This window comes from Achromobacter sp. UMC46 (assembly GCF_014170335.1).
In the GTDB taxonomy this organism is placed as follows: Bacteria; Pseudomonadota; Gammaproteobacteria; order Burkholderiales; family Burkholderiaceae_B; genus Achromobacter.
In genome coordinates this window covers 1-57289 of the sequence record NZ_LZZS01000024.1, presented here as the reverse complement: position 1 = coordinate 57289, position 57289 = coordinate 1, and the positions used below count along the sequence as shown (strand labels likewise).

The 57289-nt window shown below is 67.3% G+C and carries 49 protein-coding genes (1 of these 49 cut by a window edge); 22 read left to right on the top strand and 27 right to left on the bottom strand.

What is annotated here, in order from left to right:
• The 4 genes from A9973_RS17645 to A9973_RS17630 form a co-directional block, all read right to left on the bottom strand.
• Positions 1-398, bottom strand: the 5' end (the start) of a protein-coding gene (locus A9973_RS17645; RefSeq protein ID WP_183015019.1) for a tripartite tricarboxylate transporter substrate binding protein. 568 nt of this gene lie to the left of the window's left edge; only the first 398 of its 966 coding nucleotides appear in the window; its start codon is at positions 396-398; the stop codon falls past the left edge of the window.
• Positions 399-481: 83 nt separating this feature from the next.
• A complete protein-coding gene (locus A9973_RS17640; protein ID WP_183015018.1) occupies positions 482-1669 on the bottom strand; it encodes a CaiB/BaiF CoA-transferase family protein in 1188 nt (395 codons plus the stop codon).
• Entirely contained in the window at positions 1666-2769 is a 1104-nt protein-coding gene (locus A9973_RS17635) for a hypothetical protein (protein ID WP_370539502.1), read from the bottom strand. Before A9973_RS17635 ends, A9973_RS17640 begins: the two co-directional genes overlap by 4 nt.
• A 2-nt stretch (positions 2770-2771) precedes the next feature.
• Positions 2772-4580 carry a TetR family transcriptional regulator gene (locus A9973_RS17630; RefSeq protein ID WP_183015016.1) on the bottom strand — a complete coding sequence of 603 codons (1809 nt, stop codon included), beginning with the start codon at positions 4578-4580 and terminating at the stop codon, positions 2772-2774.
• Between the two features lie 181 nt (positions 4581-4761).
• On the opposite strand from A9973_RS17630, the gene A9973_RS17625 reads away from it, so the two are divergent.
• From A9973_RS17625 to lpdA, 5 genes are all read left to right on the top strand, one after another.
• Positions 4762-5949 (top strand): acyl-CoA dehydrogenase family protein, encoded by a 1188-nt coding sequence (locus A9973_RS17625; protein WP_183015015.1) that lies wholly within the window; start codon positions 4762-4764, stop codon positions 5947-5949.
• A 270-nt stretch (positions 5950-6219) separates the two neighbouring features.
• Positions 6220-7452, top strand: coding sequence for a 3-methyl-2-oxobutanoate dehydrogenase (2-methylpropanoyl-transferring) subunit alpha (locus A9973_RS17620; protein WP_183015014.1), 1233 nt, complete (start codon positions 6220-6222; stop codon positions 7450-7452).
• 2 nt (positions 7453-7454) lie between these two features.
• Positions 7455-8498: an alpha-ketoacid dehydrogenase subunit beta gene (locus tag A9973_RS17615; protein WP_183015013.1), complete on the top strand. Its 1044-nt coding sequence runs from the start codon at positions 7455-7457 to the stop codon at positions 8496-8498.
• A 1-nt stretch (position 8499) separates the two neighbouring features.
• On the top strand, positions 8500-9846 hold the full coding sequence (locus A9973_RS17610) for a dihydrolipoamide acetyltransferase family protein (RefSeq protein WP_183015012.1): 1347 nt from the start codon (positions 8500-8502) through the stop codon (positions 9844-9846).
• A 2-nt stretch (positions 9847-9848) separates the two neighbouring features.
• On the top strand, positions 9849-11252 hold the full coding sequence (gene lpdA / locus A9973_RS17605) for a dihydrolipoyl dehydrogenase (protein WP_183015011.1): 1404 nt from the start codon (positions 9849-9851) through the stop codon (positions 11250-11252).
• A 193-nt stretch (positions 11253-11445) separates the two neighbouring features.
• On the opposite strand, the gene A9973_RS17600 is transcribed toward lpdA, so the two are convergent.
• Positions 11446-11907, bottom strand: a complete 462-nt coding sequence (locus A9973_RS17600) for a MaoC family dehydratase (protein ID WP_183015010.1) — start codon at positions 11905-11907, stop codon at positions 11446-11448.
• Between the two features lie 50 nt (positions 11908-11957).
• A complete protein-coding gene (locus A9973_RS17595; protein ID WP_183015009.1) occupies positions 11958-12947 on the bottom strand; it encodes a tripartite tricarboxylate transporter substrate binding protein in 990 nt (329 codons plus the stop codon).
• Between the two features lie 204 nt (positions 12948-13151).
• On the opposite strand from A9973_RS17595, the gene A9973_RS17590 reads away from it, so the two are divergent.
• Positions 13152-14054: a LysR family transcriptional regulator gene (locus A9973_RS17590; RefSeq protein WP_183015103.1), complete on the top strand. Its 903-nt coding sequence runs from the start codon at positions 13152-13154 to the stop codon at positions 14052-14054.
• Between the two features lie 118 nt (positions 14055-14172).
• Positions 14173-15333: a CaiB/BaiF CoA-transferase family protein gene (locus A9973_RS17585; RefSeq protein WP_183015008.1), complete on the top strand. Its 1161-nt coding sequence runs from the start codon at positions 14173-14175 to the stop codon at positions 15331-15333.
• A 56-nt stretch (positions 15334-15389) separates the two neighbouring features.
• On the opposite strand, the gene A9973_RS17580 is transcribed toward A9973_RS17585, so the two are convergent.
• Positions 15390-17357, bottom strand: coding sequence for a PEP/pyruvate-binding domain-containing protein (locus A9973_RS17580; protein WP_183015007.1), 1968 nt, complete (start codon positions 17355-17357; stop codon positions 15390-15392).
• Positions 17358-17784: 427 nt separating this feature from the next.
• Complete coding sequence (argH, locus tag A9973_RS17575; RefSeq protein WP_169272684.1) at positions 17785-19206, bottom strand: argininosuccinate lyase; 1422 nt, start codon at positions 19204-19206, stop codon at positions 17785-17787.
• Positions 19207-19354: 148 nt separating this feature from the next.
• Here argH and A9973_RS17570 point away from each other — a divergent pair, with 148 nt between their 5' ends.
• From A9973_RS17570 to A9973_RS17560, 3 genes are all read left to right on the top strand, one after another.
• Complete coding sequence (locus A9973_RS17570) at positions 19355-20719, top strand: mechanosensitive ion channel family protein (RefSeq protein WP_183015006.1); 1365 nt, start codon at positions 19355-19357, stop codon at positions 20717-20719.
• 75 nt (positions 20720-20794) lie between these two features.
• Positions 20795-22861: an NAD(+) synthase gene (locus tag A9973_RS17565; RefSeq protein ID WP_183015005.1), complete on the top strand. Its 2067-nt coding sequence runs from the start codon at positions 20795-20797 to the stop codon at positions 22859-22861.
• Between the two features lie 118 nt (positions 22862-22979).
• Positions 22980-23318 carry a P-II family nitrogen regulator gene (locus tag A9973_RS17560; RefSeq protein ID WP_006218942.1) on the top strand — a complete coding sequence of 113 codons (339 nt, stop codon included), beginning with the start codon at positions 22980-22982 and terminating at the stop codon, positions 23316-23318.
• A 51-nt stretch (positions 23319-23369) separates the two neighbouring features.
• Here the strand turns inward: A9973_RS17560 and A9973_RS17555 are convergent, their stop codons facing one another.
• The 9 genes from A9973_RS17555 to gspF form a co-directional block, all read right to left on the bottom strand.
• Positions 23370-23897, bottom strand: a complete 528-nt coding sequence (locus A9973_RS17555) for a lipocalin family protein (RefSeq protein ID WP_183015004.1) — start codon at positions 23895-23897, stop codon at positions 23370-23372.
• A complete protein-coding gene (locus A9973_RS17550; protein ID WP_183015003.1) occupies positions 23894-24976 on the bottom strand; it encodes a cyclopropane-fatty-acyl-phospholipid synthase family protein in 1083 nt (360 codons plus the stop codon). The genes A9973_RS17555 and A9973_RS17550 overlap by 4 nt, the downstream gene beginning before the upstream one ends.
• Before the next feature lie 11 nt (positions 24977-24987).
• Entirely contained in the window at positions 24988-25755 is a 768-nt protein-coding gene (locus tag A9973_RS17545; protein ID WP_183015002.1) for a DUF1295 domain-containing protein, read from the bottom strand.
• Positions 25752-27026: a cyclopropane-fatty-acyl-phospholipid synthase family protein gene (locus A9973_RS17540; protein ID WP_183015001.1), complete on the bottom strand. Its 1275-nt coding sequence runs from the start codon at positions 27024-27026 to the stop codon at positions 25752-25754. Before A9973_RS17540 ends, A9973_RS17545 begins: the two co-directional genes overlap by 4 nt.
• Entirely contained in the window at positions 27023-27799 is a 777-nt protein-coding gene (locus A9973_RS17535) for a DUF1365 domain-containing protein (RefSeq protein WP_183015000.1), read from the bottom strand. Before A9973_RS17535 ends, A9973_RS17540 begins: the two co-directional genes overlap by 4 nt.
• Positions 27796-29061: an NAD(P)/FAD-dependent oxidoreductase gene (locus A9973_RS17530; RefSeq protein ID WP_220805552.1), complete on the bottom strand. Its 1266-nt coding sequence runs from the start codon at positions 29059-29061 to the stop codon at positions 27796-27798. Before A9973_RS17530 ends, A9973_RS17535 begins: the two co-directional genes overlap by 4 nt.
• A gap of 2 nt (positions 29062-29063) precedes the next feature.
• Positions 29064-29993, bottom strand: coding sequence for an acyl-CoA desaturase (locus A9973_RS17525; RefSeq protein ID WP_220805551.1), 930 nt, complete (start codon positions 29991-29993; stop codon positions 29064-29066).
• A gap of 71 nt (positions 29994-30064) precedes the next feature.
• On the bottom strand, positions 30065-30997 hold the full coding sequence (locus tag A9973_RS17520; RefSeq protein WP_183014998.1) for an alpha/beta hydrolase: 933 nt from the start codon (positions 30995-30997) through the stop codon (positions 30065-30067).
• 96 nt (positions 30998-31093) lie between these two features.
• Positions 31094-32299 carry a type II secretion system inner membrane protein GspF gene (gene gspF / locus A9973_RS17515; RefSeq protein WP_183014997.1) on the bottom strand — a complete coding sequence of 402 codons (1206 nt, stop codon included), beginning with the start codon at positions 32297-32299 and terminating at the stop codon, positions 31094-31096.
• 177 nt (positions 32300-32476) lie between these two features.
• Here gspF and gspD point away from each other — a divergent pair, with 177 nt between their 5' ends.
• Together gspD and gspE are read left to right on the top strand one after the other, a co-directional pair.
• A complete protein-coding gene (gene gspD / locus A9973_RS17510; RefSeq protein ID WP_183014996.1) occupies positions 32477-34855 on the top strand; it encodes a type II secretion system secretin GspD in 2379 nt (792 codons plus the stop codon).
• Positions 34852-36279, top strand: coding sequence for a type II secretion system ATPase GspE (gspE, locus tag A9973_RS17505; RefSeq protein WP_183014995.1), 1428 nt, complete (start codon positions 34852-34854; stop codon positions 36277-36279). The genes gspD and gspE overlap by 4 nt, the downstream gene beginning before the upstream one ends.
• 14 nt (positions 36280-36293) lie before the next feature.
• Here the strand turns inward: gspE and A9973_RS17500 are convergent, their stop codons facing one another.
• The 8 genes from A9973_RS17500 to gspG are packed head-to-tail and all read right to left on the bottom strand — an operon-like array spanning position 36294 to position 41480.
• Positions 36294-37052, bottom strand: coding sequence for a type II secretion system protein N (locus A9973_RS17500; protein ID WP_183014994.1), 759 nt, complete (start codon positions 37050-37052; stop codon positions 36294-36296).
• Positions 37052-37639 carry a type II secretion system protein GspM gene (gene gspM / locus A9973_RS17495; RefSeq protein ID WP_183014993.1) on the bottom strand — a complete coding sequence of 196 codons (588 nt, stop codon included), beginning with the start codon at positions 37637-37639 and terminating at the stop codon, positions 37052-37054. Before gspM ends, A9973_RS17500 begins: the two co-directional genes overlap by 1 nt.
• Entirely contained in the window at positions 37636-38628 is a 993-nt protein-coding gene (gene gspL, locus A9973_RS17490) for a type II secretion system protein GspL (protein ID WP_183014992.1), read from the bottom strand. The genes gspM and gspL overlap by 4 nt, the downstream gene beginning before the upstream one ends.
• Positions 38625-39578, bottom strand: a complete 954-nt coding sequence (gspK, locus tag A9973_RS17485) for a type II secretion system minor pseudopilin GspK (protein WP_183014991.1) — start codon at positions 39576-39578, stop codon at positions 38625-38627. The genes gspL and gspK overlap by 4 nt, the downstream gene beginning before the upstream one ends.
• The gene (locus tag A9973_RS17480) at positions 39575-40207 is read right to left on the bottom strand and encodes a type II secretion system protein J (RefSeq protein ID WP_183014990.1); all 633 of its coding nucleotides are present in this window, start codon (positions 40205-40207) and stop codon (positions 39575-39577) included. The genes gspK and A9973_RS17480 overlap by 4 nt, the downstream gene beginning before the upstream one ends.
• Positions 40204-40605, bottom strand: a complete 402-nt coding sequence (gspI, locus tag A9973_RS17475; protein WP_183014989.1) for a type II secretion system minor pseudopilin GspI — start codon at positions 40603-40605, stop codon at positions 40204-40206. Before gspI ends, A9973_RS17480 begins: the two co-directional genes overlap by 4 nt.
• Positions 40592-41080 carry a type II secretion system minor pseudopilin GspH gene (gspH, locus tag A9973_RS17470; RefSeq protein ID WP_183014988.1) on the bottom strand — a complete coding sequence of 163 codons (489 nt, stop codon included), beginning with the start codon at positions 41078-41080 and terminating at the stop codon, positions 40592-40594. Before gspH ends, gspI begins: the two co-directional genes overlap by 14 nt.
• Positions 41052-41480, bottom strand: a complete 429-nt coding sequence (gene gspG, locus A9973_RS17465; RefSeq protein ID WP_035214085.1) for a type II secretion system major pseudopilin GspG — start codon at positions 41478-41480, stop codon at positions 41052-41054. The genes gspH and gspG overlap by 29 nt, the downstream gene beginning before the upstream one ends.
• Before the next feature lie 42 nt (positions 41481-41522).
• Here gspG and A9973_RS17460 point away from each other — a divergent pair, with 42 nt between their 5' ends.
• On the top strand, positions 41523-41753 hold the full coding sequence (locus A9973_RS17460; protein ID WP_183014987.1) for a hypothetical protein: 231 nt from the start codon (positions 41523-41525) through the stop codon (positions 41751-41753).
• Between the two features lie 94 nt (positions 41754-41847).
• On the opposite strand, the gene A9973_RS17455 is transcribed toward A9973_RS17460, so the two are convergent.
• Positions 41848-42291 (bottom strand): general secretion pathway protein GspC, encoded by a 444-nt coding sequence (locus A9973_RS17455; RefSeq protein ID WP_183014986.1) that lies wholly within the window; start codon positions 42289-42291, stop codon positions 41848-41850.
• 197 nt (positions 42292-42488) lie between these two features.
• Here A9973_RS17455 and A9973_RS17450 point away from each other — a divergent pair, with 197 nt between their 5' ends.
• The 4 genes from A9973_RS17450 (at position 42489) to A9973_RS17435 (ending at position 49102) form a co-directional block, all read left to right on the top strand.
• Positions 42489-44456 (top strand): PhoX family phosphatase, encoded by a 1968-nt coding sequence (locus tag A9973_RS17450; RefSeq protein WP_183014985.1) that lies wholly within the window; start codon positions 42489-42491, stop codon positions 44454-44456.
• 228 nt (positions 44457-44684) lie between these two features.
• A complete protein-coding gene (locus tag A9973_RS17445) occupies positions 44685-46688 on the top strand; it encodes a LamG-like jellyroll fold domain-containing protein (RefSeq protein ID WP_183014984.1) in 2004 nt (667 codons plus the stop codon).
• A 21-nt stretch (positions 46689-46709) separates the two neighbouring features.
• Complete coding sequence (locus A9973_RS17440; RefSeq protein ID WP_183014983.1) at positions 46710-46895, top strand: hypothetical protein; 186 nt, start codon at positions 46710-46712, stop codon at positions 46893-46895.
• Between the two features lie 35 nt (positions 46896-46930).
• Positions 46931-49102 carry a phosphocholine-specific phospholipase C gene (locus A9973_RS17435; RefSeq protein ID WP_183014982.1) on the top strand — a complete coding sequence of 724 codons (2172 nt, stop codon included), beginning with the start codon at positions 46931-46933 and terminating at the stop codon, positions 49100-49102.
• 3 nt (positions 49103-49105) lie between these two features.
• Here A9973_RS17435 and A9973_RS17430 read toward each other — a convergent pair whose 3' ends face one another.
• Positions 49106-50008: a LysR family transcriptional regulator gene (locus A9973_RS17430; protein ID WP_183014981.1), complete on the bottom strand. Its 903-nt coding sequence runs from the start codon at positions 50006-50008 to the stop codon at positions 49106-49108.
• Between the two features lie 93 nt (positions 50009-50101).
• Between A9973_RS17430 and ggt the strand changes: the two genes are divergently transcribed.
• The 5 genes from ggt to A9973_RS17405 all read left to right on the top strand — a co-directional run bounded on the left by ggt (position 50102) and on the right by A9973_RS17405 (position 57144).
• Positions 50102-51730 carry a gamma-glutamyltransferase gene (gene ggt, locus A9973_RS17425; protein ID WP_183014980.1) on the top strand — a complete coding sequence of 543 codons (1629 nt, stop codon included), beginning with the start codon at positions 50102-50104 and terminating at the stop codon, positions 51728-51730.
• A gap of 46 nt (positions 51731-51776) precedes the next feature.
• Positions 51777-53291 carry an ABC transporter substrate-binding protein gene (locus A9973_RS17420; RefSeq protein ID WP_183014979.1) on the top strand — a complete coding sequence of 505 codons (1515 nt, stop codon included), beginning with the start codon at positions 51777-51779 and terminating at the stop codon, positions 53289-53291.
• 150 nt (positions 53292-53441) lie between these two features.
• Positions 53442-54386: an ABC transporter permease gene (locus tag A9973_RS17415; protein WP_183014978.1), complete on the top strand. Its 945-nt coding sequence runs from the start codon at positions 53442-53444 to the stop codon at positions 54384-54386.
• Entirely contained in the window at positions 54383-55261 is an 879-nt protein-coding gene (gene nikC, locus A9973_RS17410; RefSeq protein WP_054426077.1) for a nickel transporter permease, read from the top strand. Before A9973_RS17415 ends, nikC begins: the two co-directional genes overlap by 4 nt.
• A 14-nt stretch (positions 55262-55275) precedes the next feature.
• A complete protein-coding gene (locus A9973_RS17405; RefSeq protein ID WP_183015101.1) occupies positions 55276-57144 on the top strand; it encodes a dipeptide ABC transporter ATP-binding protein in 1869 nt (622 codons plus the stop codon).
• The last annotated feature ends 145 nt before the right edge of the window (positions 57145-57289 follow it).

The following is a 57289-nucleotide window of genomic DNA, read 5'->3' as shown; positions in this document are numbered from 1 at the left end:
GGCGACTGGGTGCGCACGACGGCCACCATGGGGGCGAAGCCGAACACGCCGACCGGCGTGAAATCCTTCATGGGATCGAAGTGCAGCGTCTTGAATATGCCCGCGTACATGACCTGGATCGAGGCGTTCATCAGGCCGGTGTAGCCGTCGGGCTTGCTTAGCGCGACGTCGCGCGCACCGATGGTGCCGGCGGCGCCCGCCCGCGATTCGATCACCAGGGGCTGGCCCAGCAGCGCGCTCATCTCGGGGGTCAGCATCCGGCCGAACGTTTCCGTGGTGGACCCCGGCTGGTGCGGAACGACGATGCGGACGGCCTGGGTAGGGAAGTCGCCCGCAGCCATGGCGGCTGGACTGCAAACCAGCATTGCCGCTAGCAAAGGCAAGTGATGCAATTTCATGGTTGTCTCCTGTTGTCGTAGTGCCGGATGCCGCTGTGCCGCGGTTTTTCACGGATGCAGCGGATTCGTCCGCTGCCGGAAATTCAGGTGGGCGGCCCCAGTGCGCCAGCGGCGCGCAGCCGCTCGATGTCGGCGCTGCCGTAGCCGGCTTCCCGCAACACGTCTTCGCTGTGTTCGCCGGGCATCGGCGGCAACGTCCGCAACGCGGCCGGCGTCCGGCTCAACTTCACGGGGAAGCCGGGGCCGCGGTAGTCGCCGCGGGTCAACGCCATTTGCCGGTGTGCCGCATGCGGCGTCGCAATCGCCTGGGCCACGTCCAGGATCGGCGCGACCGGCACGCCGGCGGCCATCAACGTTTCGGACACTTCCCGGCCGTCGCGGTCGGCCAGCAACTGTTCCAGCGCCTTGCGCAGTTCGGCGCGGTGTGCGATGCGGTCCACGTTGCGCAGGAACTTCGGGTCTTGCGCCAGGGCCGGAGCCCCCAGCTTGGCGCACAGCGTGGCGAACTGGCGTTCGTTGCCCACGGCCACATAGACGGGAACCGTGGCGGTTTCGAAGGCGTCGTAGGGGGCGATGTTGGGGTGGCCGTTGCCGGACCGCCCAGGCGTCTTGCCGGTCCACAGGTAGTTCGCCAGATGCGGATGGGCGATGCTGAGCGCGCAGTCGTGCAGCGCGACATCGCAAAGCTGGCCACGGCCGGAGCGGGCGCGTTCGGCCAGCGCCGCCAGGACCGCGATGGCCGCTTGCATGCCGGTGGTGAGGTCGACCATGGGAACGCCCAGCCGCAACGGCGGCCCGTCCGCCGTGCCGTTGACGCTCATCAGTCCGCAGGCCGCTTGCACCGCGGCGTCGTAGCCCGGCTGGCCGCCCAGCGGACCGTCGTCGCCAAAGCCCGTGATGCGGCAGTGGATCAGGCGCGGAAAACGCTCGCACAGCATGGCCGGATCGGCGATGCCCCAGGACGCCAGCGTGCTGGCCTTGAAGTTCTCGATCAGCACGTCGGCGGTTTCCAGCATGCGCCAGAAGACCTCGCGTGCGTCTTCGCGGTTCAGGTCCAGCACCACGCCGCGCTTGTTGCGGTTCAGCGCCTGGAAGTAGGCCGCGCCGCCTGCGTTCACCGGCGGGCCGAACGTGCGCGTCTCGTCTCCGCTGGGCGGCTCGATCTTGACGACATCCGCGCCGTGGTCGCCCAGCATCTGGCCGCAATAAGGGCCCGCCAGCACGCGCGAGGCGTCGATCACGCGCAATCCATCGAGGCTGGATCCGTTCATGAGCGGCCTCCCGGGATCGGGCCGACGAGGACGCCGCGAGGTGCGATGCGCCACTCGAACGCGCCGTCGCCCTGGTCCAGGCGGCGCGTCACTTTCAGGTCCAGCCGGCGGTCGTGCGCCGATAGCGCGCCTTCCAGCAGGCAGTTCCAGGCGTCGAAGGCGGCGCCGTGCAGTTGCGTCATACCGGCCATCAGCTTCCAGGTGGTCTGGCGCACGCCAGGCGCGCCGCCGTCATCGATCAGCTCGGCCTGATCGCCCTGCGCCTGGGCAAGCGCGACCATGAAGCGCGCGAAATCCGCGGCGCTGCCCTGGTCGGGAAGGCCGAAGGCGGCTGCGGTGCTGCTATAGAACTGCATGCCGATCAGCCGGGCCGTGATGCCGCCCAGCCACGCGGCTTCGTGCGGGCCGTGCAGCGCGATCAGCTCGGGCAGCGCGGTACGCACGTATTCCATGGCGTAGTTGCGGCGGGCTTTCTGCAGGCGGTCCCGCGGCCACGTCTCTGTCGGCAAGGTGGGCGCGCTGGCCGCGTCGAATGTCGGGGCTTCTTCGCCCCGGGCGAAACGCAGGCGCTCGTCTTCCGGGATGTCGTGCTCGTATTCGCAGTAATAGCCTTCCAGTCCGGGCTGCCCGTCCATGGCCTGCTTGGTGCAGACGAAGCCCAACCGGCGCGTGCCGAGCGAGACCCCGTTGTGGGCGTGCCAGCCGCGCAGCACGGCATGCGAGACCTCGCCGGGAATCGCGCAGAGCGCGGTGCCTTGCCAGGCCCAGCGCGGCGTGGGGTAGCGCACCCAGACCTTGCGCGGCGATTCTTCCATGTATTCCACCCGCACGCCGCCGATGGCGTTGGACAGATAGTGGTAGCGCGCGGCAGCCACGGCGGGCGGCAAGCCGGCGATCCCCAGCTTTTCCAGCCCGGGCAGGAAACGCTCCAGGTGCTGGCGGCGGAAAATATGGAAGACCAGGTCGGCCGCTTCGCGGCTGCCGCGGCGGGTCACCATCGTCATCACCAGGCCGGTGAAGTAGGCGTGGTACCACTCGGCGACGGCCGACCAGCGGGCCGCGTCATCGGCCACGGCGGCGGGGGCGGGGGAGGCGTGCATGGTCATTCTCCGTGAGCGGCGGCGGCCGGGGAACCGGCTTGTTCGGCGGCGGGTTCACCGGCCGGCGGCTGGTAGGCCAACGTCAGGCCGGACAGCACGAAGGTGGCCAGGTGCGCGGCCAGGCGCTCCCGGTCCGCCGCGGTTTCGCCGGGGCGGGGCTGATACCACATCGTGGTCCAGTTGATGGCCCCGAACAGCGGTTTGGCGGCCAGGCGCGCGTTCTGGCGCGGCAGCTCGCCGGCCTCGACGGCTTGCGCCAGCACGTTCACGAAGAGTTCCTCGTAGTGGTCGCGCAGGCTGATGACTTCGTCCAGGCGGGCGCGCTGCTCTTCGTTGATGCGGCCCATCAGGTGGGATTCCAGCCCCTGCACCGCCACGCGCTGATAGGAAAGGTGCTTCATGACCTGCATGGCGTGCGCATAGGCCATGCGGTAGAGCCGGTCGATGGCGCGCACGCCGGGCTGGATCGCAATCGGCTCGACCGTGGCGATGTTCATCTCCAGCGCGCGCTGGTAGACCGCGGTGAACAGATGCGCCTTGCTGCGGTAGTGGTGGTAGATGCTGCCCTTGGTCACGCCCAGCGCTTCGCCGATCTGGTCCAGCGTCGTGGTGTCGTAGGTCTGCTGCGTGAAGGCGTCGGCGGCGGCGTCCAGGATTTCGGCGACGCGGTCCGGTGGGTCGCCGGCACGGGTGAGGGGGGCGGAAGACATGGCGCGGGCGGCTCCGGAAGCGGACGGGAGGGAAGACGGGGGGAAGGGGGACGGCTGCGGGGACGATGGCTGTAACGAGGACGGCTGGATGGCGCCGGCCAGCAGGACGGCCTGGGCTTCTTGTGGCCCCGCGGTGGCCTGATGGAGGTAGCGCACCCGCAGCAGGGCCTGCAGCGCGGGCGTTTCCGCGCAGGGCGAGGCTGCGGCCATCTTCAGGCCGGCGGCCAGCATCCGCTCGGCGGCTTCCGAGGCCGACAGCAGCGTCATGGCGCTCAACAGCCGGATGTCCTGCCGTGCGTCGGCGGTGCGGCCGGCCTCTTGCAGCATGGCTCGCACGGCGGCCAGCGCGCTGACGCAAGCGGCCAGCTCCAACGCGGCGCGTGGCGGTGCCGACCGGGCCGAGGCCACGGGCAACGAGCGCGCGGCCAACTCGTATGCGGCGAGTGCGACGCCGGTGGCCTGGGCGCTGGCCGCAAGACGGCGCAGCGCGTCCGCGCGCACCATGGCGTCGCGCGCCTGTCCGGCGGGCCCCAGCAGGCGTTCGGGGCCGACGGCAAGATCAAGGTCGGCCTGGCCGCTGGCTTCATTCGGCAAGGCGGGACGGATGCCGGGGGCGTCCGCAGGCAGCAGGAATGCGGATACCGCGTGCGTGTCGGCATGGTGCGCAAACACCAGAAGGGGAGATCCCGAGACGGCGCCGATCCAGGCGGCCGCGCCCTGGAGGCGCCAGGCTGGTCCGTCCGCATGGGCGATGAATGCCGGCTGGCCGCTGGCGGGATCCAAGGCGCCGGCCAGGCCGGCGCAAGCGCCCGCCACGGCGGACCTGCCGCGTTTGACGGGGGTAAGGCCCGCACTGGCGGCCGTAGCGCACCAGGCGGCTGCCAGTGTCAACGACAGGGCCGGCTGGCGGGCGGCCAGGGTTTCGATCACGGCCAACAGGGTAGAGGCCGGCGCAAGCTGCGACGGGTCGCACAGCGCCGCCAGGCCGCCATGCATCGGCGGGGCGTCCGCGTGGGCGGTTCCAGAGAGCGCCGCGACGCGCCGCGCCCGTGTCAACCAGCGGGCCGCATCGGCGGGAGGAGAGGGCCAAGCAAGTGCCATCGGTTTCCATCCTTATGCGTATAGATCGGCATACTGATTGGGATGGTATTGGGCCGAAGACGGAATATCAATCGAAAAATAACCTTGATATCTATAGGAAAACCCTTGGGTATGAAATTGACCATACTTGTTCGTATGTGATTAGACTGCTGGCTCCACGACCACCAATCCGAGGGCGCTCATGAGCACTGATTTCGTTCCGCTGCATCAACGCGAATCGATGGACCTTCCCTTTTTCGAGCCGGTCCACCGGGACTATCTGAAACGGGTTGAGGCTTTTGCCGACGGGCGCAGCGATCCGCCTGCGACACCGGCCAACGTGGATGCGTGCTGCCGGGACCTGGTGCAGGCGATGGGGCGCGCGGGCCTGTTGCGGGCCAGCGTGCCGCAGGCTTACGGCGGCGACGCGCCGACGGTCGAGTCGCGCCGGCTGGTGCTGGCGCGCGAAGCGCTGGCCTATCGCCACGGCTTGGCGGATTTCGCGTTCGCGATGCAAGGGCTGGGCAGCGGGGCGATCAGCCTGGCCGGATCCGAAACGCTGAAGGCCAGGATCCTGCCCAGCGTCGCCGCCGGCGAATGCATCCCGGCGTTCGCCCTGTCCGAGAAGGCGGCGGGTTCGGATGCGGCGGGCATGCAGTGCCGCGCCCGGCTGGAAGACGGTCATTACGTCATCAACGGGGAAAAGACCTGGATCTCGAACGGCGGCATCGCCGATGTCTACACGCTGTTCGCGCGCACGGAAGAGGCGGCGGGCACGCGCGGAATCTCGGCCTTCGTGGTGTATCCCGACGACCCGGGTTTTTCCGTCAGCGAACGCATCGATGTCATGGCGCCGCATCCGCTGGCGACGCTGCGCTTGGACAACCTGCGCATTCCCGCCGACCGCCTGCTGGGCGTGCCGGGGGAAGGGTTCAAGCTGGCCATGCGCACGCTGGACATCTTCCGCGTATCGGTGGCGGGCGCGGCGCTGGGATTCGCGCGTCGCGCTTTCGACGAGGCCGTGGCGCATGCCCGCAGCCGCCAGTTGTTCGGCGGCGCGTTGGGCGACCTGCAATTGACGCAATCCAAACTGGGCGACATGGCCGTGGCCATCGACGGGGCGGCGTTGCTGACGTACCGCGCCGCCTGGCGCCGCGACGTGCAGGGCCTGCCCACGACGCGCGAAGCCGCGATGGCCAAGCTTGCCGCCACCGAAAACGCGCAGGCCGTGGTCGACATGGCCCTGCAGCTGTTCGGCGCGCGCGGGGTGCGGGTGGGCGAAACACTGGAAAGCCTGTATCGCGAAATCCGGGCGCTGCGCATCTACGAGGGCGCCAGCGAAGTGCAGAAGATCATCATCGCGCGCGACGTGCTGCGGGCCACCGCATGAACGCATTCTGACCGCTTGCGGGCGCAGGATCGGCGCGGCTGGCGGCGTCCAGACCCGCGCCGCCATTGGCGCTGCGGAGCGTATCCGCCTGCGGAAGCCTGCCGCCATTCAGGCCGCCCAACGGCGCGGGCGGCTGTGCTATTGTCATTAACCGGCCGCCTGCGATCATCCTGCAAGCGGGCCGGCGATGGTGCGGTTCGAGGCTACCCCCTTGAGCCGTCTCCTTGGTAGGAAGAAAACGCATGACACGATCAAGCGTGGAGACAATATATGAGCCAATATGGGCCGCTGAAGTTGCACGTCCCCGAGCCCACAGGGCGTCCGGGTTGCAAGACCGACTTTTCCTATCTGCATCTGTCGCCGCCTGGCGAGGTGCCCAAACCCCCCATTGATGTTGCCGCGGTCGATACCGGCGGACTGGCGTACAGCCTGGTCCGGGTGATCGACGACGACGGCCGCGCGGTCGGGCCATGGGCGCCCGAGATCAGCGATGATCAAATGCGCGCCGGCATGCGGGCCATGCTGAAGACGCGGATTTTCGACGGCCGCATGCTGACTGCGCAGCGCAAGAAGAAGATCTCGTTCTACATGCAGAGTCTGGGCGAAGAAGCCATCGGCACGGCGCATGCGCTGGCGCTGGAACAGGGCGACATGTGTTTCCCGACCTACCGCCAGCAAAGCCTCCTGCTGTCGCGCGACGTGTCGCTGGTCACCATGATGTGCCAGCTGATGTCGAACGAACGCGACCCGCTCAAGGGCCGCCAGCTGCCGGTCATGTATTCCGACCGCGAAAACGGCTTCTTCACCATATCCGGCAACCTCGCCACGCAGTTCATCCAGGCGGTGGGCTGGGCGATGGCCTCCGCCATCAAGGGCGACACCCGCATCGCGTCGGCCTGGATCGGCGACGGTGCCACGGCCGAAGCCGACTTCCATACCGCGTTGACCTTCGCGCACGTGTACCGCGCGCCGGTCATCCTGAACGTGGTCAACAACCAATGGGCTATTTCCACCTTCCAGGCGATCGCCGGCGGCGAAGGCGCGACCTTCGCGGGCCGCGGCGTGGGCTGCGGCATCGCGTCGCTGCGGGTGGACGGCAATGATTTCCTGGCGGTGTACTCCGCCTCGCGCTGGGCCGCCGAACGCGCCCGCCGCAATCTGGGCCCGACCCTGATCGAATGGGTGACGTACCGCGCCGGTCCGCACTCGACCTCCGACGACCCGTCCAAGTACCGCCCCGGCGACGACTGGGCGCACTTCCCGCTGGGCGACCCGATCGAGCGTTTCAAGAAGCACCTGATCGGCTTAGGGCTCTGGTCCGACGCCGAACACGATGCCGTCCGCGCCGAACTGGACGCCGAGATCGTCGCGGCCCAGAAGGAAGCGGAAAGCTACGGCACGCTGGTGGACGGCCACGTCCCCAGCGCGGCCAGCATCTTTGAAGACGTCTACAAAGACATGCCGGAGCATCTGCGCCGGCAGCGCCAGCAGCTCGGAGTCTGATCATGGCAATTGACAACAACGCTGGTCCGGCCTCTGCGCCGATGACCATGATCCAGGCATTGCGCTCGGCCATGGATGTGATGCTGGAGCGGGACAATAACGTGGTGGTGTTCGGCCAGGACGTCGGATATTTCGGCGGCGTGTTCCGGTGCACCGAGGGCTTGCAGACCAAGTACGGCAGCTCGCGCGTGTTTGACACGCCGATCTCCGAAGGCGGCATCGTGGGCGTGGCGGTGGGCATGGGTGCCTACGGCCTGCGCCCCGTCTGCGAGATCCAGTTCGCCGACTATTTCTACCCCGCCTCCGACCAGATCGTGTCGGAAGCGGCGCGCCTGCGCTACCGCTCGGTCGGCGAGTTCATCGCCCCGATGACCATTCGCATGCCTTGCGGCGGCGGCATCTACGGCGGGCAGACGCACAGCCAGAGCCCCGAAGCCATGTTCACGCAAGTCTGCGGGTTGCGCACGGTGATGCCGTCCAACCCCTATGACGCCAAGGGCTTGCTGATCGCCTCGATCGAAAACGACGACCCGGTGATTTTCCTGGAGCCCAAGCGGCTCTATAACGGCCCGTTCGACGGCCACCACGACCGCCCGGTGACGCCGTGGACCGGCCGGCCGGGCAGCGTGGTGCCGACGGGTTACTACACCGTGCCGCTGGACTCTGCCGCCATCGTGCGGCCAGGCAACGCGCTGACGGTGTTGACCTACGGCACCACGGTGTATGTGTCGTTGACCGCCGCGGAAGAGACCGGCATCGACGCCGAAGTGATCGACCTGCGCAGCCTCTGGCCGCTGGACCTGGAAACCATCGTGAACTCGGTGAAGAAGACCGGCCGGTGCGTGGTGGTGCACGAGGCCACGCGCACCTGCGGGTATGGCGCGGAACTGATTTCGCTGGTGCAAGAGCACTGCTTCCATCACCTGGAGGCGCCCGTCGAGCGCGTGACCGGTTGGGACACCCCCTATCCGCATGCGCAGGAATGGGCGTACTTCCCCGGCCCGCGCCGGGTCGGCGAAGCGTTCAAACGCGCGATGGAGGTTTGAGATGGGGATCCATATCATCAAGATGCCTGACATCGGCGAAGGCATTGCCGAAGTCGAACTGGTGGGCTGGCACGTCAAGGTGGGCGACACCGTCGCCGAGGACCAGCCGCTGGCCGATGTGATGACCGACAAGGCCACGGTAGAAATCCCGTCGCCCGTGGTCGGCAAGGTGGTCGCGCTGGGCGGCGACGTGGGACAGGTCATGGCCGTGGGCGGAGAACTGATCCGCCTGGAAGTGGAGGGCGAGGGCAACGTCCGCGCCGGATCGGCCGCGCCGCAGAAGGCGGCGCCTGCCGCTTCCGAGCCGCCCGCACCTGCCAAGGCGGACGGCGCCGCGAAGGCGGCAGCCGGCGGCGTCGCCGGCCAGATCGCCGCGTCCGTGTCGCAGCCGGCAAGCCCGGCGTCGGCCAAGCCGCAAGCGGCCTCGCGCCCGGCCCTGGCCGCCGCGCCCGTCGTGGCGCGCCAGCCGGGCGACAAGCCATTGGCCTCGCCCGCCGTGCGCAAGCGCGCATGGGACCTGGGGGTCGAACTGCGCTATGTGCAAGGCAGCGGCCCGGCCGGCCGGGTCATGCACGAAGACCTGGAAGCCTATCTGCAATCGCAAGGGACGGGCGGCGCTGCGCGCGGCGGCTCGGCCTATGTGCAGCGCCATGACGAAGAAGCGGTGCCCGTCATCGGCCTGCGCCGGAAGATCGCGCAGAAAATGGCGGAGTCCAAGCGCCGCATCCCGCACTTCAGCTACGTCGAGGAAATCGACGTGACGGAACTGGAGGACTTGCGCGTCCAGCTCAACCAGAAGTGGGGCGAGTCGCGCGGCAAACTGACGCTGCTGCCGCTGCTGGCGCGGGCCATGGTCGTGGCGCTGCGGGACTTCCCGCAGATCAATGCGCGCTATGACGACGAAGGCGGCGTGGTGACGCGCTACGGCGCCGTGCACATCGGCATCGCCACGCAAAGCGACGGCGGGCTGATGGTGCCGGTGATGCGCCACGCCGAGGCGCGCGACCTTTGGGCCATGGCGGCCGAGATCGGGCGGCTGGCGCAGGCGGTGCGCAACGGCACCGCGGGGCGCGACGAACTCTCCGGCTCGACCATCACGATCACCAGCCTGGGGCCCCTGGGCGGCATCGTCACGACGCCGGTGATCAACCATCCCGAGGTCGGCATCGTGGGCGTGAACCGCATCGTCGAGCGGCCCGCATTCCGCAACGGCGCCGTGGTGGCGCGCAAGCTGATGAACCTGTCGTCGTCCTTCGACCACCGCGTGGTGGACGGCATGGACGCGGCGCGGTTCATCCAGGCGGTGCGCGCCCTGCTGGAACAACCCGCGCTGCTTTTCGTGGAGTAAGTATGAGCCAGATCACAAAGACAACGACCTTGCTGGTGATCGGTGGCGGCCCCGGCGGCTATGTGGCCGCCATCCGCGCCGGCCAATTGGGCGTGCCGACCATCCTGGTCGAAGGCGGCCAATTGGGCGGCACGTGCCTGAACATCGGCTGCATCCCGTCCAAGGCGCTGATCCACGCGGCCGAGGAATTCGACAAGGCGCGCCATTACGCCGGCAAGTCGCCGCTGGGCATCTCGGTGTCGGCGCCGGCGATCGACATCGCGCAGACGGTGGCGTGGAAAGACGGCATCGTCGGCAAGCTGACGGGCGGCGTGGCGGCGCTGTTGAAGAAGAACGGCGTGGAAGTGGTGCAGGGCTGGGCCAGCTTGCTGGACGGCAAGACCGCGGAAGTGACGGCCGCCGATGGCGCCATCGTGCGCATCCAGTGCGAGCATTTGCTGCTGGCGGCCGGCTCCGAGCCCACGCCGCTTGTGTCCATGCCATTCGGCGGCATCGTGGTGTCGTCCACCGAAGCGCTGTCGCCCGACAACATCCCCAAGCAACTGGTGGTGGTCGGCGGGGGCTACATCGGCCTGGAACTGGGCACCGTGTACCGCAAGCTGGGCGCGGAAGTGGCCGTCGTGGAAGCGCAGGACCGCATCCTGCCGACCTATGACGCGGAACTGACCAAGCCCGTAGCCACCGCGCTGGCGAAGATGGGCGTGGCGCTGCACCTGAACCGCAAGGTGCTGGGCCTGAACGCCGCGGGCGACGCGGTACGGGTGCAGGATGCCGCCGGCGCCGAAACCCAACTGCCCGCCGACCGGGTGCTGATCGCGGTGGGGCGCCGTCCGCGCACGCAAGGCTGGGGGCTGGAGAGCCTGCAGCTGGACCGCAAGGGCAACGCGCTGCGCGTCGACGACCAATGCCGCACCTCCATGCGAGACGTCTGGGCCATCGGCGATATCGCCGGGGAACCGATGCTGGCGCACCGCGCCATGGCGCAGGGCGAAATGGTCGCCGAATTGGTGTCGGGCAAGCGCCGGCATTTCCAGCCGGCGTCGATCCCGGCCGTGTGCTTCACGGATCCCGAGGTCGTGGTGGCCGGGCTGTCGCCTGCCGAGGCGGAAGGCGCGGGGCTGGATTGCCTGACCGCATCCTTCCCGTTCGCCGCCAACGGACGCGCCATGACGCTGGAGTCCACCGACGGCTTCGTCCGTGTGGTGGCCCGGCGCGACAACCACTTGATCGTGGGCTGGCAGGCGGTGGGGCGCGGGGTGTCGGAACTGTCCGCCGCGTTCGGCCAATCGCTGGAAATGGGCGCCACGCTTGAAGACGTGGCCGGCACCATCCACGCGCATCCGACCCTGGGCGAAGCCGTGCAGGAAGCGGCGCTGAAGGCGCTGGGCCACGCGCTGCATATCTGACGCGCCAAGCCCGGGCTGAACCGCCGCGCTCCCGGTCCGCCGGGGCGCGGCGTTTTTTCTTATCGCCGGGGCAGGAAACACGCAACGCGTGTGCGGCGTGGGGGCATTTCTTATCGCCGGGCCGTCCCAAGATAAGAAAGCCCCCTTGGGGGGCAGCAAACACGCAACGCGTGTGCGGCGTGGGGGCCTCTCTTCAGATTGGGCGTTTGCGCAGCAGGTATTTCTGCTGGCCGTCCATCACCAGCACGCCGTGCTGGTTGCGCACTTCGCTGCGCATGGCCAGTACGCCGGTGCTGCGGCCGGGCGCAAGCTCGGTCACGCACAGGGACGCGTACAAAGTGTCGCCCGAGAACACCGGCTTCAGGAAGCGGCTGCTTTGTTCCAGGAACGCCTTCAGCGAATCCTCCACCATGTGCGGGAACAGGCCGGCGCCCGCCGCCGTCTGGATGGCCACCTGGAAGCCGTGCGCCAGCATGTGCGGCATGCCATGGGCGCGGCAGTACTCCACGTCGTAATGCACCGGGTGGTTGTCGCCGCTGGCCAATTGGAAAGCAGCGAACAGCGCGTCGGTCATGGTGCGGGAAGGCAGGTTGAAGACCTCGCCGATCTCGAAGTCTTCGAAGTAGCGCTGGGCGCACAGTTGATGCTTGATCATGCCGGGGTCCTGTTCGGAAGAGGTTGCATGGGAATTTGATCGGAGGGTCATCAGTTCGCGGTCATGTTGGCCGCGCGGGCGACCTGGCTCCATTTCTTCAATTCGCTGTCCAGGAAGCTGGCCAGCGCGGCGGGCGACGGTTCGGTTTCCAGCACCAGGCCCATGTCGTAGGCACGGCGCTTCAAGGCCTCGTCTTGCAGCGCGGCCTGCAGGGTCGACGTCAGCGTCTTGATCACCGGGGCGGGCGTGCCGGCAGGCGCGAACACGGCGTTCCAGGTATAGGCTTCGTAGCCCGGGATGGCCTCGGCGATGGCCGGCGTATCGGGCGTCTGCGGCAAGCGCTGGCGCATCGACGTCGCCAGCAGGCGCACCGTTCCGGCATGCACCTGCGCCAGGCCGGTGGGGGCGCTGTCGATCATGAATTCCAGGTGTCCGCCGATGACGTCGGCCATGGCGGGGGCGCTGCCCCGGTAGGGCACATGCATGGCGCGGGTGCCGGCCAGGTAGTTGACCAGTTCGGCGCCCAGGTGCGGCGCGCTGCCGATGCCCGCAGAACCGTAGTTGACCTTACCCGGACGGGATTTCAGATAGGCCAGGAATTCCGGCAGCGTCTGCACCGGCAGGGCTTTGTTGACGACCAGCACCAGCGGCGCCTTGGCGGCCAGGCCCACCGGGGCGAAGTCTTCGACGGTGCGGTAGGGCAGCGTCGCGTGGATGCTCGGGTTGACGGCATGCGCCACCGTGGTCAACAGCAAGGTGTAGCCGTCGGGCGTTGCTCTGGCGACCGCTTCCGTGCCTACCAGCGTGCCGGCGCCGGTGCGGTTTTCAACGATGATCGTGGTGCCCGCCTGGCGACCCCAGCTTTCAGCCAGGGCGCGGGCGAAAGTGTCCGTCGGGCCGCCGGCGGCGTACGGCACCACCAGCTTCACCGGTCTTGCGGGAAAGCCAGACTGCGCCCAGGCCATGGGGGCGGCCGCCAGCAGGCCGATGGCCGCAGCCAGTTTCCGGGCCGGCGCAGCCCAGCGGGATAGGGGGTTCATGGTTTGTCTCCGTTCGTTGTTCTGCCTGCCGGATCGCGCCGGGTTCTCCCGGCGAATGGCGGCGGCTTCGGGTTTGTTCCCTGGTTTCGGCAAAATATAAAGACGATGATCCCGGGCGAACAGTCGAATGTTTTTTGCTCGGCTTAGAACCTTTCTAACAGTGGCTTTCCCTGCCGGCATGGCGGGGGTTGCGGGGTGACGGCATTGCGTTACGAACTGACCGACTTGCGTGTTTTCATGGCCATCGCCGAGGCCAAGAGCCTGACGGGTGGCGCGTCCGACCTGCATCTGACGGCGCCATCGGCCAGTTACCGGCTGAAGAACCTGGAGCAGGCGATGGGGGTGCCGCTGTTCGTGCGCACGCAAAAAGGCATGACGCTGACGCCGGCCGGCATGACCGTGCTGCGCTACGCGCAGACCATCTTCGCCAACGTCGAACGCCTGCAGGGCGAAATGCGACGGCACACGGATGGCGTGGAAGGGCACATCCGGGTGTTCGCCAACAGCAGCACGATGAGCAGCCTGCCCGCGGCGCTAAGCCGGTTCCTGGCGGCCTATCCCAACGTCAATATCGACCTGGAGGAACGCCTTAGCGCCGATACGGTCAAGGCGGTGCTGGACGGGCATGCGGACGTGGGGCTGGTGGCCGGCGCCATCGAGATGCGGGGCCTGGAGTTCATTACTTACGGCAAGGACGAACTGCTGTTCATCATTCCGCCGCGGCATCCGCTGGGCCTGCACCGGCGCGTGTCGCTGGAGGCCGCGCTGGCGCACGATATCGTGGCGATCGGCCGAAAAAGCAGCAACTTCCTGTACCTGCAGCAGATGGCCGAGCAACTGGGCATCAAGCCGCGGGTCCGCGTGCACGCGCCGAACTTCGATGCGGTCTTGCGGTGCGTGCAGGAGGGCGCGGGCATTTCGCTGGTGCCGCGCTCGGTCGCCGCCGCCGCGCTTTTGCAGGGCAAGGTCGAAGGCGTGGAGATCGAAGAGGCCTGGGCGGTGCGCGAACAGCGCGTGGTGATGCGCAGCATGGAGTCGTTGCCGGTCTTCGCGCGCGATTTCGTCGGCTATGTCACCGAGCTCACCCCCGTCGACGCTGGCGATTAGAGAATCTTGAAGCGCGGTTAAAAATTATCGACTGGCCGCGGTGCGCAAGGCGTTCCTATAATTTTTTCGATGGCCGGCCCGCTTGACAGGCCGGCGCCCCTTCGACGCGCAGGAACCCATGACCGCAGAATTGAAACCCTTGGACGGCATCACTGTCGTCGCGCTTGAGCATGCCGTGGCGGCCCCGTTCGCCAGCCGCCAATTGGCGGACCTGGGCGCCCGCGTGATCAAGATCGAACGCCCGGGCACGGGTGATTTCGCCCGTGGCTACGATGCCGCGGTGCATGGCCAATCGTCATTCTTCGTGTGGGCCAACCGGGGCAAGGAAAGCCTGTGTCTGGACCTGGAGCACCCCGCCCAGCGCGGGGTACTGCAGCGGCTGCTGGGCGGGGCCGACGTCTTCATCCAGAACCTGGCGCCCGGGGCGGCGCAGCGCAAGGGCCTGGACTTCGCCGCCTTGCATGCCGAGTTCCCGAGGTTGATCGTGTGCGATGTCTCGGGGTATGGCGACAGCGGCCCGTTTCGCGAGAAGAAGGCCTACGACCTGCTGATCCAGGCCGCGGCTGGATTGATTTCCGTCACGGGCACCCCTGATGCGCCGGCGCGCACGGGCATATCGATCGCCGATATCTCGGCGGGCATGTACGCGTATTCCGGAATCCTGACGGCCTTGCTGCAGCGGGGCCGCACGGGCGAGGGGCTGCGGGTGGAGGTCACCATGCTGGAGGCGCTGGCCGAGTGGATGTCGTATCCCTTGAACGCCGCCCGCTATGGCGGGTCGCCGCCGGCGCGCAACGGCGTGGCGCATCCGGCCATCGCCCCGTACGGCCAGTATCAGGCGGGCGACGGCAAGGACATCATTTTCGGCCTGCAGAACGAGCGCGAATGGGGGCAGTTCTGCGCGGGCGTGCTGCAAGACCCTGCCATTGCGCAAGACGAGCGGTTTTCGTCCAACGTGCTGCGCGTCGCCAACCGGCAGGCGCTGGATGCCCGTATCGCGGAATGTTTTGCGCCGCTCTCGCGCGAGGACGTGCTGCGCCGGCTGGATGAGGCCGGCATCGCCAATTCCGCGTTGAACTCCATGCATGACGTCTGGGACCATCCGCAGTTCGCCGCGCGCGGCCGGTGGCGCGACGTCGCCACGCCGGCGGGGCCGATCCGCGCGCTGCTGCCGCCCGCCACGCTGTCGGGCATGGAAGCGGCGATGGGCGACGTGCCGGCGCTGGGCCAGCACACGGAGGCGATCCTGGCCGAGCTGGGGGTCACGTTGCCCGCATGACGTTGCCGGTATGACGCTGGCCGTGCGCTGCCGCCCGGGTGCGCCGTGGCGCAATGCTACTGACTGCCGTCGACGTAGGGCCGGGACTGCAGAATCAGGATCTTGTCGCCCTGCACGGCCCATTCGATGTCCTGGTCGACGTTGCCCAGGCGCAGCTTGATCTGGCTGCCTACGGCGGCCAGCCGGGCGACGAGCGCGTCGTTCAGCACCTGGCGGGACCCTTCGATCGGCACTTCGCGCACGCCACCCGCCTTGTCCGCCACCAGTTGCGTGTCTTCGGCCGACCGGCTCAGCACCTGCACGGCCTTGGACCAGCTGGAATACATCAACTGTTCCGCCTGGCGCTTGCCTTCCACCACTTTGATACCCAGGCCGCGCTTGGCCGAGATGTACGTCACGTAGCGGCGCGAGGCGTCGAAAGGGTCGCGCGTGATCATCACGCCCGAACTGTCCGAGGCCGCCGCCTGCTGCACCAGCACGGCCATCACGACGCCGTCCTGGCCGATGCCGGCCGCGCGCCGCGCCTCGTAGGCTTCGAAGTTGTAGACGGATGCCCACACCGTCTGTATCGCCCGGGGCAGCGCGTCGGCTTGCGTCACGTTGGGCACCGTGGTGTAGAGCCCCGCGCCGCTGAACCCGGGCAGGTCTTCGGAATTCGACGAGCTGCGCACGAACACGCCGCGGCCCTGCAATTGCTGTTGCCAGCGATCGCGCCACGCGGCGGCAAGCGCCGGGTCGGGCGGGGCATTGACGATGTCCTGGCGCAGGGCGGCGAGCTCGGCGCGGCGGACATTGGCGTCGCTGGCGAAATCCGGCCGCCGCTCGAGGGCGGCGATGCGTTCCGGCACGTGCAGCTGCTGCATGAACGCGGCGTACTGCGCGAAGGGGATGCAGAAGCCGTCGGGCACGCTGGCCAGCGGCGCCAACGCGGATTTCAGCGCGCCCAGGTTGGCCGCCTTGACGCCGCAATGGCGGCTGTCGCGGGTCGCCATGCCGGTCAGCGGCTTGATGGACTTGACGGTCAGGTCGGGCTTGGGCAGCGGCAGGCCGGCCGCCTTGGGGGCAGGCGTCGCGGGCGTGTCGGGCTTGGCGATGGGCCGCACCTGGTAGCCGTTGCTCGATACATTCAGCTCCACCCATTGGCCGTCGTAGTCGCGCAACGCGGCGACGCCGTCGCGCACATAGGCGTTGGGGATGCGCCAGCCTTTCGCCAGCAGGTTCACGTGCGACAGCAGGGTGGAGGGCCGTTGCGTGATCAGGCCCGCCACGGGCGGCAGCGCTACCGGCACTTCGTCCAGCACCAGGATGTCGGTCGGGGCCAGGTCGGGCGTGTCTTCGACCGAGGCCACGATGCGCAGGCGGCCTTGGGCGTGCCCGGTATTCAGCGGCAGGAAGGTCTGTTCGCGCAGCAAGGCTTCCTGGGTCACGAAGTCCAGGCCGGCGCGTTGCGCCGTCTGCTCGTGCATCGTGGAGTTGGCCTTGAAGCGAAGCGGCGCGTAGAAGGTGGCGCGCAGCCGTTCCCCGGTCAGGGCCAGCAGTTCCGGCGTCAACCGGTCGCCCTCCCAGAACTCATAGGTGTAGCCGGGCAGGTCGCGCTGCCAGCTCAGGGTGCCGAACAGCAGGCGGCGCTGCGGGTCCTTGTACTGGGCGATCAGCGTGGCCTTGTCCGCGCCGGGCAGCAGGCGGCGTTCGCGGGCGAAGTTCTCGTGCAGCGAATAGCGCGGCGTATCGATGTAATACATGCGGTCGGCGTGCTTGCGGTCGATCACGAACAGCACATGCGGGATTTCAAGCGGCGTGCCCGGGTTGTAGACGCGGGCCAGTTGCTGGAATTCCGCCTGGGTGCGGATCTGGCCAAGAAACGCGGGGCCGGCGCGCTTGGCGTCCGCTTGCGTGCGCGCGTCGACTTCGTCGGCGCGCAAGGGCCGGGCGTTTTCGTAGGGGGAGGGCTTGCGGGCGGTCTGCGCCTGGGGGGCGGCGCCGATGCCGGCGGCCAGGAGGCCGAACGCGGTCAGGACAAGCATTCGGCACGGCCGGCGGGGCAGGCCAAGACGACGTGATGCAGGCGATGGGCGCATGAAAAGGCGGGCGAGTCGCAGGGAGTTGCGATGATATCGGAGCGCCTGCGCGCCGCCGTGGACGGATGTGTCCAGATGTACCCAGTCATTTTCCTAAAGGCCGTCGGACTTACAAATACCCAATTTCAGGGATACGCGGCCAGCCGCGGATCCCGTGTAATTCCAGTTCGGCTGTATGTCGCGCCGGCGACGCGGGAGCCCGACCGTTTTTGCACGCGCTGACGGTAAGGGTTTCCCGTAGGGCCTTTGCGCAGGGGCAGCAGCATCTGCTGCCCCTGTTTTTTTCCTGGAGGCCGCTTCCGCCGAGGACATCGCCCAAAATGCAACAAGGCCCCCACTGGGGCCTTGTTTTTCTTGCCAGCCTGAACCGGAATCAGCCTTCGGCCGTTTCCGCCAGGACGCGCTTGGCCTCTTCGGCCACGCGCTCGGGGGCGGTGCCGCCGATGTGCTTGCGTGCGGCAACCGAGCCTTCCAGGGTCAGCACCTGATGGACGTCGTCGCCGATCTGGGCGTGGTAGGCCTTGAGTTCGTCGGTGGACAGGTCGGCCAGGTCGCAGCCGCGCTGTTCGCAGTCGCGCACGGCGTGGGCCACCACTTCGTGGGCGTCGCGGAAGGGCACGCCGCGCTTGACCAGGTAGTCGGCCAGGTCGGTGGCGGTGGCGAAGCCTTGCAGGGCAGCGGCGCGCATGTTGTCGGCCTTCACCTTGATGCCGGCCGCCATGTCCGCGAAGATGGTCAGCGTGTCGCGCACGGTGTCGACGGTGTCGAACAGGCCTTCCTTGTCTTCCTGGTTGTCCTTGTTGTAGGCCAGGGGCTGGCCTTTCATCAGGGTCAGCAGGGCGACCAGGTTGCCGTTCACGCGGCCGGTCTTGCCACGGGCCAGTTCAGGCACGTCGGGGTTCTTCTTTTGCGGCATGATCGAGCTGCCGGTGCAGAAGCGGTCGGCCAGGTCGATGAAGCCCACGCGCGGGCTCATCCAGAGCACAAGCTCTTCGGACAGGCGCGACACGTGCGTCATGATCAGGGCGCCGGCGGCGCAGAATTCGATGGCGAAGTCGCGGTCGGACACGGCGTCCAGCGAGTTGCGGCACACGCCGTCGAAGCCCAGCGTCTTGGCGACGCGTTCGCGGTCGATCGGGAACGAGGTGCCGGCCAGCGCGGCCGCGCCCAGGGGCAGGCGGTTCACGCGGCGGCGGCAGTCGGCCAGGCGCTCGGCGTCGCGGCCGAACATTTCGGCATAGGCCAGCAGGTGGTGGCCGAACGTGACGGGCTGGGCGACTTGCAGGTGGGTGAAGCCCGGCATGATGGTGCCGGCGTTGTCCAGCGCGACCGCGGCCAGCGCGTGGCGCAGTTGGCGCAGCAGGTCTTGCAGGTTGTCGATTTCGTCGCGCAGCCACAGGCGGATGTCGGTCGCCACCTGGTCATTGCGGGAACGGCCGGTGTGCAGGCGCTTGCCGGCATCGCCCACCAGTTCCACGAGGCGCTTCTCGATGTTCAGGTGCACGTCTTCCAGGTCCAGCAGCCATTGGAAGCTGCCGGCGTCGATTTCGGACAGGATCTGGGTCATGCCGCGCTGGATGTCGGCCAGGTCCTGGGCGCCGATGATGCCCTGGGCGGCCAGCATGTCCGCATGCGCGAGCGAGCCCTGGATGTCGTGGCGCGCCAGGCGCTTGTCGAAATCCACGGAAGCCGTGTAGCGTTTTACGAGTTCGGAGACCGGTTCCGAGAACCGGGCGGACCAGGCCTGCGCCTTATTGGCGAACTGGTTTTGATCGGAGGAGGGAGTGTTTGCCATGATGGGCGGAATTATAGGGCCTGCCGCCGATGCGGCGCACGCGGCGGGGTAGCATGGCCCCGATATCGCCGTGCCGGAACCTTGGCCCGGCGCGACTTGTCGGATAATCCACGGTCAGTTTCAAGAACTTAGAGCGAGAACACGACATATGCCCCTGGAATGGGAAGAACTGGTTACCCAACTTGATACCCACATGCCGCGCGAGGCCTGGGCGCAGACGCTGGTCGGGATCGGCGTGCTGATCCTGACGGCGCTGTTCGTCCAATGGGTCGTCGCCCGGGTGGTGCTGATGCTGGCGCATCGGGTGCTGGTGCTGAGCGGCCGGGGGGACTGGGATAAAGCCTTGCAGCACCGCCGCGCGTATCACAATTTTTGGTACGCGGTGCCGTTCATGGTGGTGTCGATGGGCATCGACCTGGTGCCGCACGTCGAAAGAGCGGTGACCATCGTGGGCAGGCTGGCGCATGCGGGCGCCTGGATCTGCGTGTTCATCGCGTTCTCGGGGGTTCTGAGCGCCTGGCAGGACACGTATTCGGCCACGACGCGGGCGCAGACCCGGTCGATCAAGGGCTATATCCAGATCGGCAAGCTGATCCTGATGGCGGTATGCACCGTTTTGGTGCTTTCCATCCTGATCGACCGGTCGCCGCTGTGGATGATCTCGGGCCTGGGCGCGTTGTCGGCGGTGCTGCTGCTGGTGTTCAAGGACACGCTGCTGTCGCTGGTGGCCAGCACCCAGCTGACCAGCAACGACATGCTGCGCATCGGCGACTGGATCGAAATGCCGCAGTCCAACGCGGACGGTTTCGTCAAGGACATCGCGCTGCATACCGTCAAGGTGCAGAACTGGGACAACACCGTCACCACGGTGCCGACCTACAAGCTGTTTTCGGAAAGCTACCGCAACTACCGCCACATGTTCGAATCCGGCGGCCGGCGCATCAAGCGCACCCTGCGGATCGACGCGTCCAGCGTGCGTTTTCTGACCGACGACGAGGCGCAGCGCCTGATGCGTTTCCGCCTGCTGCACGACTATTTGCAAGCCAAGACCCAGGACATCGCCCAGGAGAACCAGACGATGGGCGAACTGGCCAGCGTGCCGACCAACCGGCGCCGCCTGACCAATATCGGCACGTTCCGGGCCTATGGCCTGGCGTTCCTGAAGCAGAACAAAGAGGTCCGTCAGGACATGGCGATGATGGTCCGCATGATGGAGCCCACCGCGGACGGCATTCCGGTCGAGGTCTATTGCTTTACGGCGGTGACGGCCTGGGTGGAGTACGAGCGGATCCAGGGCGACATCTTCGACCATCTGCTGGCCGTTCTGCCGGAACTGGGCCTGCGCCTGTACCAGCAGCCGTCCGGCGCCGATATCGGCGCGATGGGCAGCTATCTGCGCGACGGCGCTGTTCAGGCAGCCTTGGCGGGCGAGCGCGACCGCCAGGCCCTGGCCCCGCCGATGGAGGGCATCCCGCCCGAGCGCGGGCTGACCGACGACAAGATGCCCCGATAGGCGGGGCGCCCCGGGGCGCCGTGAGATAATCCGGGGGTTGGAACTTAGTCTTCATTGACCCAGGCGATCACCCCGATGTCGAACCCGTTCTTCAACCTGTATTCCCACGGCTTCGCCCGGGTAGCGGTCGGCGTGCCCGAATGCCGGGTCGCCGACCCCGCATTCAATGCCGCGCAGACCATCGAGCTGGCGCAGCAGGCCGCCCAGGGCGGCGCCGTGCTGGTGGCGTTTCCCGAACTCGGCCTGTCGGCCTATACCTGCGACGACCTGTTCCACCAGAAGGCCTTGCTGGACGAATGCGAGGCGGCGCTTGCCCTGGTGGTGCAGGCCACGGCCGAACTGGATATTGCCGTCATCGTCGGCGCGCCGCTGCGCGTGTCGCACCAGCTGTTCAATTGTGCCGTCGTGGCCGCAGGCGGACGCGTACTGGGCGTGGTGCCCAAGAGCTACCTGCCCAACTACGGCGAATTCTACGAAGCCCGTCAGTTCAGCGCCGCCGATTGCGCCGCCGCGACCGAGATCCGGCTGCTGGGCGAAACGGTGCCTTTCGGGCCCGAGCTGCTGTTCCAGATGGAAAAGCTGCCGCTGTTCCAGTTCCACGTTGAAATCTGCGAAGACGTCTGGGTGCCCATCCCGCCGTCCTCGTTCGCCGCGCTGGCCGGGGCGACCGTGCTGGTGAACCTGTCGGCCTCGAACATCGTCGTGGGCAAGTCGGAATACCGCCATCAGCTGGTGGGGCAGCAGTCGGCCCGCTGCCTGTCGGCCTATATGTACACCTCGGCGGGGCGCGGGGAATCTTCCACCGACCTGGCCTGGGACGGCCAGGCGCTGATCTACGAAAACGGCGAACTGCTGGGCGAATCCGAGCGCTTCCTGAACCATTCCCATCTGCTTTTCTCGGACGTCGACCTGGACCGCCTGTCGCGCGAGCGCATGCGCCAGACCACGTTCGGCCAGTCGGTGCGCCGCCACCAGGACGAGGTCCGCAAGTTCCGCGCCGTGCCGGTGCCGGTGAACCCGCCGCTGGACGACGCCGAGCTGCCCCTTGAACGGCGCGTGGCGCGCTTTCCCTATGTGCCGGCCGACCCCCAGCGACGCGACGCGCGCTGCAAGGAGGTCTACAGCATCCAGGTGCAGGCGCTGGTGCAGCGCTTATCGGCCAGCAAGATGTCGAAGGTCGTCATCGGCATTTCCGGCGGGCTGGACTCCACCCACGCGCTGCTGGTCTGCGCTCAGGCCATGGATACGCTGGGTCTGCCGCGCGCCAACATCCTGGCCGTGACCATGCCGGGTTTTGCCACCAGCACCCGCACGCTGCAGCAGGCGCGCCGGCTGATGGCGGTGGTGGGCTGCACGGCGTCCGAAATCGACATCCGCCCCAGCTGCCTGCAGATGTTGAAAGACCTGGGCCACCCCTATGCGGACGGCAAGCCGGTCTACGACATCACGTTCGAAAACGTGCAGGCGGGCGAACGCACCAACCACCTGTTCCGCCTGGCCAATTTCAGCAACGGCATCGTCATCGGCACGGGCGACCTGAGCGAGCTTGCACTAGGCTGGTGCACGTACGGGGTGGGCGACCACATGTCGCATTACAGCGTCAACGCCAGCGTGCCGAAGACGCTGATCACGCATCTGGTGCGCTGGGTGGCCGAGTCCGGCCGCCTGGGCGGCGAGGGCGCCGAGGTGCTGCTGGACGTGCTGGGCACGGACGTCAGCCCCGAATTGGTGCCGGGCGGCGCCGACGACAAGCCGGTGCAGAAAAGCGAAGACGCCATCGGCCCGTACGAGCTGCAGGATTTCAACCTGTACTACACGCTGCGCTACGGTTTCGCGCCGACCAAGGTCGCCTTCCTGGCGCTGGCGGCCTGGCGGGACCGCGATGCCGGCGCCTGGCCCGACGCCGGCCATGTGGTCCGCAACCAGTACGATCTGGCCGCCATCAAGCGCAACCTGAAGATCTTCCTGGACCGGTTCTTCCGCACAAGCCAGTTCAAGCGCACCTGCGTGCCGAACGCGCCCAAGGTCGGGTCGGGCGGTTCGCTGTCGCCGCGCGGCGACTGGCGCGCGCCCAGCGATTCGGAATCGGTGGTGTGGATGCGCGACGCCGAGCGCATACCGGACGCGGCCCCGGACGCCTGATACGGGTTCTCCCGCTACTGCGCCGCGATGCCGGTGGTATTCTCTTAGTCATTGCGCCTTGCCTGCCGCGACGGCAGGGCAAGGCGCCGCAACAGATCAAAAACCCAGGACGACCAACGTGAAACAAGTCACCGCCATCATCAAACCCTTCAAGCTCGACGAAGTCCGCGAGGCGCTGGCCGAAGTCGGCGTCAGCGGCTTGACCGTGACCGAGGTCAAGGGTTTTGGCCGTCAGAAAGGTCATACCGAGCTCTACCGCGGCGCGGAATACGTGGTGGACTTCCTGCCCAAGATCCGCGTTGAAGTCGTGCTGCCCGATGACCAGGTGGAAGCCGCCATCGAAGCCGTGGTCAAGGCTGCGCGCACCGGCAAGATCGGCGACGGCAAGATCTTCGTCAGCCCGGTCGAACAAGCCATCCGCATCCGCACCGGCGAAAGCGACGAAGAGGCGCTGTGAGCCTTACCTGTATTCCATTGCGGTGAGCGGCGGCGGTTCCTCCGCCCGAGCTCATCCGCAACGCTGCGGCACCTTGCGCAGGCTCTCCGTATATCCCAGCGCCGCCACGCGGTCCGCCAGCTTCGCATAGGCCGCGTCGCTCAGGCACGGCACGCGGGCCATGATCCACACGTAGTCGCGCTTTGACCTGCCGATGATGGTGGTCTGGTAGCCGTCATCCAGATAGGCGATGACGTATTCAGCTTCGATCGGCCAGAAAAACTGCATGCCCCAGACGGCGTTGCCCGTGCCGGGCCGCACGGTGGCCACGGGATGCATGGCATCCTCCTTGGCATCGAAGCTGCCTTTGCGGTAGCGGAAATCGGTCTGGATCCTGCCGTCCGGCAATAGCCGATAACTTTCCACGGCGTCATAGGCGTGGCGTTCGGGCCAGCTGGGAATATGCGCGATCACGTACCAATCGCCCATGAAGCGGGGCAGGTCGACGTGGTCTACCGGCGGCATCGGCGTGGGTGCGGCGCACCCGGCCAGCACCCCCACGACGCCGGCGCACAACGCGCGCAACCGGGCCGGTCTCATGATGGACGCGTGAACCGGTAGTGGCCCACTCCCCATTGTTGCCCTTCGTCATAGCCAAAGAGTTCCGCGCACGCTATCCAGAACATGCGCCAGCGCTGATTCCACAGGCCGGCGTGTGGTCCGTAGGCATGAGTCAGCACCGCCTTGGCCTGCTCGCGGCGGGCATCCTGGTTGGCCAGCCAGTGGTTGGCCGTGCGCGCGTAGTGCATGCCGTTGAGAAACCATTTCGCTTCCAGCTGCAGATCCCGCTGGAAGTGCAGCAGCGTATCGACTGCAGGCATGATGCCGCCCGTGAAGAAATGCCGCCCCATCCAGTTGCTGGCGCCGCCGGTTTCGAACGGATAGGCCCGTTCGCGGTGGGCGAAGATGTGCACGAACAGCTTGCCGCCGGGACGCAGCCATTGGCCGATGTGCGCCATCAGGTCCTGGTAATTGCGCATGTGTTCGAACATTTCGACTGAAACGCAGCGGTCGTAGGCGCCAGCGGGCAGCGACAGCACGTTCACGTCGCAAGTGACGACCTGTACGTGCCGCCAGCCGCGTTCGCGGCAGCGCGCCTCGATGTGCTGGCGCTGCGTCGCCGAGTTCGAGACGGCAGTGATGCGGGCGTTGGGGAATTGCTCGGCCATCCATAGCGTCAACGAACCCCAGCCGCAGCCCAGTTCCAGGATGTCCTGGCCGTCGGCCAGTTCCGCGCGATCGCCATATAGATGCAGCATGGCGGCCTCGGCCGCATCCAGCGTCTCGGCGCCCGTCGGGTAATAGCAGCTGGAATACTTCATGCGGGCACCCAGGCAAAGCTGGAAGAACGCGGTGGGCAGCTCGTAGTGCTGCGCATTGGCGGCGTCGGTGTGGATCGCCACTGCGCTAGTGCGCAGGCTGGCGATCAGCTGCTGATCGCGGGCCGTCCAGGCGTCGATGCCGCCGGCATATTCCGCCGACAGGCGCTCGGTACACAGGCGGCGTATCCCCAGGCGCAGCAGCGCGTCGGGCACCAGGCCGCGTTCGGCCAGGCCGAGCAGGCCGGGGGCGGGGCGGTCCGCGGCGAGCGGGGTGTCATGCAGGGTGGCGGTCGTCATGGCGTGCCTCGTCAGGATTTGGGAAACCACGGAAAGAAGGCCGACGTGCGGCGTTGGTAATCGCGGTAATCGTCGCCGCGTGTCCGCAGGGCCTGCTGCTCGGTGAAGGGGATGCCGCTGATCCAGCGCAGGAACCCATACATCAGCACCGGCCCCAGCCATGACAGCCACGCAAGCGGGGAGCCCCATGCCAGGGCCACATAACCGAACCAATGGCACCATTCGAAGAAATAGTTCGGATGCCGCGAATAGCGCCACAGGCCATCGCGGCAGGTGTTGCCGCGATGCGCCGGGTCGTTGCGAAAGCGCTCCAGCTGATGATCGGCCATGGCCTCGCCCGCCAGCGCTACCAGCCAGACGGCGACGCCCAGCGCAACCGTCAGACCGTGCGCCGGGCTGGCGCCAACGGCCACGAACGGCAGGCTGAACAGCATGACCAGGCCCGCCTGGAACATGAACAGGCCGAAGAATTTTCCCTGATGGCCGTGCCACCGTTCGCGTAGCGCTCGGTATCGCCCGTCTTCTACCTGCCGCACACGCCGCCACAGATGAGCGGCCAGTCTCAGGGACCAGATTCCGGCCATCACGGCCAGACAGGCCCGTGGCAGCCGTGCGCCTTGCCCGGTCGCCGCGATAAGCAAGGCGCTGCCTCCCATGCCCAACGCCCAAACCACGTCGACGATGCCTGCATTGGCGCGGCGGCGCTGCCAGTCCCAGGCCGCCGCCATGGCGACAACCATGAAGCCGGCGATGCACGACCATTGCTGAAAGGGGGTCATGCCGTCTCCGGTATCCAGCGTTCACCCGTGCTTCGGGCGCCGGGGCGGGTCAGCAGCAGGTGCGAGACGCCGATTGAACGTTCGCGGAAGCCGCCCTCGCAGTACGCCAGATAGAACTCCCACAGACGGCAGAAGCGGGCGTCGAAACCCTGCGCCTTGACCTCGGGCAGATGCGCCAAGAAGCGTTCGCGCCAGGCCTGCAAGGTGCGCGCATACGACAGGCCGAAGTCTTCCAGGTGCACCAGGGCCAGGTCGCAGGCGCGGGTCTTGGCACGCAGCATGGCCTCGATGGAGGGGATGAAGCTACCGGGGAAGATATGGCGCTTGATGAAGTCGACGGAGGCCAGCGCCTGGTGGTAACGGTGGTCTTCGATAGTGATGGCCTGGATAAGGGCGCGGCCCTGCGGATGCAGCAGTCCCGCGACTTTGCGGAAGTAGGCCTCGAGATAGGGCGCGCCGATGGCCTCGACCATCTCGATGGAGACCACTTTGTCGTATTGGCCTTGCAGGTCGCGGTAGTCCTGAAGCACGACGTCGACGCGATCGTCCAGGCCGGCGGCGCGTATGCGTGCGGCGGCCAGGGCGTGCTGTTCGCGCGAGATGGTGGCGGTGGTGACGTGGCAGCCGTAGTGGCGTGCGGCATGGACGGCGAATCCGCCCCAGCCGCTGCCGATCTCTACGACTCGGTCGCCCGGCCGCAATTCGAGCTTACGGCAGATGGTGTCCAGTTTGCGCCGCGACGCGGCTTCCAGCGTGTCGTCCGCGTCCGTCCACATCGCCGACGAATACATCAGGTCAGGCGACAGGAACAGCGAGAAGAAATCATTGCCCAGGTCATAGTGGGCCGCGATATTGCGGCGGCTGCCTTCAGGCGTATTGCGGTTGCCGGCGTGCCAGCATTTGAGGGCCCAGCCGGCTAGCCGCGCCAGCCCGGATTCCATGCCGTCCAGGGCGTCGCGGTTGTGCACCAGCAGACGAACCAGGGCGACCAGGTCGTCGCAGGACCACATGCCGTCGCCGAACGCCTCGCCGGCCCCAACGCTGCCTTGCGTGGCGACGAGCCGGTAGAAGGCGATGTCCCGGACGGTCAGGCGCACGAGCGCGCCGCCGTCGCCAAGCGTCGCGCAGCCCAGGCTGTCTTCGATGGCCAGCCTGCCGCCGGCCAGCTGCGAGAGGCCGGCGAACAGCCGCCTGCGAAGCAGGCGGTCCAGGGCGCTGACGGGACGGCTTGCCGCGACGGCGGCGTGTTCGGATGGCGTCATGGCTTTCATTGCGGTTCTCCGTCAGACGTGCGGGGATGGTCGTGGATGGGGTTGCGCTTGAGCCAGAGGCGCAAGGCCTGCCAATGGATGGCGCCTATCACTTGCAGCGTCATCAAGGGATAGCGCCACAGCAGGCGCGCCAGCGCCGCGCTGTCCAGTTCGTGCCGCCGCAGGGTCAGATGGGCGTCGAATTGCGCCTGATCCTGGCGGCTGACGCGCATGTGCACCCGTAGGTCTTCGCCCGGCGTGCTGAAGCGCCAGTCGTAGGCGCAATCCATCGGCATGAAGGGCGACACGTGGAACTGCTTGTCGAAACGCCAGATCAGGGATTGCCCCTGCCGGTCAGCGGCATTGACCGGCAACACGATGCAGTGGCGCTGCTTCCAGGGCGTGTTGGTGATCTCGGCCAGAATGGCGGCCAGGGTCACGCCATCGGCTTCGTAGCAGTAGTAGAAACTGACCGGATTGAAGACATAGCCCGCATAGCGCGGATGCGCCAACAGGCGGACGGGCCCGTCGGGCGCATCATGCATGGCCGCGCGCAGGCGCGCGCGCACGGCCTGCGCCAGCGGCAGGCCGTGCGCGCCGTCCAGATAATCGCTGCGCCGCCACTCGGCCAGGTTTGGCCGATTGGCCGACCACAGCCAGTGATGCAGGAAGACCCGATCGATTTCATCCAGATCCAGGTACAGCTGTGCCATGCGGTAGCTGAAGCCGTGCGCGTGCGGCACGTGGCGCCTGTGCGCCACGCAGCCTTCATAGACGGCGCTTTGAAGGGTCATGCCGCCACCCGGGACAAGGGCGCGGTCCGCGACTGGATGCCGCGCACCACGTCGAGCGCACTCGCCACGCCGTCTTCATGAAACCCCCAGCCCCAGTACGCGCCCGCGTACCAGGTGTGGCGATGGCCGGAGACCTCGGAGCGGCGGGCCTGTGCGGCCACCGACGCCACGGTGTAGACCGGATGGTGATAGCGCATGCGGGCCAGCACGTGCGCGGGGTCGATGGCCTCGCTGCGGTTGAGCGTCACGATGAAAGGCAGGCGCGAGTGCAGTCCCTGCAGCAGATTCATGCAGTAGCTGACGGAACATGGGCTTGACGGATCCGCCGGGACATAGGCATTCCACGCGGCCCAGGCTTTGCGCCGGCTTGGCAAGATGCGCGCATCGGTGTGTAGAACGACATCATTGTCCTGATAGGGAATCGCGCCCAGCACCTGGCGTTCGGCCGGGGTCGGGTCCGTCAGCAGCTTGAGGGCCTGATCGCTGTGGCAGGCGAAGACCACTTCGTCGTAATGCGGCCGGCCGTCGCCCGATTCGACCACCACGCCTGTCGGCTGGCGGCTGACCTTACGCACTGGGCTGTTCAGGCGCTCAATCACGTTCCAGCGTGCGCGCAGCGCGCGGACATAGCTGGCCGACCCGCCTTTGACCACGCGCCATTCGGGCCGTTGCCCGACCTGCAGCATCTGGTGATTGGCCATGAACTGCACCAGATAGCGCGCCGGGAAGTCCAGGATGCGCGCCGCTGGCGATGACCACAGCGCTGAGGCCATCGGGAGCAGGTGATCGGTTCGAAATGCGTCGCCGTAGCGGTGCTGGGCCAGATAGTCGCCCAGTGTCGGACCGGGGCCGTCGGTGGCCAACAGCGCAGGGGATTTGCGATAAAAGCGCAGCAAGTCGCGCACCATGCCCAGGAAGCGGGGGGATAGCAGGTTGCGGCGCTGGCAGAAAAGCGTGCCGAGCGACGCCGCGTTGTACTCCAGGCCGGTCGCCTGCTTGTGCACCGAGAAGCTCATGGTGGTGGGCTGCGATGGGACGTCAAGCTCCTTCAGCAGGGCCGTGAACTGCGGATAGTTGACGGGGTTATGCACGATGAAGCCGCTGTCTACGGCATAGCGCCGCCCATCTTGTTCCACGGAATGGGTATGGGTATGGCCGCCCAGATAGTCGTTGGACTCGTACAGCGTCACGTCATGGTCGCGGCCAAGTTTCCATGCGCAGACCAGACCCGCGATTCCGGAACCGATGATGGCGATGCGCATGCTCATTCCTTGGCGCGAGTCAGCACCCATGCGGGCACGGGTTTCAGGTCCCAGATCAGGCCCGTGGCCGCCAGCAGGCGAAGGCCATACCAGGTGATGTCGATTTCCCGGGCGCGGAAGCCCTGGCGGGCCGAGCCGGGATAGAAATGGTGGTTGTTGTGCCAGCTTTCGCCAAAGGTAAGCAACGCCAGCCAGGCGTTGTTGCGGCTGTCGTCCGAGGTGTCGTAGCGGCGTTTGCCGTAGCGGTGCGCCAGCGAATTGATCGTGACCGTGGCATGGAACAGCGCCACCGTCGAGATGAAAAAGCCCCATACCAGCATCTGTGGCCCGCTGGTGCCCAGTCCAGGGGAAAGGTGTTCCAGCGCGGCGCCCAGGGCATAACACAGCAGTGCCAGCGCGACGGGCACGACCGCATCGAAGCGGTCCAGCCAGCGTAGTTCGGGGTAGCGGCGCAGGTCCGGCACACGCGCCATGTCGGTCGCGAAGGCGCGCGGCGTCAGGAACCAGCCCATGTGGCCCCACCAGAAACCATGGCGGGCGGGCGAATGCAGATCTTGTTCGTCGTCCGCGTGGCGGTGATGGTGGCGGTGGTGGGCGGCCCACCACAAGGGGCCGCGCTGGACGCACGAGGCGCCCAGCACGGCAAAGACGAGTTGCGCGCCGCGCGAGGTGCGGAAGGTGCGATGCGAGAAGTAGCGGTGGTAGAAGCCCGTCAGGGCGAACATGCGCACGGCATACAACACCGCCGCGACGGCCAGGGCCACCGGCGATACGCCGGTCCACAGGGTGCCCAGGCACCCGGCGTGCAGCAGGGCGAAGGGCAGCGCCCGCGTCCAGTCGATACGGTCGGGGTCGCCGTCGGGCACTCCGTCAGTCTGGGTGTCTACCCAACGGCGTATCGAGGCGGTCCAGCCGGTGAATTCGGGGCGCATCTTCGTATCCTGTTCGAGACTTGTAGGGATATACGAGTGTCGGGATACCGTGGATGCATGGGTGAAAACCCCTAGTTGCAGCGGCTTTTCGCTGCCGTGGCCGGCTGGGGCGGCGCATCGGGTCCGGCCACAAACCTGCTCAGATCGTCCAGCACCGGTGCGCGCCAGCGCAGCGGACGCGCCAACGCGCCGACCGCGAGCTTGTGGCCCAGGCCGGGGTATTCGACGAGACGCGCGCAGGCGCCGGCCGCGCGCAAGGCCAGGGCGAGGCTGGCGCTGTTGCGTTGAGGATCGACGATGGTGTCGGCGGTGCCGGTCAGGATCAGGCCTGGGGGAGCCGCGGCGCTGACGTGGCGGATGGGTTGCGAATCCGCCGGCGTATCCGGAAACCGGAACACCGGCCGGACGTCGCGGGCGACGATGGGCAAGAAATCATAGGGGCCGGCCAACCCGATCCAGCCGGCGAGCGCACTTGGCGCCATGCCGGCCTCGCGCAGCCAGCGCGGGTCCAGCGCCAACATGGCGGCGATGTACCCGCCCGCGCTATGTCCGGCGACGAAGAGCCGGCCGGGGTCGCCGCCGTAGCTGCCGACATGCTGTTGCGTCCAGGCGACAGCCAGGGCGGCGTCTTGCAGAAAGGCCGGGTAGCGGACCTCGGGGTAGAGGCGGTAGTCGGCGATGACGGAGACGATGCCGCGCGAAGCGAGCGCGTCGCCCACGAACCGGTAGTCGGCCCGGTCGCCGCTACGCCAATTGCCGCCATAGAAGAACACCACCACGGGTGCCCGATCCGCATCCAGCGGAGCATAGATATCCAGGCGCTGGCGCGGCAACGGGCCGTATGCGAGCCCGGGCGCGGCGTGGCTCGTGCCGTCGGGCACGGCGCCATTAAGCAGCGTCAGTGGGGAACATGCCGCCACCAGGACCAGCAAGGCCAGCGCCAGGCCGGCGGCCAGAAGCATCTCGAACGGGCCGCGCGGGCCGGTTCCTATCCAGGAAGACATGGGGTGCTCCGCAAAGGGGACACCCTTGTATACGGGCCAGTGCCCGCGCTGGATGCAGGCCGGATCTTCCGGCAGGCGCCGCTTCCTCCGTGCCCGCTAGCGGATCAGCTGATTCATCTCAAGAATCGGCATCATCACCGCCAGCACGATCAGCAGCACGAATCCGCCCATCAGCAGGATCAGCGCCGGCTCAAGCAACGCCGTCATCGCCATGGCGCGCCGCTCCAGGTCGCGCGACAGGTTCTGCGCGCCGCGGTCCAGCAGTTCGGGCAGGCGGCCGGTTTTTTCGCCGCTGGCGATCAGATGCACCAGCAGCGACGGAAAGACCTTCTGCGCGCCCAGCGAGGCCGATAGCGCCGCGCCTTCGCGTACGCGCTCGGCGGCTTCGTCCACGGCCTGGCGCAGCACGTCGTTGCTCAGGGTGCGGCGAGCGGCGTCCAGCGCAGTCAGCAGCGCCACGCCGCTGCCGCACAGGATCGCCAGCGTGGACGCGAAACGCGCCGCGTTCACGCCCAGCACGAAGCGTCCGGCCAGCGGCAGCCGCAACACGCGCGCATGCCAGGCGCGCCGCGCCGCCGGCGCCCGCAAGGTGTAGCGCCACAACGCGATCAGCAGCACCAGCGCCACGCCCGTCGCCATGCCCCATTCGCGTACATAGTCGGACAAGCCCAGCATCACGCGCGTCAGCAACGGAAGCTGCTGTTTGGCGTGGTTGAAGGCGGACACCACTTGGGGCACCACATAGCCCAGCAGGAAGATCACGATGATGACCGACACGCTGCCCACCACCGCCGGATAGATGAACGCCGTCATCACCTTGCTGCGCAAGGTGTTGCGCTCTTCGATGTAGTCCGCCAGCTTTTCCATCACCTGCGCCAGGTCGCCGGATTCTTCGCCCGCGCCGATCAGCGCGCGGTAGATCTCGGGAAAGTCGCGCGGGCGCGCCGCCAGCGCGGTGGACAGCCGGTGGCCGGCGCGCACGTCGTCGCGCACGCCGCCCAGCGTGGCGGCGATGTGCTTCTTTTCGGCCTGCTCCAGCGTCGCGGACAGCGCGGCATCCAGCGGCAGCCGCGCGGCCAGCAGGCTGGCCAACTGGCGCGTCAGCCACGCCAGGTCGGCGTCGGACAAGCGGGTGTGCAGGCTGGCGCCCAAGCCTTCCGCGCGCGCCGCCAACGCGGTGGACAACGGCAACAATCCGCGACCGCGCAACTGATTGCGGGCGCCGCGTTCGGAGTCGGCATCGATCGTGCCGCGCACGATTTTTCCAAGCGCGTCGGTCGCTTCGTAACGGAAGGATGGCATGGTGAAAGGCAGAGGGCGCACGCAAATGCGAAACGTGCAAAAGCCCCGAATTTAAAGGGTTTCCAGCCGATATGTTGCATGTCAAATATGACCGTAGTGTTGCACTGTCACCCCGTATACTCCGACGCGCTTTCACGTTTTTTCACATGATTTCACGTCTCAGGCACCTATCTCGTCATGCGTCATCTTGCGCAGTTCAGCCTTGCGGTCTTGCTTGCAGCAAGCCAAATCGGACCGGCACTCGGCACGGCCCACGCCCAACAGGCAGACAACCGTGTCAGCCTGAATTTCGTCGACACCGATATCCTCGCCGTGTTGCGCGCGCTGTCGCTGTTCACGCACCGGAATTTCCTGGTGGATCCCCGCGTGAAGGGCAAGCTCACGTTGGTGTCGGACCGGCCCGTCGATAGCGGACAGGCGCTGGCCATGCTGACCGGCGCGTTGCGCCTGCAGGGGTTCGCGATCGTCGATGTGGACGGTGTGACGCGCGTGGTGCCCGAGGCTGACGCCAAGCTGCAAGGCAGCGCGGTGGTGGGCAACACGCGGCCCGCTGCGCCCGCGGCCGGTACGCCGGCGGGCGGCGCGGCACGCGGGCCGGTGCCCGTGGCGGCGTTCGCCAAAGGCAGCAGCAGCGGCGAGATGCTGACGCGCGTGTTCCCGTTGAAATACGAGAACGCCGCGAACCTGGTGCCGGTGTTGCGGCCCATGGTGCCGCCGAACAACCCCATCAACGCCTACCCCGGCAACAACACGCTGGTGGTGACGGACTATGCGGACAACCTGGAACGGATCGCGCAAGTCATCGCGCGCATCGACGTGCCCAGCTCGATCGACACGGACGTGGTGCCCGTGCGGTCGGGCATCGCCACCGACATCGCCATCCTGGCGTCGCAATTGCTGGATACGCAAAGCAGCGATCCCACCCAGCGCATCGCCGTCGTGGCCGACCCGCGCAGCAATAGCGTGCTGGTGCGTTCGGGCAGCCCCGCGCGCACGCGCCTGGCCCGCGACCTGATCCTGAAACTGGACGCGCAACAGAACCGCGCGGGCAACCTGCACGTGGTCTACATGCGCAACGCGCAGGCTACGCGCATTGCCGAAGTGCTGGGCGGCTTGCTGACTGGCCAGGCGAATGCCGCGCCGGGCGCCAATGGTGCGGCCGGCGGCGCTGCGGGCCCTACGGGCGGCGCCCAAGGCGGCGCGCGTGCGCAGAACACTTCGGCGAACTCCGGCGCCCAGGTGGGGCAGGGCATGTCGGGGTCGTCCAAGGGCGGCTTGTCGGGCGAACAGGAACGCATCGCGCGCGAAGACAACAGCACGCAAGCCGTGTCGTATTCGGCGGGCGGCGCCACCATCCAGGCGGATCCGGCGACCAACTCGCTGATCATTTCGGCGCCGGAACCGCTGTACCGCAGCCTGCGTGAAGTGATCGACCAGCTGGACCAGCGCCGGGCGCAAGTGCTGGTGGAAAGCCTGATCGTGGAAGTCAGCGAACAGAAGGCCGCGGAATTCGGCATCCAGTGGATGACGGGCGCGGGCAACATCAACAGCGGCGGCACCAGCTTCATCGGCGGCACCAACCTGGGCGGCAGCGGCATCACCGGTACGGGCCCCACCTCCATCGACGCGCTGGGCGGCGGTTTGAGCCTGGGCGTGGTGAAGGGCACGGTGGACGTGCTGGGCAACAAGGTCATCAACCTGGGCGTGCTGGCGCGCGCCATGCAGAACTCGGGTGAAGCCAACATCCTGTCCACGCCGAACCTGCTGACGCTGGACAACCAGTCCGCCAGCATCCTGGTCGGCAAGACCGTGCCCTTCGTGACGGGGCAGTACGTGACCTCGGGCAGCAACGGCAGTTCCAACCCGTTCCAGACGATCGAACGCGAGGACGTGGGCTTGAAGCTGAACATCCGTCCGCAGATTTCGGAAGGCGGCGCGGTCAAGCTGGACATCTATCAGGAAGTCAGCAGCATCGACGAAAGCCGCTCGAACGCCACCACGGGCATCGTGACCAACAAGCGCGCCATCGACACCAGCGTGCTGATCGACGACGGCCAGATCATCGTGCTGGGCGGCCTGCTGGAAGACAACGTGACCTTGACGACCAACGCCGTGCCCGGCTTGAGTTCGCTGCCACTGATCGGGTCGCTGTTCCGCTACGACTCGCGCAAGCGCACCAAGACCAACCTGATGGTGTTCCTGCGGCCCTACGTCGTGCGCGACGCGAACCGCAGCGCCAGCGTCACCATGGACCGCTACGACTACATGCGCCGCGCCCAAGGCGCCGTGCAGCCGGCCGAACATTGGGTGCTGCCGGACATGCAGGCGCCGATGCTGCCGCCGCCGGGCTCGGCGCCGTCGGTGTCGAACAATGCCTATGACCTGCGGCCGGAACAGCAGGCGGCGACGATGCGCCGGCCGGCGCCCGCCACCGTCGAATCCTTCGCCGTCCGTCAGTATCCGGGCATGGCGCCCCATCGCGACGCGTCGACCCCGTTGCGCGTATCGCAATCGGTCCCTATGGGCGCAGCGGTGGACCCCGAGTCGCTGCTATGAGCGCGCATCCCTTGCCCTATGCCTGGGCGCGGGCGCAGCGCGCCGTGTTGTCGCTGCGCGCGGGGCAGGTGCAGTTGACGGTCAGCCCGCGCACCCCGGAATGGGCGGTGCGCGAGATCCGGCGTTGCCACGGCGATATCGCCTTGGCGCAGGTGGACGACGAGGCGCTGGAGACGTTGCTGACGGCGGCCTATAGCCATTCCGAAGATGCCGCGTCCGTCATGGGCGTGGCCGAAAACGAGATCGACCTGGACCGGCTGCTGCAGGACATGCCCGAAGTGGCGGACCTGCTGGAGGCGCAGGACGACGCGCCCGTGATCCGCATGATCAACGCGCTGTTCGCGCAGGCGGCGCGCGACGGTGCCAGCGATATCCACATCGAGCCCTTCGAGACGCATTCGGTGGTGCGCTACCGCGTGGACGGCACCTTGCGCGACGTGGTGTCGCCGCGCAAGGCCCTGCATGCCGCGCTGATTTCCCGCATCAAGATCATGGCGCACCTGGACATCGCCGAAAAGCGCTTGCCGCAGGACGGCCGCATCGCGCTGCGCGTGGGCGGACGGCCGATCGACGTGCGGGTGTCGACCCTACCGACCGGGCATGGCGAACGCGCCGTGCTGCGCTTGCTGGACAAGGAGGCGGGACGCCTGCAGCTGGAGCGCCTGGGCATGTGTCCGGAAGTGCTGATGCAGTTGGACCGCCTGATCCGCCAGCCCCACGGCATCGTGCTGGTGACGGGTCCGACGGGCAGCGGCAAGACCACCACGCTCTATGCCGCGCTGAGCCGGCTGGACGCCGCCACCAGCAATATCCTGACGGTCGAAGACCCGATCGAATACGACTTGTCCGGCATCAGCCAGACCCAGGTCAACGCGAAGATCGACATGAGCTTCGCGCTGGCGTTGCGCGCCATCCTGCGCCAGGATCCCGACGTGATCATGATCGGTGAAATCCGCGATCTGGAAACCGCGCAGATCGCCGTGCAGGCCTCGTTGACGGGCCACCTGGTGCTGGCCACGCTGCACACCAACGACGCCGTGTCCGCCGTGACGCGCCTGACGGACATGGGCGTCGAACCGTTCCTGCTGGCATCGTCGCTGCTTGGCGTGCTGGCCCAGCGGCTGGTCCGCAAGCTGTGTCCGGAATGCAAGAAGCCCGCCATGCTGGACGGCAGGCAGGTGTTCCATCCGGTGGGGTGCCCGGCCTGCAACCACACCGGCTATAGCGGGCGTTCGGGCATCCACGAGCTGTTCACGGTGGACGACGAGGCCCGGCGTCTGATCCACGAGGGCCGCGACGAGCGCGAGTTGCGCCTGGCCGCGGTGGCGGCGGGCATGCGGACCATGCGGCAGGACGGCCAGCGCTGGGTGGACGGCGGCCAGACCGCGCCCGAGGAAATCGTGCGCGTCACGCGCGACGCGTAGCGCGGGCAAGTACGTTACTTGCCCGTCCCGAACACCACCGTATCGTTCGTGCGCCGGCCCAGGGTGGACATCAGTCCATCCAGGGCGGCGCGCTGCGCTTCTGTCGCCGACTCGGCGAACGTGGCCTGACCTTCGAAGGTTACGCCGCGGGCCGTCACATTGCCTTGCCCCGACACTGCGAGCACGCCGCCTTCGGTGCTGAGCGCCAGCGCGGCACCCGGTTTGCCGGTGCCCCGCACCTGCAGCAGGTAAGTGCCGACCGGCGCGACAGAGGTCAACGCCGTGCCGGCATTGCGCCAGCGCAGATCGGCGATCGGGCCTGTCGGCAGGGCGCCGCCCAACCGCAACGCCTGCCAGCTGATCTCCAGCATGCCTTCGGGCGCCAGTGTGTTCCATGGGGCGCCCAGCGCGGGCAGGACGGACGCCGGCACGCGCAGCGACTGCGCCGGCAGCGAGATCCCCGTCCAGCCCAGGCGGGCGCGCAGCGGGCCTTGCAGCCAGGGGTGCGAGACTTCCAGCGCCATTGCACCCCAGCGCCAGTGCCATTGCACCGCTTGCGGCAGCACCCTTTGCGATCCCTTCGCGCCCAGCGCGATCCAGGCGCTGCCCTGCCATAGCGTGCCGCTGGCGTCGGCCAGCGTCACCAGCGACGGCTCGGGTTGCAGGGCCAGCAGCCAGCGCGCCGGCAGCACGCTGACGCCGGCGGCCAGCGCACAGGCGCCGCTGGCCAGCAACAGGGCGGCGGCGCGCTTGTTGATCCGGGGCAGGGGCATCAGCGGGCTCCCGCCTTGTCCGGCAAGCCGAGCGTCACCTGGCCATTGACCAGGCCGGGCAGCGGCCGGCCGTTGGGATTGGCGGCTCGGGTCAATTCGACCTTTTGCGTCGCCACGCCCCAGTCGCGGCCCGCGCCGTCCAGCCAGCGCAGCAGCGCGGAAGATGGCGCCTGGTTCAGCGTCAGCAGCACGCCGGTGCCGGATTCGGGCTGGCCCAGGGTCCACATGCCCGGCGGAAGGCCGGCGCGTTCCAGGCTGGCGCCCAGTTCCGCCGAGGTGGGCATGCTGGCGGCCGGGGTAGCCGACCGTTGGCGCAATGAGCGGGCTTGCGACGTCAGGTCGGCGACGCTGGCGGCCTGGGTGCGCAGGGCAGGCAATTCCGCCTGCAGCTTGCGCATCGTGTTCAAAGGAGGTTCGATCAAGGCGACGAAGACGATGACCGTGCCCAACAGCGCGGCCGCGCCCGTGACCAGCCTGCGTTCGCGCGGCGCCAGCGCTTCGTAGCGCTGGCGCGCGCGGGCCAGGGCGGGGTCCACGGGCTTGCGGACGGATTGCCATGCGTGTTGCAGGCGTTGGTTCAGTGTCATGGTTGCTTGCGCAGGATGCGCCAGGTGTTGTCGGTGTCGCCGCGTTCCAGCTTCAGGCCCAAGGCGGCGGCTTGCTGGATCAGCGCCGGCGTTTCCGCGACGCGTTGGGCTTGTTCGCCGGCGTCGGCCAACTGCAGGGTCAACGCCTGGTCGGCATAGGTCAAGCGGGCGACCTGGTCGGCCGCGAACGGCAGCGTTTGCGCGGCGGCGCGCGCCAGCGGCAGGAAGTCGGCCGCGCTGGCCGCGCCCCGGTTGGCTTGCAGCGCGTCCAGGCCTTGCTGAGCCTGACGCGCCGGGTCCAGCACCACGGGCATGTCGGGGAAGGCGGCCAGCACCTGCTGGCGCATGCCGTTCTTCAACGCGTCGGCTTCGGCGCCCAACTGCGCGGCATGGATATTCAGGCCCGCGATCCAGACCACGGCCGCCGCCGCGGCCCAGCGCCAGACCGGACGCCAGCGGGATATGCGGGCCGGGGCCAATTGCGGCATCGCCAGCGACCACGAGGGCGACGCGGCCTGCCAGCGCGGATCGGCCGGGTCGCGCAGGGGCGCGTCGGAGGTTGGCGTAAGGGTCTGCGGCGCGATGAGCGCATGCGCGCGCAAGCCGTGCGCGTTCAGCAGGCTCCAGGCCCGGCGCACGGGTTCGCGCGGCGCCCAGGCCAAGGGCACCTTGCCGTCGGCGCCACGCGGGCCGTAGCCGATCGCAAGCGCCTCCAGGTCGCTCAGCACCAGGGGTTCCAGCGCGCTGTGGACCGCGGCGGCGACGCGCGCGCGGGCGACGGCAGGGATCTGCACCGTGGTGGCGATGACGTCCGCCGGATGCAGCACGGCTTCGCACGCGGCGTTCGGAAAAGCGTTGCCCATCGCCTGCAAGGCCAGTTCGCCCTGCTGCGCGCAGCGGCCGCGCCGGTCGAACCAGGCATAAGGCAAGGGCGATCCGGCGCTGAACTCATCCAGCACCGGAAGCGCAATACGCAACAGATTTTTCATGGGGTTTCTCGTGTCCATATCGTGTCGGGCGCGGCCGGCGGGGCGCTGCGGACCAGGGCCTGCATCGAGACCCGGGCCCGTTCATACACCACGGTGCCGCTGGCCATGAACCAGCCGCTGGCGGTCGTGACGGTGGGCGCGGGTGCATCCACGCCGGTGCCGGTCAGCCGGTTGGCGAAGTCGCCGGCGTTGTTGAACCAGTTGCCGCGGTCGCGCTCGCCCGTCATCGCGCGGGCCTGGCTGAGCGACAGGCCGGGTACCAGCGCGGCGATCACCTCGGCGGGCGCGGTGTTGACGTTGACGCTTGTCGCCACCGGCAACACGGTCATCGTGAGGCGCATGGCGTTGCGCGCGGGCGGTTCCAACCCAAGCTGGGCGGCGATCTCGTCCACGCCGCGGGGCAGCGGCGCGCGCGCATCGGGCGCGGCGACGGGCTGGCCGTTCGACGAGGACGGCGAGTCGGCCGCCAGTGCCGGGGGCTGGGCGGCGGCGATGATGTCGATGATGTGTCCGGCCAGGGTGTCGGGCAGCTGCTGCACAGTCAGCAGCCGGCGCAGCACCTTTTCCTGTTCGGGTTGCGGCACGCCGTTGCGGGCCAGATTGCTCAGGTTGTACTTCCCTTGCTCGTCCTGCACGCGCCCCGAGAACACGGCGACGCGTTCGTCGCCGGGCCGCTCGATGCGGGTGTCCAGCACCGGCGTTGCCCAGATCTGGTCGCCGCGGGTCGTGGATTCGCGCTTGCCGTGATCGCGGATGACCAGGCGCGCCCAGTCGATGCCGCCCGCCAGCATGACGCGGGCCTGCACGCGGGCCAGCTCGTTTTCCACCCGGCGGGTGCTGGCGGTCTGGCGCTGGAACAGGCTTGTCGTCAACGCCGCCACGATGGCGACGATGATCAGCGCGCTGATGACCGCCGCGCCGCGCTCGCGGACCGGAGGACGGGGCGTCATGGCAGCTCCAGGATGCGGATGTAGCGCTGAGGGGCGTTGGCCGCGCCGCGTTCCAGCGTGATTTCGATGCCGGTCGGCGCAGTCGCGAAACTGGCATTGGCGTCGACCCAGCCCGTGCCGGGCACCCAGGCGCGCACGCCCAGCGCCCTGACGCCGGGCAACAGCAGCACGCCATCGACCGCGGCCGGCAGCGGGCTGCGCGGCGCGGACGGACCGCTGGCACGCCACAGGCCGTCCGCCCGCACCTGCCACTGCACGCGTTGCCACAGGCCGTTGCCATCGGGGTCGGGACGCAGCAGTTCCAGGGTGTTGCCGCCGCTGGTCCGGCGCAACAGGCGCAGGCCGGTCGTCAGCGCCAGCGCGTCCTTGCCGGCGGAGTCGAAGCCCGGTCCGGTGTAGGACAGTTCGACATCGCGCCCCATCTGGCCCAGGGTGCGCACAATGGCGTCGGTGTCTTCGGCCTCTTGCTCGATCCAGTCGCGCGCACTGGAGACGCTGGCCAGTCCGCGCCACGCCATCAGGCTGACCAGCGCCATCAATGCCAGGGCCACCAGCACTTCGATCAGCGTGAAGCCGGCCTGGGCGACGCGGCCGGGCGAAGGCGGGGCGGATGCGCGGCGCATGGTCATCGCAGGCTGGAAAGCAAGCCGTCCAGCTGCAGCAGCACCGCGTCCGGCCGCGGGGACGCCGTGTCGTGAACGTTGACGGAGACCTGCCGGAAGCTGCGGTTCATGGAATTGGTGATGACCAGTTCGCATTGCAGCGAGCGGCCGCCCTGCGGGCAGGGCACCGTCTGCGAGCCGGCGCGCGGCAAGGTCTGCTCCAGCCGCAATTGCGTCAACGCGTTCTGCGCGGCCAGCAGCGCCAGCGTCTTGTCCTGCAAGGCGCGGTTGTTGGCCGACATGACGCCGGTCGCGCGCAGGGCGGCAGCCATCGCCACGGCGATGATGGCCAGGGCCACCAGCACTTCGATCAGGGTAAAGCCGCGCTGGCGGTCAGCGGGGCGGGGCGGTTCAGCGGATGTCATAACGGCCGGAGGCGTCGCGTTGCAAGGTGATGCTGGCGTCGCCTGCACGAAGGACGAGCGTCATGGGGGCAGCCACCCACTCGGTGTTGAAGACCAGTGGACGGTTGGGGTCCAGCCGCAGCTGGACCGCGCCCGCCCGCCAGGTCTGCGGGCGCAGCACGTCGTCGTGTTCCAGGTGGTCGACGGGCACGGGCGTGTCTTCCTGCGCGCTGGGGCCGGGCAGGCGGCCTTGGCGCTCGAACGACCAGCCCTGGCCGTTGGCCAGCCAGCGGATGGGGCGTCCGTCGCTGCGGGCTTCGCTCTGCGCCACGGTGAAGGCGTCGGCCAGACGCTCGGCATCGCTGCGCAGGCCGTTGTCGCGCTTGCCGATCGACAGGCTGACCATGCTGGCCGCGATGGCCACGATCACCAGCACCACCAGCACTTCGACCAGCGTGAATCCGCGTTCAGAGCTCCCAGGAACCGATGTCGGCATCGCCGTTTTCTCCCCCGGGCTTGTTGTCGGCGCCGAACGAGAAGACATCGATGTCGCCCTTGACGCCGGGGCTCAGGTATTGGTACGGGTGGCCCCAGGGGTCATTGGGCAACTTGTCCAGATAGCCGCGCCAGTTATTGGCGCCATCGGGCTTTTCGGCCAGCGCGCGCAGCCCTTGCGCCGTGGTGGGGTAGCGGCCGTTGTCCAGCCGGTAGAGCTTGAGCGCCTGCATGATGCCCGCGATGTCCTGGCGCGCGGCGACTTGCCTGGCCTGATCAGGGCGGTCCAGCACGCGCGGCACGATCAGGGCCGCCAGGATCCCCATGATCACAATCACCACCATGATCTCGATCAGGGTGAAACCTTGCTGGCGGGCAAGCCCACGCGGTAACTGACGCACTTTGCAACTCCGGTCTTCCAGTAGAAGCCCGGAATTGTGGACATGAAATATGACAGTAATGCGTTGCCGTGCCGCCCGCCTGCTACCATGGCCTTTCTACAAGGAGCGGTAATGGCTACAAAAGAGAAGTCTTCGACTGGATTGGCGGCGTTGGTTGAAAAGGCGCTTCAACAGAAGAAGCAGGCTGCCGCCACACAGAAACCGGCAGGTTCCTCCCTGGCGAACCTGGCAGGCCGCAAGCAAATGGGTCGCCCCGCGGGCCGCAAGCGCTGATCGGCAGGCGCTTGAAAGGAAGCGCCGCCCGGCCTGCAAGCAATCTGTCTTAAATTCCCGCGTTTTAACTCCACGCGGTTCAAATCCCCGCGTTTCAATTCACCTGTGCGATTCCCGCGGGCGCCGCCAGCGCGGCGGGCGTTGCCAGGCGGTTCAATCTTCCCCCTTGCTCCACCGTCACGGCGTCCACTGCGATATCGCGCAGCACGATGCCGGGGGCCACTTCGCCGCCTGCCCGGTAAGCCAGTGGCGGGCCGCCATCCACGCTCAGCACCGCCGCGCCATCGGGGCCGGCCGCAATCAGACCCAGCACGCTGATCTGCGTGCGCATCACTTCGTCTTTTCCGAACCATCGCGCCACCGGCGTGTTGTCGGCGGCGCGCGGCGCGGCGGCCGACACGGCGGGCGGCAACGGGCCGGGGCGGGGCGCGAGCAGCACCGCGGCCCATACGCCCACGCCCGCGGCAAACGCCAGCACGGCAAGGACGCGCAACGCGGCGGGCGCGGAAGGCAGGGAGGGGCGCAAGGAAAGAGGCATGAGGACCGCAGCGGTTACGTAAAAGCGACGCGCCCGACTATAGCGCCCGTTCATGACAACGCCGATACCGGAAACTCGCCTTCGATTCAGGTTCCGTACAGCTTTCTGTCATTGCGCTTACACGGCGCCTCTCTAGCATGCGGACAACGCTCGACCCTTCCGGCAGAGCACTTATCCGATCCAACTGGGACACCCGCATGCAAGATACGAATCAAGCCAACCGCCGCCGCCTCCTGAAGATGCTGGGAGGCGCGCCGATGCTGCCGATCGGCGGCGTCAGCATGGCTGCGCTGCTGGCCGGCTGTAATTCGAGCGACGACGATGACGACGGCGATGGCTCGACGAATCCGAATCCCAATCCGTCGACCACGCCGGTGACGTTCACGTCCGCCGCGTTCACGTCGATGCCCGCGCCGACATTGGCCACGCCCCAGCTGATGGCGCGCACCACCGTGAGCTCGGCGCTGGCGCTGACCTTCAGCGACGGTTCCAAGCGCACCGTCGAGCTGGGCTACGAGCCGTTCTTCATGACGGGCGACGCGGTGCCGGACGGCAAGGGCGGCACGATGGTGGCGGGCGGCTATTTCAACCTGGCCGGCGCGCCCATCATGGATGACTCCGTGCCCGCCAAGGCCCGCCAATTCTTCTCGAACTGTCCGGACGGCACGTCGCTGCTGGCCCTGTCGGAACCGACGAAGGTCGCCGGCGTTGCCGGCAACGCGGTCTACGCCGTGGTGCAGTTCGAATACCAGTCGATGAACCAGGCCGGCGCCGACATGTACGGCCTGTTGCCGTCGCCGATCGCCGTGCTGACTCTGTCGCAAGATCCGAACACCGGCAAACTGAGCCTGGTGAAGTACAGCAATGTGGACACGGCGTCGGTGCATGGCCTGTGGATCACCTGTGGCGCCAGCCTGTCGCCCTGGGGCACCCACTTGTCCAGCGAAGAATACGAGCCGGACGCGACGGTCGCCCGCACGCAGGCGGCTTTCCAGACCTATAGCCAGAACGTCTACGGCGACCCCGCCAAGGCCAACCCGTACCACTACGGCCACATGCCGGAAGTGACCGTGCATCCGGACGGCACGGGCACCATCAAGAAGCACTACTGCATGGGCCGCATCTCGCACGAGCTGGTGCAGATGATGCCGGACCAGCGCACCGCGCTGATGGGCGACGACGCCACCAACGGCGGCCTGTTCATGTTCGTGGCCGACCGCAAGGCGGACCTGTCGGCGGGCACGCTGTACGTGGCGCAATGGACGCAGACCTCGGGCACGGGCCCGGGCGCAGGCACGCTGAAGTGGATCAAGCTGGGCCATGCCACCAGCGCCGAAGTCAAGGAACTGGCCGACCAGCTGGTCGCGGCCGACATCATGGACGTGCGCACGGTCGACCCGGCGGACGCGACCTTCACGCAGATCCGCTACAGCGGCAAGGACAACTGGGTGAAGATGCAGCCGGGCCGGCGACAAGCCGCGGCCTTCCTGGAAACGCACCGCTACGCGGCGATGGCGGGCGGCACGCTGGCCTTCACCAAGATGGAAGGCACGACCGTCAACGCCCGCGACAAGATCGCTTACAGCGCCATGTCCCGCATTGAATCGTCGATGATCGACGGCAAGGTCCCGGGCCTGAAAGTCGAAGGCAACTCGGCCGGCGCGGTGTATCAGCTGCACATGAAGGCAGGCCAGGTGGATACCGACGGCAGCGCGATCGACAGCGAATGGGTGCCCGTGGACATGGGCGCAGTGGCGGAACTGGTCGGCAAGCCGCTGGCCACGCCAGATGCGCTGGGCAACACGCACAACGCCGATTTCATCTCGAACCCCGACAACCTGAAATTCTCGGAGAAGCTGCGCACCTTGTTCGTGGGCGAAGACAGCGGCGGCCACGTCAACAACTTCATGTGGGCCTACAACGTCGACACGAAGGCATTGTCGCGCCTGCTGTCGTGCCCGGTGGCGGCGGAATCCACGGGCCTGCAAGCCGTGGACGAGATCAACGGCTGGACCTACATCACCAGCAACTTCCAGCACGCGGCCGATTGGGGCGGCGTCCACGCGGTGGTGCGCCCGACGCTGGAACCGCTGGTCAAGGCCAATTACAAGGACGGCTTCGGCGCATCGGTCGGCTACCTGACCGGCGTGAAGATCGGCGCGTAGTTCGCGCAGGGCCGCGGAAGCGGCGGGGAGCGGCGCCAGCGCCGCACCCGCTGCAATGCCAGGGACCGGTACGCCGGTCCCTTTTTCATGCGTGGGCAGATCCCGATTTGTCGCCAAAGAATCCTGATCCGTCGATCAGGCTTTCTGCCCTTCGTTTCATGGGGGGTTCACGTTGAGCGGCCACTATGTGCGCAGCGTAAAACCTGTTCATGAAACGAGAAGACAAGCATGCAAGCATTGAATTGGAGAAGATGGTGCGCCATGTTGCTGGCTACCAGCGCATTGGCGGGCTGCGGGGGCAGCGACGATGACGATGGCACCGAGGCGCCGCCCACGACGCCGCCGGTGACCGAGCCGGGCAAGCCGGCCGTCGAGAAGGTGCTGTTCATCGGCGTCGATGGCTTGACCTATGACGCCATGCGCCAAGGCGTGGCGGACAAGACCTTGTCCAATATCGGCCAGTTGACGGTCACGCGCGCCTGGACCGGCGGCGTGACGGGCGGCGTCACCCAACAGCCCACCCTGGCGGTTCCCGGTTGGGCCACGTTGCTGACGGGCCAGTGGGCCGACGCGCATGGCGTGCGGTCCAACGCCGCAGGGCAGGCGGCGAAGTCGCCCAGCTTGTTCCAGCGCGTGAAGGCGGCGCGTCCCGATGCGCGCCAGGCGGGTGCCTTCAATTCGACGTTGCTGGCGGGGCTGGTCGGTCGCGATCGCGACGCCGGCTACCTGCAGGCCGTGACGGACTGCGCGGGCGTTGACGATTGCGTCGCCACGCAGGCGCGCGACCGCATTACGGAAGGCTACGACGTGGTCGTCGCCCAGTTCGGCGCCGCCGAACGCGCGGCCTCGGATGGCGGCTTTGGCGCGGGCTACCAGGCGGTGATCCGCCAGACGGACGCCGCCGTGGGTGTGCTGGCCAAACAGGTCGCCGACCGCCGCGCCGCGAATCCCGACGAAAACTGGTTGATCGTCGTGGCCGCCAGCCATGGCCTGGACAAGACGGGCGCCAGCGACGGGCTGCCGATGTCGTTGAACAAGACGATCGTGCTGGCTACCAATCAGCCGGCGATGCTGGGCGGCACGTCGGACGACGCGTCGTTCGATGGCGTGTGGGACAACAACTGGTATGCGCTGCCCAGCGCCGCCGACGTGGCGCCGACGTTGTTGGCGCATCTGGGCGCGTTGCCCGCCGCGGGCGCCTATGACATGGCCGGCACGCCGCTGTCGGAACCCCTGGCCCTGCGCCGCCTGGCGGCCCGCACGTCCATGGACAACAAGACCGTCACGCTGTCCTGGGTGCGAGTGGGCGAACCCGGCGGCGAGATCGTCGTCAGCCGCGACGGCGCCGAAGTGGCGCGCTTGCCGGCCACCGCCACGGAGTACGAAGACACGGGCTACACATTCGATACCGAAGGCGTGCATACGCTGAATTACACGGTGTCCGCCGGACGCGCCGTCAGCGCCACGCGCGCTACGGTGCTCTACGCCAAGCCGGTGCCGCTGCTGGCCTCGCTGCGCACCGGCCTGACGATGCTGTTCCCGTTCGAAGGCAACGTGACCGACGTGGCGGCGGGCGGGGGCGCGATCACCCCGTACGACGGCGTGCAGGCGCCGGCCTACGCCAACGCGGGGATCTTCGGCAAGATGTTCCAGAACGAGCGCGGCGCCGCCGCCCTGGGCGCCTTCAAGCTGGATTACCCCGCGGGGCTGTTGGACAGCGTGCAGGCCTTCACGATCGGCTTCTGGTACCAATCCGACGGCACGGCCAACGACCGCTCGATCTTGGGCAACAAGGACTACAACTCCGGCGGCAACCCCGGCATCACCATCGCCCAGTGGGCCGGCCCCGAGCTGCGCTTCAACCTGGCGGGCGGGTCGCGGGTCGACATCAATGGCGTGAAGTTCACGCCCAACAAGCCGGTCTACGTCGCCATGACCGTCGACAAGACCGCCAAGACCATGACCGCCTACGTCTATGACAAGGACATCGGCTACTCGCGCCGCTCGGTCGGCACGGGGACGGTGAACCTGGCGCAAGTGGCCGGCGTGTTCGGACCGCACATCGGCTTGAACGAAGACGGCCGCGGCACCTACGGCATCTGCTGCGCCGGCACCAAGGGCCCCTACACGATGAACTTCGACGACCTGGCTTTCTGGTCGCGCGCGCTGACCGAGGACGAGGTGAAGTCCCTGGCCATGTCCGGCAAGTCCGTTTCCGAACTGTTTCCCTGATGTTCCTAGGATAGAAAAACCATGAGCAATTCCATGATCTTGCGCGGTTTGCTGCGTGTCGGCGCCGTGCTGATGCTGACCGCGACGCTGGCCGCATGCGGCGGTGACGACGGCGACGATAGCCAGCCCGACAACGGCGGCGGGACCGAAACCCCCACGCCCGTGCCGCCCACCCCGGCCAAGCCCGAACTGCGTTGCGCGCCTTGAGCCGCGCGCCCTCCAGAGTCATAGGAAACGAAACCGTGAAGTCCGAAAAAGACCCGATCCACGCCGGCAAGCGCCGCTTCCTGCGCAATGCCGCGGCATCCACCGCCGGCCTGACCGCGCTGTCGATGTTCCCGCCCGCCATCCGCCGCGCGCTGGCCATTCCGGCCAACAACCGCACCGGCACGATCAACGACGTCGAGCACGTGGTCATCCTGATGCAGGAAAACCGCTCGTTCGACATGTACTTCGGCACGTTCAAGGGCGTGCGCGGCTTCGGCGACCGCATCACGATCCCGCTGGCGCAGAACCGTTCGGTCTGGGAACAGTCCAACGGCACGCGCGTGGTGATGCCGTATCACCTGGACAGCACGCAGGGCAACGCCCAGCGCGTGTCCGGCACGCCCCACGACTACATGGATGCGCAGATGGCGTGGAATGACGGCCGCATGAATCAGTGGCCGCTCTACAAGCAAAACCAGTCGATGGGCTACTACCGCCAGAAAGAGGTGGAGTTCCAGTTTGCGCTGGCTGAAGCGTTCACCTTGTGCGACGCCTACCACTGCTCCACGCACGGCGGCACCAACACGAACCGCCTGTTCCACTGGACCGGCACCAACGATCCGCTGGCGCAAGGCAACGGCCCGTCGACCCGCAACCAGTGGGATAGCCTGGGCGCGTCCACCACCGGCTGGACCTGGATGACGTATCCCGAACGGCTGCAAAAGGCCGGCGTCAGCTGGACGGTCTACCAGAACCTGCCCGAGAACTTCGGCGACAACCCGCTGGCCGGCTTCCAGCAGTACCGCCGCGCCAACGAGCAGGCGGGCAATTCCGCCAATGGCGCGCCGTACCCGGCCTGGACCCCCAGCATGGACGCCGCCAACCCGCTGTACAAGGGCACGGCCAACACCATGCCCGACGGCGGCTTCCTGCAAGCCCTGCGCGACGACGTCAACAACGGCCGGCTGCCGCAAGTGTCGTGGATCGTGGCGCCCGCCACGTATTCCGAACACCCCGGCCCGTCCAGCCCCGTCCAGGGCGCGTGGTACATCCAGGAAACGCTGGATGCGCTGACGTCGAACCCGGACGTGTGGAGCAAGACCGTCCTGCTGATCAACTTCGACGAGAACGACGGCTATTTCGACCACGTGCCGCCGCCTGCGGCGCCGTCCCTGGACGATGACGACGCGATGGCCGGCGCGTCCACCGTCAACACCGATCTGGACCGCCACACCCGGGCCTCGGCCCAGGACGCGGCCGACGGCCGCGTCTACGGCCCGGGCCCGCGCGTGCCGATGTACGTGGTGTCGCCGTGGAGCCGCGGCGGCTGGGTCAATTCCCAGGCGTTCGACCACACGTCCGTGCTGCGCTTCCTGGAAGCCCGCTTCGGCGTGAAGGAAGAGAACATCAGCCCGTGGCGCCGCGCCGTGCTGGGCGACATGACGTCGGCCTTCAACTTCGCCACGCCCAACGACGAGAAGCTGCCTGACCTGAACATCCTGTCCCGCACGGGCGCGGACCAGGAGCGGGCCGCCCAGCAGGCGCTGACGGCGGTGCCGCTGCCCGACCCCAGCACCCAGGCCAAGCCGGTGCAGGAAAAGGGCGTGCGCTATTCGCGCGCCTTGCCCTACGAACTGCACACCAGCGGCCGCAGCCAGCCCAATACGGGCAACATGTGGCTGGTGTTCTCCAACACGGGCAAACAGGCGGCGGTGTTCCACGTCTATGACCGCCTGCATCTGGACCGCTTGCCGCGCCGCTACACGGTGGAACCCGATAAGCAGCTGGAAGGCAGCTGGGACACGGCGGCCGACGGCGGCAAGTACGACCTGTGGGTGCTGGGCCCCAACGGCTATCACCGCCACTTCGCGGGCGACTTGGCCCTGGCGCGCACGTCGCAGCTGGACCCGGAAATCCGCGTCTGCTACGACATCGCCAACGGCGACGTCTATGTCAGCTTCATCAACAGCGGCAAAGACGCCTGCACGTTCGAAGTCACGCCCAACGCGTACTACAGCAACAACGAGCGCTGGACGCTGACCGTGCCCGCGGGCAGCAAGGTCGAGCAGCACTGGACGCTGGAGGCCAGCGGCCACTGGTACGACTTCACGGCCCGCCTGGCCGAAGACCCGTCCTACCTGCGCCGCTTCGCCGGCCGCGTCGAAACCGGCAAGCCGTCGGTGACCGACCCGGCGATGGCGACCTGACGGTCAGGCGGCGGTCTGCGGTTCGCGCGCCCGGAAAGCCGTGGCGCACGCGTCGCAGATCGCCGCGGTAATGCCCTGGCGCGCATGTTCGCGCCGTTCCAGCATGCCGATGGCCCGCGAAAGCGGGCCTAAGTCTTCCGGAAGCGTCAATATCCGCAGCTCCGGGCTGTGCTGCCAATTGGACCCGTTGATCAACGGCAGCAGGGTCACGCCCACTTCCTGGCGCACCAATTCCACCAGGGTCTCGATGGCGTTGAGTTCCAGGAATTCGGTCAGCGGCACCGCCAGGCGGCGCAGCAAGCGGTCGATCTGCAGGCCGGTGCGCTGGGTGCGGTCGAACCGCAGGAAGGGATTGTTCGCCAGCACCTGACGGGCGTCCTTGCCTGTGGCGGACGCCGGGGCGATCACCACCAGTTGCTCTTCATATAGCGGGGTCCAGCGCGTGCTGGCCATCTTGCGTCCAGCCTCTACCAGAAACGCCGCGTCCAATTCCCCGTCTTCGACCTTGCCGGCCAGTTCGCTGGCCTTGCCTGACAGGATGCGCACGTCCAGCTTCGGATGGGCTTTCTTCAAGCCCGACACGACCTTGGACAAGGTGCCCATGCACGACACGATGCTGCCCACCGACACGGCGCCCGCCAGTTCGCCCGGCACGGTGCGCGGCAACCTCATTCGGTCGTATAAATCCAGTAAATGCTTGATTTCAGGTAGCAATTCCCGTCCGGCTGCGTTAAGAATGGCAAGGCGCCCGCTGCGGTCGAACAGTTCTCGGCCCAGCTCGGCCTCCAGTGACCGCATCTGGAAGCTGACGGCCGCCTGGGTCAGGGCCACTTGCTCGGCGGCTTCGGAAAAAGAGCCGTGATGGGCGACGGCCAGGAAAGTGCGCAAAAACCGGATGGTACTCATAAAATTTTCTTTTATGACGGAACAAAAAATCAAATTGATTTAATTAGACCACGAGAGTACCTTCGCCTGCTTACCCGTTATGAGACAAGCCACATGAAATCCTTCGACTGGGGCAACCCGTATCCTTCCGTACGCATCCCGCTGTTCGCGCGCAACGTGGTCTCCACGTCGCACCCGCTGGCGGCCCAGGCGGGGCTGCGCATGCTGCTCAAGGGCGGCAACGCCGTGGACGCCGCCATCGCGGCGGCCGCCACGATCGTCCTGGTCGAACCCGTGTCCTGCGGCCTGGGCGGCGACTGCTTCGCCATCGTCTGGGACGGCAAGGAACTGCATGGCTTGAACTCGTCGGGCGTGGCGCCCGCGGCCTGGAGTACCGAATACTTCAAGGCCAAGTACGGCACGGGCCCGGATGGCCTGGCCATCCAGCCCAAGCGCGGCTGGGATTCCGCGACGGTGCCGGGCGTCGTAGCCGGCTGGGCCGCCCTGCACGAAAAACTGGGCAAGCTGCCGTTCGAACAACTGTTCGAACCCGCCATTGAAATCGCCGAGCGCGGCTACGCCGTGCCGCCGGTGGTGGCGCACAAGTGGGCCGCCGCCGCCGAAGAACTGAAGTCGCAGCCGGGCTACGCCCAGGCCTTCCTGCCCGAAGGCCGCGCGCCCAAGGTCGGCGAGCACTTCCGTTTCCCCGACGCCGCCAACACGCTGCGCCGCATCGCCGAATCCAAGGGCCGTGACTTCTACGAGGGCGAACTGGCCGAGCGCATCGCCGCCTTCAGCAAGGAATGCGGCGGCGCGATGACGCTGGAAGACCTGCGCAACTACCGTCCGGACTGGGTCAAGCCCATTTCCAAGTCGTACCGCGGCTACGAGCTGCACGAAATCCCGCCCAACGGGCAGGGCATCGCCGCGCTGATCGCGCTGGGCATCGTCGAACGCTTCGACATGTCCGACATCCCCGTGGACTCGGTGCAGTCGCAGCACATCCAGATCGAAGCCATGAAGCTGGCGTTTGCCGACCTGTACAAGTACGTGGCCGACCCGCGCGCCATGCAAGTGACGCCCGAGCAGATGCTGTCGGACGCCTACCTGGACAGCCGCGCCAAGCTGATCCGCCTGGACCAGGCCACGCATTTCGAAGCCGGCCGCCCGCACGCCGGCGGCACCGTCTACCTGACCGCCGCTGACGAAAACGGCATGATGATCTCGTTCATTCAGTCCAACTACATGGGCTTCGGATCGGGCGTGGTCGTGCCGGGCACCGGCATCAGCATGCAGAACCGCGGCGTGGGCTTCTCGATGGACCCCAAGTCCGCCAACGTGGTCGAAGGCGGCAAGCGCCCGTTCCACACCATCATCCCGGGTTTCCTGACGCGCGGCGGCAAGCCGGTCATGAGCTTCGGCGTGATGGGCGGCGACATGCAGCCGCAAGGCCACATGCAGACGGTCGTGCGCATGATCGACTACCACCAGAACCCGCAGGCCGCCTGCTGCGCGCCGCGCTGGAAGGTCAACCGCGACTTCACGCTGGACATCGAGACCAATATGCAGGCTTCCACCATTGCGGGCCTGAAAGACCTCGGGCATGCTTTGAAGTCCGTTGACGATCCCTACATGGACTTCGGCGCCGGCCAGTTCATCTGGCGCATGTCCGAGAACGACAACGAACTGGGTTACGTCGCCGCCAGCGACAGCCGCCGCGACGGCCAGGCGGTCGGCTTCTAAACCGGCTTCTACATTCAAGCTCGCAAGCAATAAGGGGAAAAACACAATGAAACGCTTGACCATGACCTTCGGCGCCAGCTTGCTGGCGCTGGCCGCGGGGGCCGCGTGCGCCCAGAACATCCGGATCGGCCTGCAGGAAGATCCCGACGTTCTGGACCCGCACCGCGCCCGCACCTACGTCGGCCGGATCGTGTTCACGTCGCTGTGCGACAAGCTGGTGGACATTGATCCCAAGCTGCATTTCGTGCCGCAGCTGGCCACGTCGTGGACGTTCAGCCCCGACAACAAGGTGCTGACCTTCAAGCTGCGCGAAGACGCGCTGTTCCATGACGGCACGAAGTTCGACGCGGCGGCGGCCAAGGCCAACCTGGAACGCGCCATGTCGCTGCCGGACAGCCTGCGCAAGGGTGAACTGGCCTCGGTCGAGAAAGTGGATGCGCCGGACGCGTCGACGCTGGTGCTGACGTTGAAGAAGCCGGACGCCACCTTGCTGGCCCAGCTGTCCGACCGTGCCGGCATGATGCTGTCGCCCAAGACCTTCGCCGACGCCGACGTGGCATCGGTCGGCCGCAAGCCGGTGTGCTCGGGCCCGTACAAGTTCGTCGAGCGCATCCAGAACGACCGCATCGTGCTGGAGAAATTCGACCAGTACTACGACGCCAAGGACTACGCCTTCAAGCGCCTGATCTTCCTGCCCATCCCCGACACCACGGTCCGCTTGTCGAACCTGCGCGCGGGCGATCTGGACATGCTGGAACGCCTGAACCCGTCGGACGCGCCCCAGGTCAAGAACGACGCCAGCCTGACGTTCGCGCCGGTGGCCGGCCTGGGCTTCCAGCAGTTCATGTTCAACGTGGGTAACGGCCCCCGCGCCGAAGACAACCCGTTCAAGAACAAGCTGGTGCGCCAGGCATTCCAGTACGCGCTGGACCGCAATGCCATCAACGAGGTCGCGGGCGGCGGCATCTTCGAACCCGCCCAGCAGCCGTTCCCGCCGGCAAGCCCCTACCACAGCGACAAGTTCCCGGTCACCAAGCGCGACGTGGCCAAGGCCAAGTCGTTGCTGAAGCAGGCCGGCTTCGAGCGCGTGAAGGCCGAGCTGGTGTTCGGTAACAACACGACCACGTCGTCCATCGCCGAGATCGTCCAGGCGATGGCGTCCGAGGCGGGCTTCGACCTGTCCCTGCGTCCGACCGAGTACGCGGCCCTGCAGAAGGAATCGTCCGGCGGCAATTTCCAGATCGTGATGCTGGGCTGGTCCGGCCGGGTCGACCCCGACGGCAACGTCCATGCCTTCGTGACCTGCAAGGGCGCGCTGAACGACGGCCATTACTGCAACCCGGAAGTGGACAAGCTGCTGAACGAGGCGCGCACCGTGCCGGATGAGGCCCGCCGCAAGGAAATCTACGACCAGGCGCAGGCCATCATCCAGGACGAGTTGCCTGGCGTGTACAACTACTACCAGCCGTGGCCGTTCGCCATGGGCAAGAAGGTCAAGGGCTTTACGCCGTATCCTGACGGCATGATCCGCCTGAAGGGTGTGACGTTCGCGCAGAAGTGACGACGACGCGCGGCGGCCCCCGGGGCGCCGCGCACGTTGGAGGCGGCGACGCGTTTGTGGCGACGCATCCAATGGTTCTTTGCGGCGGCCGCGCGCCGGGCGATGTTGGCCTGACGCCGTCCGCCGTTCCTGTTCTACGGTTTTCCCCACATGCTTAAACTCATCTTGCGCCGCGTGATCGTCGCGATACCGACACTGATACTGGTGTCGATGATCGTCTTCATGCTGCAAAAAATCCTGCCCGGCGATCCGGTACTGACCTTGGCCGGCGAAGAGCGCGACCCGGCCGTCCTGGACTACCTGCGCGACAAATACCGCCTGAACGATCCGCTGCCGATGCAATATGCGGCGTGGGCCGGCCAGGTGCTGCAAGGCGACCTGGGCAAGTCCCTGCGCACCGACGTGCCCGTCACGACGCTGATCGCGCAAAAGCTGCCCGTCACCCTGCAACTGGCGGCGATGGCCATGTTCTTCGCGCTGCTGATCGGCATCCCGATGGGGATCATCGCCGCGGTGCGCAAGGGCAAGCCCATTGAAATGGGCGCCAACATCGCGGCGCTGTCCGGCATGTCGATCCCCAATTTCTGGCTGGGGATCATCCTGATCATGGTGGTGTCGGTGCAGTGGAAGCTGCTGCCGGCCTCGGGCTACGTGTCGCCGTCTGAAGACCTTTGGCTGTCGATCAAGACGATGCTGATGCCGTCGCTGGTGCTGTCCACGGCGATCGCGGCGTACCTGATGCGCCACACGCGCTCGTCCATGCTGGAGGCGCTGTCCGCCGACTACGTGCGGACCGCGCGCGCCAAGGGCGTGTCGCCGCGCCAGGTGGTGCTGCGCCATGCCCTGCGCAACGCGCTGATGCCGATCGTCACGCTGGTGACGTTGCTGTTCGGCGAATTGCTGGCCGGCGCCGTGCTGACCGAACAGGTCTTCACGATTCCGGGCTTCGGCAAGCTGGTGGTGGACGCGGTGTTCACCCGCGACTACGCGGTGGTGCAGGGCGTGGTGCTCTGCGTGGCGGTGGGCTTCATCCTGATGAACCTGCTGGCCGACATCCTGTACATCCTGGTCAACCCCCGCCTGAGGCACTCATGAGCGCACTTCCTGCAACGGCCGCAGCCGTCACGCCGCCCCGCAGCCGCAACCGCGCCTGGGGAAAATTCAAACGCAACCACATTGCCATGCTGGGCCTGGCCATCGTGGCCTTCTTTGTCCTGCTGGCCGTGCTGGCGCCGTTCATCGCCAACCACGATCCCTTGCAGACCAGCTTCACGACCATCCGCAAGGCGCCGTCGGCGTCCTATTGGCTGGGGACGGACGAGCTGGGCCGCGACATTTTCAGCCGCATGGTCTATGGCGCCCGCGCGTCCCTGATGGCGGGCCTGGTGTCCGTGCTGATCGCGCTGGTGGTGGGCGTGCCTTTCGGCCTTGCGGCCGGCTACTTCGGCGGTTGGACCGACAGCATCATTTCGCGCGCTACCGAGGCGCTGCTGGCCATCCCGTTCCTGATCCTGGCCATCGCGCTGGCCGCCTTCCTGGGGCCCAGCCTGACCAACGCGATGATCGCCATCGGCGTGTCGGCGGCGCCCAAGTTCGTGCGCCTGACACGCGGGCAGGTGCTGGCGGTCAAGAACGAGGACTATGTCCAAAGCGCCCGCGCGCTGGGCGCGTCCGACTTGCGCATCATCGGCCGGCACGTGTTCCCCAACGTGATGCCGCCGCTGATCGTGCAGGCCACCATCACCATCGCCACGGCCATCATCGCCGAGGCCAGCCTGTCCTTCCTGGGCCTGGGGCTGCAACCGCCGACGCCGTCGTGGGGCTCGATGCTGAACACGGCCAAGAACTTCATGACCCAGGCGCCCTGGATGTCGATCTTCCCCGGATCGGCCATTTTCCTGGTGGTGCTGGGCTTCAATCTGCTGGGTGACGGGCTGCGCGACGCGCTCGATCCGCGTCAGGAAAAGTAATCACTATGGCAACCATGGATCCCAAACGCGTCGTGCAGGTCAATGACTTGACCGTGCGCTTCAAAACGCCTGACCGCACGGTGGAAGCCGTGCGCAATGTCTCGTTCCACGTCGACCGCGGCGAAACCCTGGCCATCGTGGGCGAGTCCGGTTCAGGCAAATCCGTGACGTCGCTGGCGTTGATGCGCCTGGTGGAGTATGGCGGCGGCAAGATCGTCAATGGCGACATGTTCCTGCGCCGCCGCAATGGCGACGTCCTGGATCTGGCCCACGCGCCCGACAGCACGCTGCAACGCGTGCGCGGCGCCGATGTGGCGATGATCTTCCAGGAGCCGATGACGTCGCTGAACCCCAGCTTCACCGCCGGCAACCAGATCGCCGAAGCCCTGCAGTTGCACCAGGGGCTGGACGCGGCCGGCGCGCGCGCCGAAACGCTGCGCATGCTGGAACGCGTGCGAATCCCCGAGGCGCGCGCCATCCTGGACCGCTATCCGCACCAGTTGTCGGGCGGCATGCGCCAGCGCGTGATGATCGCGATGGCGTTGTCGTGCAAGCCTCAGCTGCTGATCGCCGACGAGCCGACGACCGCGCTGGACGTCACCATCCAGGCCCAGATCCTGCAACTGATCCGTCAGTTGCAGGAAGAGATGAACATGGGCGTGATCTTCATCACGCACGACATGGGTGTGGTGGCCGAAGTGGCCGACCGCGTGCTGGTGATGTATCGCGGCGACAAGGTGGAAGAGGGCGGTTCGGACGAGATCTTCGCGCGTCCGCAGCATGCCTATACGCGCGCCTTGCTGTCCGCCGTGCCGCGCCTGGGCGCCATGCACGGCACGGACGAGCCCGCGCCGTTCCCGCTGCTGAAGGTGGAGGAAGCCGCCCGCGTCGCCGATCCGGCCGCGCTGGTGGATGCGCCCGTGGCCGCGCCCACGACCGTGCGCCGCGAGAACGGTCCGGTGCTGAAAGTGCGCGACCTGACGACCAGTTTCGACATCACCGGCGGCATCCTGGGCCGGGTGCAGAAGCGCGTGCACGCGGTGGAGAAAGTCAGTTTCGACCTGTACCCCGGCGAGACCCTGTCGCTGGTGGGAGAGTCCGGTTGCGGCAAGACCACGACGGGCCGGTCGCTGCTGCAGCTGGTCAAGAGCAAGAGCGGCACGATCGAGTTCGACGGCAAGAACATCGGCGCGCTGCGCGGCAGCGCCATGCAGACGCTGCGCCAGCACATCCAGTTCATCTTCCAGGACCCGTTCGCATCGCTGGACCCGCGGATGACGGTGGGCTATTCCATCATGGAGCCCCTGTTGATCCACGGCGTGGCCCGCGGCAAGGCTGCGCAGGAGCGGGTGCGCTGGTTGATGGACAAGTGCGGGCTGCTGCCGGAAATGATCGACCGCTATCCGCACGAGTTCTCGGGCGGACAGCGCCAGCGCATCTGCATTGCGCGGGCGTTGGCGTTGAATCCCAAGGTCGTGATCGCCGACGAATCGGTGTCGGCGCTGGACGTGTCGATCCAGGCCCAGATCGTGAACCTGCTGCTGGATCTGCAACGGGAACTGGGCGTGTCGTTCCTGTTCATTTCGCACGACATGGCCGTGGTCGAACGCGTCAGCCATCGCGTGGCGGTGATGTACCTGGGGCAGATTGTCGAGATCGGGCCGCGCCGGGCGATCTTCGAAAACCCGCAGCATCCCTATACGAAGAAGCTGATGGCGGCAGTGCCGATCGCGGATCCGCAACGGCGGCACCGGGAGCGCTCATTGCTGGTGGATGAGATTCCCAGCCCGATGCGTAAGCTGGGGGATGATCCGTTGGTGGAGCCGTTGGTGGCGGTGGGTGACGGGCATTTTGTGGCGCGGCATTCTATTGGGGTTTATTGAGGCGGGGTTGCTGGGTGCTGAGGATGCATTCGGCGTTTGACCGGTTGCGTTCTTAACGCGCAGTCGGCGCCGGGGTGGGGGCGGGCACGGGTCAACGATTGCGGTCCGGAGCCTTCGCTCCGGACGTCCCCGTCGTCATCTTCGT

Bases quoted from the DNA above. Each gene is read 5' to 3' on its own strand.
- A9973_RS17635 (WP_370539502.1), bottom strand. From the start codon at position 2,769: ATGCACGCCTCCCCCGCCCCCGCCGCCGTGGCCGATGACGCGGCCCGC.
- A9973_RS17520 (WP_183014998.1), bottom strand. From the start codon at position 30,997: ATGTCTTCCTGGATAGGAACCGGCCCGCGCGGCCCGTTCGAGATGCTT.
- gspF (WP_183014997.1), bottom strand. From the start codon at position 32,299: ATGCCATCCTTCCGTTACGAAGCGACCGACGCGCTTGGAAAAATCGTG.
- A9973_RS17415 (WP_183014978.1), top strand. From the start codon at position 53,442: ATGCTTAAACTCATCTTGCGCCGCGTGATCGTCGCGATACCGACACTG.
- nikC (WP_054426077.1), top strand. From the start codon at position 54,383: ATGAGCGCACTTCCTGCAACGGCCGCAGCCGTCACGCCGCCCCGCAGC.
- lpdA (WP_183015011.1), top strand. From the start codon at position 9,849: ATGAGCCAGATCACAAAGACAACGACCTTGCTGGTGATCGGTGGCGGC.
- A9973_RS17600 (WP_183015010.1), bottom strand. From the start codon at position 11,907: ATGATCAAGCATCAACTGTGCGCCCAGCGCTACTTCGAAGACTTCGAG.
- argH (WP_169272684.1), bottom strand. From the start codon at position 19,206: ATGGCAAACACTCCCTCCTCCGATCAAAACCAGTTCGCCAATAAGGCG.
- A9973_RS17420 (WP_183014979.1), top strand. From the start codon at position 51,777: ATGAAACGCTTGACCATGACCTTCGGCGCCAGCTTGCTGGCGCTGGCC.
- A9973_RS17570 (WP_183015006.1), top strand. From the start codon at position 19,355: ATGCCCCTGGAATGGGAAGAACTGGTTACCCAACTTGATACCCACATG.
- A9973_RS17585 (WP_183015008.1), top strand. From the start codon at position 14,173: ATGACCGCAGAATTGAAACCCTTGGACGGCATCACTGTCGTCGCGCTT.
- A9973_RS17540 (WP_183015001.1), bottom strand. From the start codon at position 27,026: ATGAAAGCCATGACGCCATCCGAACACGCCGCCGTCGCGGCAAGCCGT.
- A9973_RS17545 (WP_183015002.1), bottom strand. From the start codon at position 25,755: ATGACCCCCTTTCAGCAATGGTCGTGCATCGCCGGCTTCATGGTTGTC.
- A9973_RS17440 (WP_183014983.1), top strand. From the start codon at position 46,710: ATGAGCAATTCCATGATCTTGCGCGGTTTGCTGCGTGTCGGCGCCGTG.
- A9973_RS17460 (WP_183014987.1), top strand. From the start codon at position 41,523: ATGAAATATGACAGTAATGCGTTGCCGTGCCGCCCGCCTGCTACCATG.
- gspK (WP_183014991.1), bottom strand. From the start codon at position 39,578: ATGACGCCCCGTCCTCCGGTCCGCGAGCGCGGCGCGGCGGTCATCAGC.
- ggt (WP_183014980.1), top strand. From the start codon at position 50,102: ATGAAATCCTTCGACTGGGGCAACCCGTATCCTTCCGTACGCATCCCG.
- A9973_RS17530 (WP_220805552.1), bottom strand. From the start codon at position 29,061: ATGCGCATCGCCATCATCGGTTCCGGAATCGCGGGTCTGGTCTGCGCA.
- A9973_RS17580 (WP_183015007.1), bottom strand. From the start codon at position 17,357: ATGCTTGTCCTGACCGCGTTCGGCCTCCTGGCCGCCGGCATCGGCGCC.
- A9973_RS17640 (WP_183015018.1), bottom strand. From the start codon at position 1,669: ATGAACGGATCCAGCCTCGATGGATTGCGCGTGATCGACGCCTCGCGC.
- A9973_RS17620 (WP_183015014.1), top strand. From the start codon at position 6,220: ATGAGCCAATATGGGCCGCTGAAGTTGCACGTCCCCGAGCCCACAGGG.
- A9973_RS17550 (WP_183015003.1), bottom strand. From the start codon at position 24,976: ATGACGACCGCCACCCTGCATGACACCCCGCTCGCCGCGGACCGCCCC.
- gspD (WP_183014996.1), top strand. From the start codon at position 32,477: ATGCGTCATCTTGCGCAGTTCAGCCTTGCGGTCTTGCTTGCAGCAAGC.
- gspI (WP_183014989.1), bottom strand. From the start codon at position 40,605: ATGACATCCGCTGAACCGCCCCGCCCCGCTGACCGCCAGCGCGGCTTT.
- A9973_RS17450 (WP_183014985.1), top strand. From the start codon at position 42,489: ATGCAAGATACGAATCAAGCCAACCGCCGCCGCCTCCTGAAGATGCTG.
- A9973_RS17535 (WP_183015000.1), bottom strand. From the start codon at position 27,799: ATGACCCTTCAAAGCGCCGTCTATGAAGGCTGCGTGGCGCACAGGCGC.
- A9973_RS17595 (WP_183015009.1), bottom strand. From the start codon at position 12,947: ATGAACCCCCTATCCCGCTGGGCTGCGCCGGCCCGGAAACTGGCTGCG.
- A9973_RS17405 (WP_183015101.1), top strand. From the start codon at position 55,276: ATGGATCCCAAACGCGTCGTGCAGGTCAATGACTTGACCGTGCGCTTC.
- A9973_RS17480 (WP_183014990.1), bottom strand. From the start codon at position 40,207: ATGACCATGCGCCGCGCATCCGCCCCGCCTTCGCCCGGCCGCGTCGCC.
- gspL (WP_183014992.1), bottom strand. From the start codon at position 38,628: ATGAAAAATCTGTTGCGTATTGCGCTTCCGGTGCTGGATGAGTTCAGC.
- A9973_RS17500 (WP_183014994.1), bottom strand. From the start codon at position 37,052: ATGCCCCTGCCCCGGATCAACAAGCGCGCCGCCGCCCTGTTGCTGGCC.
- gspE (WP_183014995.1), top strand. From the start codon at position 34,852: ATGAGCGCGCATCCCTTGCCCTATGCCTGGGCGCGGGCGCAGCGCGCC.
- A9973_RS17630 (WP_183015016.1), bottom strand. From the start codon at position 4,580: ATGGCACTTGCTTGGCCCTCTCCTCCCGCCGATGCGGCCCGCTGGTTG.
- A9973_RS17455 (WP_183014986.1), bottom strand. From the start codon at position 42,291: ATGCCTCTTTCCTTGCGCCCCTCCCTGCCTTCCGCGCCCGCCGCGTTG.
- A9973_RS17615 (WP_183015013.1), top strand. From the start codon at position 7,455: ATGGCAATTGACAACAACGCTGGTCCGGCCTCTGCGCCGATGACCATG.
- gspM (WP_183014993.1), bottom strand. From the start codon at position 37,639: ATGACACTGAACCAACGCCTGCAACACGCATGGCAATCCGTCCGCAAG.
- A9973_RS17555 (WP_183015004.1), bottom strand. From the start codon at position 23,897: ATGAGACCGGCCCGGTTGCGCGCGTTGTGCGCCGGCGTCGTGGGGGTG.
- A9973_RS17430 (WP_183014981.1), bottom strand. From the start codon at position 50,008: ATGAGTACCATCCGGTTTTTGCGCACTTTCCTGGCCGTCGCCCATCAC.
- gspH (WP_183014988.1), bottom strand. From the start codon at position 41,080: ATGCCGACATCGGTTCCTGGGAGCTCTGAACGCGGATTCACGCTGGTC.
- A9973_RS17610 (WP_183015012.1), top strand. From the start codon at position 8,500: ATGGGGATCCATATCATCAAGATGCCTGACATCGGCGAAGGCATTGCC.
- A9973_RS17525 (WP_220805551.1), bottom strand. From the start codon at position 29,993: ATGCGCCCCGAATTCACCGGCTGGACCGCCTCGATACGCCGTTGGGTA.
- A9973_RS17445 (WP_183014984.1), top strand. From the start codon at position 44,685: ATGCAAGCATTGAATTGGAGAAGATGGTGCGCCATGTTGCTGGCTACC.
- A9973_RS17565 (WP_183015005.1), top strand. From the start codon at position 20,795: ATGTCGAACCCGTTCTTCAACCTGTATTCCCACGGCTTCGCCCGGGTA.
- A9973_RS17625 (WP_183015015.1), top strand. From the start codon at position 4,762: ATGAGCACTGATTTCGTTCCGCTGCATCAACGCGAATCGATGGACCTT.